Source organism: Streptomyces sp. CA-294286, from assembly GCF_050947155.1.
GTDB lineage: Bacteria > Actinomycetota > Actinomycetes > Streptomycetales > Streptomycetaceae > Streptomyces.
Genome location: NZ_CP192004.1, coordinates 170,206 through 227,014, shown reverse-complemented (window position 1 = coordinate 227,014; position 56,809 = coordinate 170,206). Strand labels below are relative to the sequence as shown.

48 protein-coding genes and 1 pseudogene (1 of these 49 cut by a window edge) are annotated in these 56,809 nt (G+C 71.6%); 30 read left to right on the top strand and 19 right to left on the bottom strand.

Translation table 11 applies throughout. From position 1 onward, the window contains the following. Window positions 1-255: 255 nt before the first annotated feature. Window positions 256-1,518 carry an FAD-dependent monooxygenase gene (locus ACQPZG_RS01015; RefSeq protein WP_433543834.1) on the bottom strand — a complete coding sequence of 421 codons (1,263 nt, stop codon included), beginning with the start codon at window positions 1,516-1,518 and terminating at the stop codon, window positions 256-258. 665 nt (window positions 1,519-2,183) lie between these two features. On the opposite strand from ACQPZG_RS01015, the gene ACQPZG_RS01010 reads away from it, so the two are divergent. Genes ACQPZG_RS01010 through ACQPZG_RS00975 form a run of 8 tightly spaced genes read left to right on the top strand, consistent with a single transcriptional unit; the run spans window position 2,184 to window position 11,757 of the window. Next, window positions 2,184-3,359, top strand: coding sequence for a glycosyltransferase family 4 protein (locus ACQPZG_RS01010; protein ID WP_433543833.1), 1,176 nt, complete (start codon window positions 2,184-2,186; stop codon window positions 3,357-3,359). Then, window positions 3,359-4,828, top strand: coding sequence for a sugar transferase (locus ACQPZG_RS01005; protein WP_433543832.1), 1,470 nt, complete (start codon window positions 3,359-3,361; stop codon window positions 4,826-4,828). The genes ACQPZG_RS01010 and ACQPZG_RS01005 overlap by 1 nt, the downstream gene beginning before the upstream one ends. A 2-nt stretch (window positions 4,829-4,830) precedes the next feature. Then, window positions 4,831-6,258, top strand: a complete 1,428-nt coding sequence (locus ACQPZG_RS01000) for an O-antigen ligase family protein (RefSeq protein WP_433543831.1) — start codon at window positions 4,831-4,833, stop codon at window positions 6,256-6,258. Beyond that, window positions 6,255-7,991 (top strand): lipid II flippase MurJ, encoded by a 1,737-nt coding sequence (locus ACQPZG_RS00995; protein WP_433543830.1) that lies wholly within the window; start codon window positions 6,255-6,257, stop codon window positions 7,989-7,991. The genes ACQPZG_RS01000 and ACQPZG_RS00995 overlap by 4 nt, the downstream gene beginning before the upstream one ends. Then, entirely contained in the window at window positions 7,981-8,793 is an 813-nt protein-coding gene (locus ACQPZG_RS00990; RefSeq protein ID WP_433543829.1) for a polysaccharide deacetylase family protein, read from the top strand. Before ACQPZG_RS00995 ends, ACQPZG_RS00990 begins: the two co-directional genes overlap by 11 nt. Continuing rightward, window positions 8,790-9,920, top strand: coding sequence for a glycosyltransferase (locus tag ACQPZG_RS00985; protein ID WP_433543828.1), 1,131 nt, complete (start codon window positions 8,790-8,792; stop codon window positions 9,918-9,920). Before ACQPZG_RS00990 ends, ACQPZG_RS00985 begins: the two co-directional genes overlap by 4 nt. Next, entirely contained in the window at window positions 9,917-10,606 is a 690-nt protein-coding gene (locus tag ACQPZG_RS00980; protein WP_433543827.1) for a lipopolysaccharide biosynthesis protein, read from the top strand. The genes ACQPZG_RS00985 and ACQPZG_RS00980 overlap by 4 nt, the downstream gene beginning before the upstream one ends. A 5-nt stretch (window positions 10,607-10,611) precedes the next feature. Then, window positions 10,612-11,757, top strand: coding sequence for a GNAT family N-acetyltransferase (locus tag ACQPZG_RS00975; protein WP_433544578.1), 1,146 nt, complete (start codon window positions 10,612-10,614; stop codon window positions 11,755-11,757). 105 nt (window positions 11,758-11,862) lie between these two features. Here the strand turns inward: ACQPZG_RS00975 and ACQPZG_RS00970 are convergent, their stop codons facing one another. Continuing rightward, entirely contained in the window at window positions 11,863-13,086 is a 1,224-nt protein-coding gene (locus ACQPZG_RS00970) for a glycoside hydrolase family 26 protein (protein ID WP_433543826.1), read from the bottom strand. A 300-nt stretch (window positions 13,087-13,386) separates the two neighbouring features. Here ACQPZG_RS00970 and ACQPZG_RS00965 point away from each other — a divergent pair, with 300 nt between their 5' ends. Next, a complete protein-coding gene (locus ACQPZG_RS00965; protein ID WP_433543825.1) occupies window positions 13,387-13,866 on the top strand; it encodes a tyrosinase family oxidase copper chaperone in 480 nt (159 codons plus the stop codon). A 19-nt stretch (window positions 13,867-13,885) separates the two neighbouring features. Beyond that, on the top strand, window positions 13,886-14,746 hold the full coding sequence (locus ACQPZG_RS00960) for a tyrosinase family protein (protein WP_433543824.1): 861 nt from the start codon (window positions 13,886-13,888) through the stop codon (window positions 14,744-14,746). Between the two features lie 80 nt (window positions 14,747-14,826). On the opposite strand, the gene ACQPZG_RS00955 is transcribed toward ACQPZG_RS00960, so the two are convergent. Then, window positions 14,827-15,093: a chaplin gene (locus ACQPZG_RS00955; protein WP_433543823.1), complete on the bottom strand. Its 267-nt coding sequence runs from the start codon at window positions 15,091-15,093 to the stop codon at window positions 14,827-14,829. A gap of 256 nt (window positions 15,094-15,349) precedes the next feature. Between ACQPZG_RS00955 and ACQPZG_RS00950 the strand changes: the two genes are divergently transcribed. Next, window positions 15,350-16,021 carry a formylglycine-generating enzyme family protein gene (locus ACQPZG_RS00950; RefSeq protein WP_433543822.1) on the top strand — a complete coding sequence of 224 codons (672 nt, stop codon included), beginning with the start codon at window positions 15,350-15,352 and terminating at the stop codon, window positions 16,019-16,021. A gap of 70 nt (window positions 16,022-16,091) precedes the next feature. On the opposite strand, the gene ACQPZG_RS00945 is transcribed toward ACQPZG_RS00950, so the two are convergent. Beyond that, complete coding sequence (locus tag ACQPZG_RS00945) at window positions 16,092-17,192, bottom strand: hypothetical protein (RefSeq protein ID WP_433543821.1); 1,101 nt, start codon at window positions 17,190-17,192, stop codon at window positions 16,092-16,094. 152 nt (window positions 17,193-17,344) lie between these two features. On the opposite strand from ACQPZG_RS00945, the gene ACQPZG_RS00940 reads away from it, so the two are divergent. Next, a complete protein-coding gene (locus tag ACQPZG_RS00940) occupies window positions 17,345-18,286 on the top strand; it encodes a glycoside hydrolase family 19 protein (protein WP_433543820.1) in 942 nt (313 codons plus the stop codon). A 538-nt stretch (window positions 18,287-18,824) separates the two neighbouring features. On the opposite strand, the gene ACQPZG_RS00935 is transcribed toward ACQPZG_RS00940, so the two are convergent. Further along, the gene (locus tag ACQPZG_RS00935) at window positions 18,825-19,136 is read right to left on the bottom strand and encodes an NIPSNAP family protein (RefSeq protein WP_433543819.1); all 312 of its coding nucleotides are present in this window, start codon (window positions 19,134-19,136) and stop codon (window positions 18,825-18,827) included. A gap of 200 nt (window positions 19,137-19,336) precedes the next feature. Here ACQPZG_RS00935 and ACQPZG_RS00930 point away from each other — a divergent pair, with 200 nt between their 5' ends. Next, the gene (locus tag ACQPZG_RS00930; RefSeq protein WP_433543818.1) at window positions 19,337-19,933 is read left to right on the top strand and encodes a hypothetical protein; all 597 of its coding nucleotides are present in this window, start codon (window positions 19,337-19,339) and stop codon (window positions 19,931-19,933) included. A gap of 121 nt (window positions 19,934-20,054) precedes the next feature. Here ACQPZG_RS00930 and ACQPZG_RS00925 read toward each other — a convergent pair whose 3' ends face one another. Next, the gene (locus ACQPZG_RS00925; RefSeq protein WP_433543817.1) at window positions 20,055-20,264 is read right to left on the bottom strand and encodes a hypothetical protein; all 210 of its coding nucleotides are present in this window, start codon (window positions 20,262-20,264) and stop codon (window positions 20,055-20,057) included. Window positions 20,265-20,688: 424 nt separating this feature from the next. Here ACQPZG_RS00925 and ACQPZG_RS00920 point away from each other — a divergent pair, with 424 nt between their 5' ends. From ACQPZG_RS00920 to ACQPZG_RS00895, 6 genes are all read left to right on the top strand, one after another. Then, the gene (locus tag ACQPZG_RS00920) at window positions 20,689-21,003 is read left to right on the top strand and encodes a hypothetical protein (RefSeq protein ID WP_433543816.1); all 315 of its coding nucleotides are present in this window, start codon (window positions 20,689-20,691) and stop codon (window positions 21,001-21,003) included. Window positions 21,004-21,076: 73 nt separating this feature from the next. Beyond that, window positions 21,077-21,244 (top strand): hypothetical protein, encoded by a 168-nt coding sequence (locus ACQPZG_RS00915; protein ID WP_433543815.1) that lies wholly within the window; start codon window positions 21,077-21,079, stop codon window positions 21,242-21,244. A gap of 51 nt (window positions 21,245-21,295) precedes the next feature. Then, window positions 21,296-21,592, top strand: a complete 297-nt coding sequence (locus tag ACQPZG_RS00910; protein WP_433543814.1) for a hypothetical protein — start codon at window positions 21,296-21,298, stop codon at window positions 21,590-21,592. 236 nt (window positions 21,593-21,828) lie between these two features. Beyond that, window positions 21,829-23,721, top strand: coding sequence for a hypothetical protein (locus ACQPZG_RS00905; RefSeq protein WP_433543813.1), 1,893 nt, complete (start codon window positions 21,829-21,831; stop codon window positions 23,719-23,721). Between the two features lie 472 nt (window positions 23,722-24,193). Next, window positions 24,194-24,907: an AAA family ATPase gene (locus ACQPZG_RS00900; RefSeq protein ID WP_433543812.1), complete on the top strand. Its 714-nt coding sequence runs from the start codon at window positions 24,194-24,196 to the stop codon at window positions 24,905-24,907. Window positions 24,908-25,225: 318 nt separating this feature from the next. Further along, the gene (locus tag ACQPZG_RS00895) at window positions 25,226-26,680 is read left to right on the top strand and encodes a WGR domain-containing protein (RefSeq protein ID WP_433543811.1); all 1,455 of its coding nucleotides are present in this window, start codon (window positions 25,226-25,228) and stop codon (window positions 26,678-26,680) included. A 464-nt stretch (window positions 26,681-27,144) separates the two neighbouring features. On the opposite strand, the gene ACQPZG_RS00890 is transcribed toward ACQPZG_RS00895, so the two are convergent. The 5 genes and pseudogenes from ACQPZG_RS00890 to ACQPZG_RS00870 all read right to left on the bottom strand — a co-directional run bounded on the left by ACQPZG_RS00890 (window position 27,145) and on the right by ACQPZG_RS00870 (window position 33,445). Next, window positions 27,145-27,399 carry a hypothetical protein gene (locus tag ACQPZG_RS00890; protein ID WP_433543810.1) on the bottom strand — a complete coding sequence of 85 codons (255 nt, stop codon included), beginning with the start codon at window positions 27,397-27,399 and terminating at the stop codon, window positions 27,145-27,147. Window positions 27,400-27,637: 238 nt separating this feature from the next. Next, window positions 27,638-29,248: a protein kinase domain-containing protein gene (locus ACQPZG_RS00885; RefSeq protein WP_433543809.1), complete on the bottom strand. Its 1,611-nt coding sequence runs from the start codon at window positions 29,246-29,248 to the stop codon at window positions 27,638-27,640. After that, complete coding sequence (locus ACQPZG_RS00880) at window positions 29,245-30,864, bottom strand: serine/threonine-protein kinase (protein WP_433543808.1); 1,620 nt, start codon at window positions 30,862-30,864, stop codon at window positions 29,245-29,247. Before ACQPZG_RS00880 ends, ACQPZG_RS00885 begins: the two co-directional genes overlap by 4 nt. A gap of 996 nt (window positions 30,865-31,860) precedes the next feature. Next, window positions 31,861-32,415, bottom strand: a pseudogene (locus ACQPZG_RS00875) (hypothetical protein); the annotation flags it as partial. Then, complete coding sequence (locus ACQPZG_RS00870; RefSeq protein WP_433543807.1) at window positions 32,399-33,445, bottom strand: hypothetical protein; 1,047 nt, start codon at window positions 33,443-33,445, stop codon at window positions 32,399-32,401. The gene ACQPZG_RS00870 and the pseudogene ACQPZG_RS00875, both read right to left, overlap by 17 nt. A 299-nt stretch (window positions 33,446-33,744) precedes the next feature. On the opposite strand from ACQPZG_RS00870, the gene tap reads away from it, so the two are divergent. After that, window positions 33,745-36,120: a telomere-associated protein Tap gene (gene tap, locus ACQPZG_RS00865; protein ID WP_433543806.1), complete on the top strand. Its 2,376-nt coding sequence runs from the start codon at window positions 33,745-33,747 to the stop codon at window positions 36,118-36,120. Window positions 36,121-36,439: 319 nt separating this feature from the next. Here the strand turns inward: tap and ACQPZG_RS00860 are convergent, their stop codons facing one another. The 4 genes from ACQPZG_RS00860 to ACQPZG_RS00845 form a co-directional block, all read right to left on the bottom strand. Beyond that, complete coding sequence (locus ACQPZG_RS00860) at window positions 36,440-37,891, bottom strand: MFS transporter (RefSeq protein WP_433543805.1); 1,452 nt, start codon at window positions 37,889-37,891, stop codon at window positions 36,440-36,442. 352 nt (window positions 37,892-38,243) lie between these two features. Then, entirely contained in the window at window positions 38,244-38,612 is a 369-nt protein-coding gene (locus tag ACQPZG_RS00855) for a VOC family protein (RefSeq protein ID WP_433543804.1), read from the bottom strand. 42 nt (window positions 38,613-38,654) lie between these two features. Then, a complete protein-coding gene (locus tag ACQPZG_RS00850; protein WP_433543803.1) occupies window positions 38,655-39,029 on the bottom strand; it encodes a VOC family protein in 375 nt (124 codons plus the stop codon). Between the two features lie 81 nt (window positions 39,030-39,110). Beyond that, entirely contained in the window at window positions 39,111-39,488 is a 378-nt protein-coding gene (locus ACQPZG_RS00845; RefSeq protein WP_433543802.1) for a VOC family protein, read from the bottom strand. Window positions 39,489-39,829: 341 nt separating this feature from the next. Here ACQPZG_RS00845 and ACQPZG_RS00840 point away from each other — a divergent pair, with 341 nt between their 5' ends. The 8 genes from ACQPZG_RS00840 (at window position 39,830) to tpg (ending at window position 49,573) form a co-directional block, all read left to right on the top strand. Further along, window positions 39,830-40,447: a TetR/AcrR family transcriptional regulator gene (locus ACQPZG_RS00840; protein WP_433543801.1), complete on the top strand. Its 618-nt coding sequence runs from the start codon at window positions 39,830-39,832 to the stop codon at window positions 40,445-40,447. Continuing rightward, window positions 40,444-41,628: a winged helix DNA-binding domain-containing protein gene (locus ACQPZG_RS00835; protein WP_433543800.1), complete on the top strand. Its 1,185-nt coding sequence runs from the start codon at window positions 40,444-40,446 to the stop codon at window positions 41,626-41,628. The genes ACQPZG_RS00840 and ACQPZG_RS00835 overlap by 4 nt, the downstream gene beginning before the upstream one ends. A gap of 249 nt (window positions 41,629-41,877) precedes the next feature. Continuing rightward, window positions 41,878-42,660 (top strand): TnsA-like heteromeric transposase endonuclease subunit, encoded by a 783-nt coding sequence (locus tag ACQPZG_RS00830; RefSeq protein WP_433543799.1) that lies wholly within the window; start codon window positions 41,878-41,880, stop codon window positions 42,658-42,660. Beyond that, on the top strand, window positions 42,657-44,786 hold the full coding sequence (locus ACQPZG_RS00825) for a Mu transposase C-terminal domain-containing protein (RefSeq protein WP_433543798.1): 2,130 nt from the start codon (window positions 42,657-42,659) through the stop codon (window positions 44,784-44,786). Before ACQPZG_RS00830 ends, ACQPZG_RS00825 begins: the two co-directional genes overlap by 4 nt. After that, on the top strand, window positions 44,783-45,913 hold the full coding sequence (locus tag ACQPZG_RS00820) for an AAA family ATPase (protein WP_433543797.1): 1,131 nt from the start codon (window positions 44,783-44,785) through the stop codon (window positions 45,911-45,913). The genes ACQPZG_RS00825 and ACQPZG_RS00820 overlap by 4 nt, the downstream gene beginning before the upstream one ends. After that, window positions 45,910-48,261, top strand: a complete 2,352-nt coding sequence (locus ACQPZG_RS00815; protein ID WP_433543796.1) for a TniQ family protein — start codon at window positions 45,910-45,912, stop codon at window positions 48,259-48,261. Before ACQPZG_RS00820 ends, ACQPZG_RS00815 begins: the two co-directional genes overlap by 4 nt. Before the next feature lie 74 nt (window positions 48,262-48,335). Further along, window positions 48,336-48,872 (top strand): hypothetical protein, encoded by a 537-nt coding sequence (locus tag ACQPZG_RS00810; RefSeq protein WP_433543795.1) that lies wholly within the window; start codon window positions 48,336-48,338, stop codon window positions 48,870-48,872. 143 nt (window positions 48,873-49,015) lie between these two features. After that, window positions 49,016-49,573 (top strand): telomere-protecting terminal protein Tpg, encoded by a 558-nt coding sequence (gene tpg / locus ACQPZG_RS00805; RefSeq protein ID WP_433543794.1) that lies wholly within the window; start codon window positions 49,016-49,018, stop codon window positions 49,571-49,573. A 291-nt stretch (window positions 49,574-49,864) separates the two neighbouring features. Here tpg and ACQPZG_RS00800 read toward each other — a convergent pair whose 3' ends face one another. Continuing rightward, on the bottom strand, window positions 49,865-50,662 hold the full coding sequence (locus tag ACQPZG_RS00800) for an SDR family NAD(P)-dependent oxidoreductase (protein ID WP_433543793.1): 798 nt from the start codon (window positions 50,660-50,662) through the stop codon (window positions 49,865-49,867). A gap of 59 nt (window positions 50,663-50,721) precedes the next feature. Here ACQPZG_RS00800 and ACQPZG_RS00795 point away from each other — a divergent pair, with 59 nt between their 5' ends. Next, window positions 50,722-51,117 (top strand): MerR family transcriptional regulator, encoded by a 396-nt coding sequence (locus ACQPZG_RS00795; RefSeq protein ID WP_433543792.1) that lies wholly within the window; start codon window positions 50,722-50,724, stop codon window positions 51,115-51,117. A 245-nt stretch (window positions 51,118-51,362) separates the two neighbouring features. Here the strand turns inward: ACQPZG_RS00795 and ACQPZG_RS00790 are convergent, their stop codons facing one another. From ACQPZG_RS00790 to ACQPZG_RS00780, 3 genes are all read right to left on the bottom strand, one after another. Continuing rightward, window positions 51,363-51,917, bottom strand: a complete 555-nt coding sequence (locus ACQPZG_RS00790; protein WP_433543791.1) for a GNAT family N-acetyltransferase — start codon at window positions 51,915-51,917, stop codon at window positions 51,363-51,365. A gap of 434 nt (window positions 51,918-52,351) precedes the next feature. Further along, a complete protein-coding gene (locus tag ACQPZG_RS00785; protein ID WP_433543790.1) occupies window positions 52,352-53,695 on the bottom strand; it encodes an MFS transporter in 1,344 nt (447 codons plus the stop codon). A gap of 496 nt (window positions 53,696-54,191) precedes the next feature. Continuing rightward, the gene (locus tag ACQPZG_RS00780) at window positions 54,192-55,061 is read right to left on the bottom strand and encodes an alpha/beta fold hydrolase (RefSeq protein ID WP_433543789.1); all 870 of its coding nucleotides are present in this window, start codon (window positions 55,059-55,061) and stop codon (window positions 54,192-54,194) included. Window positions 55,062-55,877: 816 nt separating this feature from the next. Between ACQPZG_RS00780 and lpdA the strand changes: the two genes are divergently transcribed. Continuing rightward, window positions 55,878-56,809, top strand: partial view of a dihydrolipoyl dehydrogenase gene (gene lpdA / locus ACQPZG_RS00775; RefSeq protein ID WP_433543788.1) — the 5' portion only. Its footprint extends 472 nt past the window's final position; only the first 932 of its 1,404 coding nucleotides appear in the window; it begins with the start codon at window positions 55,878-55,880; the stop codon falls past the right edge of the window.

The window sequence follows — 56,809 nt, the reverse complement described above, 5'->3', positions numbered from 1 at the left end:
CTGTGGACGGGCCGCTCGTTGTCAGGTGTGCCATTGCTACCTCATAGTGCGAGGGCATCAGTTGGTCACTAGTGAATATGCACTAGAGGCGGGAAGTCAACCCGTCCCCACGGAGCGTGGCGACGCAGGACGCCAGGGGGACTCGACGGCACGGACGAGGCGCGTTGCCGCGCTTCGCGGCAGTGGTGCGGACGCGCCCGTCCCGGGCGCCCCGCCCCCGTCCCGCGGGCGTCCGGCGAGGACGGCGACGCCGGATCACCGCCGGGGCGGGGCGGCGCCGACCCTGGGCGGATCCGGCAGCGCCCGCGGCTCGTCCGGCCGTCGGTCGGGGCCGTGCGTGAGGCGGGCGAGGTGCGGTGCGAGCCGGCGTTTCAGGGTGCGGAGGGTCGGGAGATCCGTGGCGCGGTCGAGCCGGTAGTAGAGCCGGGGCGGCAGGTGGGGCAGCAGGGGGGAGTGGCGCTGGCCGAGCAGGGCGAACATGTGCGCGGGCGGCAGCCGGAGGTAGCGGGGCAGGTTCTCGTACCACTGGGCGCTGTAGTGCGCTGCGCTCTGTGCGGGGAGCAGCGCTGCCTTGCGTTGGCGTTCGTAGCGCCGCAGCGCGGTGGCGGTGGCGGACTCGTCGCGCAGTGCGGCGGCGAGCGTGCGGGCGTCCTCGATGGCGAGTGTGGTTCCCGCACCGATCGAGTAGTGGGTGGTGTGGGCGGCGTCGCCGAGGAGGACGACGTGGTCCTGGTGCCACCGCTCGTTGGTCAGGGTGCGGAAGGTCTGCCAGCGGGCATGTCCGTCGGAGCCCGCCGGGCCGATGAGGGGATGGCCCCGCAACGGCCGGGCGAAGAGCCGGGTCAGGACCGCCAGCGTCCCGGCCTCGTCGATCGCGTCGAGTCCCAGACCCCGGTGGGTCTCCGGCGAGCACTCCACGAGGAAGGTGCTGCGGTTCTCCTCGTACCCGTAGGCGTAGCACCAGATCCAGCCGTGCGGCGTCTCCACGAAGCCGAAGGTGAACGCGTCGAACCGTCTGGTCGTGCCGAGCCAGAGGTAGGTGTTGCGGCCGGCGACGGTCGTCGGGCGGAAGTGCCGGGCGAAACGTGCGCGCACTGCGCTGTGGACGCCGTCGCCCGCCACGACGAGATCGGCGTCCGGAAGCGGCCCGTGGGCCGGCCAGGGGTGTGCGTGGACGACACGTACGCCGAGTGCGGCGGCGCGCGCGGCGAGGACGGCCAGCATGCGGTGGCGGCCGATGCCGTACCCGGAGTCGCCGTCGTGGGCGGTGGTGCGGTCCCCGACGTGCGCGATGCCGCCGTGCCAGCGCACCGAGGCGGCCCGGAGGCTCTCGGCGCTCTCCGGATCGCAGGCACGGAGCTGGTCGAGCAGTCCGTCCCAGTAGGTCACGCCCCACCCGTACGTGGCGCCGGCCGGGTCGCGTTCGTACACGGTCACGTCGTGGGCCGGGTCCTGACGCTTCATCAGGATCGCGAAGTACAGGCTGGCGGGCCCTCCGCCGACGCACGCGATCCGCACACGCACTCCTCTGGTGACGCTGGGTGAGGGAAAGAAATCGAAGGGTAGCAAGGCCGGTGCGGTGGCCGTCCCAGGTGCGCTCTTTCGGGTGAGGTGTCACGGGCGGCGTACGCGAAGGGGCCATTCGAGCGTTAAGAGTCCTGACTCCTCGGCCGTCCGGGGCTGTTCGCCCGGCTGTGCGGGCGCCCCGCCGAATGGGTGCAAGGAGAATTTCGTCTGTGTGCGCACGCGCGCCTGCTGTGGCTTGTATCGGCCGTCTGAGACGGTGCACTTCTCTTTTTGTCCTACGGAATGCGGAGTGCGACGCGTGCAGAAGTCGATGAGCGCTGCTTCGTCCGGCACGAGGGAAACGCCGATCCGGTCCGTTCGATTCTGCATATGAAGGCGGTTCGCCCGGTCCGGGGCAGTGCCCGGGACCGCCGGGCAGTTCTCGCCGCACACCGACCGCCGGCCTAGCGCTCACGCGCACGGCCCTCAGGTGCACGCAACACCCCTCCCGCCGCTCCCCGGGCCCGCCGGAACGCCCGCGCCCCACGCGCGGCGCTCCCGAGCGGTACGAGCCCGCAGCCGCTGTGCACGCACGCGGTCCACAGGCCCCTTTGCGGCCGGGCCGCCCGTTCCGATGTCCGCGCCTGATCAACTTCCACGCACGAAGGGAGCCACCCGTGAGGCAGAGCCGTCCCGGGAAGCGACTGCTGACGGTCCTTCACCTGGTGCAGCCGGTGGACGGCGGAGTCGCCCGGATGGTCGTCGACCTCGTCAGATCCCAGACCGGCAGAGGGGTGCGCGCGCTCGTGGCCTGCCCGCCCGGCGGCCCCCTCGCCGGACAGGCGGCCGAGGCCGGAGCGGAAGTGCTCCCCTGGGCCGCCGGACGCGCCCCCGGCCCCGCGCTCCCCTCCGAGGTGGCGAGCGCCGCCCGGCTGATCCGACAGAGCGACCCCGACGTCCTGCACGCGCACAGCGCCAAGGCCGGGCTGGCAGGCCGGCTCGCGGTACGCGGCCGGATCCCGACCGTCTTCCAGCCGCACGCCTGGTCGTTCGACGCGATGGAGGGACGTCCCGCCGGCCTGGCCCGTACCTGGGAGCGCCACGCGGCCCGCTGGAGCACCAGGATCCTGTGCGTCAGCGAAGCCGAACGGCGCGCCGGGGAGGAAGCGGGGATCGCCGCCCGCTGGTCGGTGATCCGCAACGGCATCGACCTCGACCGGTTCGCCGCCGACAGCGCACCGGACCGCACCGGGGTCCGCGCGCAGGTGCCGCCGCTCGACGGGCTGCCGGGCGACGCCCCCCTGGTCGTCTGCGTGGGCCGGCTGTGCCGGCAGAAGGGACAGGACGTCCTGCTGCGGGCCTGGCCCGGGGTCCTCCGGGCCATTCCGGGCGCACGGCTCGTTCTGGTGGGCGACGGCCCCGAGGGGGAGCGACTGCGTCACCTGGCCCCGCCCGGGGTGCTGTTCACCGGCGCGGTCGAGGACACCCGGGCCTGGCTGCGCGCGGCCGACGTCGCCGTCCTCCCCTCGCGCTGGGAGGGCATGGCGCTGGCCCCCCTCGAAGCCATGGCCTGCGGCACACCCGTCGTGGTGAGCGACGTCAGCGGCGCGCGGGAGAGCCTGCCGCCCGGCGACGGCGCCCACTGCCTCGTACCGCCGCAGGAGCCCGCGGCGCTGGAGAGCGCACTCACCGCGCTCCTGTCCGACCCGGCCCTGCGGGAGTCCCTGGGACGGCGGGCCCGGAGCCACGCCCGCGCCGCACACGACGTACGCACCACCGCTGCGGCAGTCCTCGACCTCTACAGGGAAGTCCTCGGCTCGCCCCGGCCCGCAACGAGGGAGTGCACCCCGTAATGACGACAGAGAGCGCGCCCGCGCCGCAGGCGTCCCCGCGCGAGGCCGTCCCCAGCTCGATGCTGCTGCACGCGCCCCGCAGAACCCCGCGGCGCGGTCCTGCCGCCCCCGCCGGAAACGCCGCCCGCGGGAACAGGCACCTCGCGGTCCTGCTCACCAGCGACGCGGTCGCCCTCGCGGCGGCCCTGCTGCTGGCCCCCGGCACCGTCCGGCCCTGGTGGTCGATCGTCCCGCTGGTGTGCGCACAGCTGCTGCTGCTCGCCCACTGCGGCCTCTACCGTCCGCGGCTCTCCCCGGCCGCGCTCGCCGAACTGCCCGCGCTCCTCGGTCTCGCGCTGCTCCAGTGGCTCGTCACCACCGAGGCGCTCGCCGCGTACGGCTCCGGGGGCGAACCCGGCGGATGGTCGGCGGTCTGCGCGGCGGCGGCCCTCCAGGCCCTGCTGCTCTGCGGAGGGCGGGCCGGCGCCTACCGGCTGAACCGCCGGCGCGCCGCCCGCAACCCCCAGTCGACGCTCGTCGTCGGCGGCGGACCCGCCGCCGAGCGCCTCACCGCGGCCCTGTACGAGCGCGCCGAGTACGGCATGCGGCCGGTGGGCCGGGTCGGGCCGCCCGAGAACCCGTCGGCGGACCTCCGCACCCTGCCCGTGCTCACCACCGCGGAGGACGTCAGCCGGGCGGTCGTGCAGGCCGACGTGCGGCACGCCATCTTCCTGAGGCCGCACGAGGGCGAGGTGGACCCGCAGGCACTGGCCGCGCTCCTCACCGGACTCGGCTGCCGCCTCTGGGCCGTCGAGGGCCCGGCCGCGGACTCCGCGGGGCCGGGCGCGTCGGCGGGGGCCGACCACCTGTGGGGGTTCGCCGTACGTCCCATGGCGGCGCCGCCGAAGACGGCCGCGCTGATGGGCAAGCGGGCCCTGGACGTCGTACTGGCCGCCGTCTTCCTGGTCCTCGCCGCACCCGTGCTCGCGGTCTGCGCGCTCGCCGTCCGGCTCTCCGACGGGCCGGGCGTCCTGTTCCGTCAGGAACGCGTCGGACTGCACGGGCGGCCGTTCGTCCTGCTCAAGTTCCGCACCCTGCGACCGGCCGACGCGCACGAGTCGGCCACCCGCTGGAGCGTCGCTCTCGACCGCCGGATGAGTCCGGTGGGCAGCCTGCTGCGACGCTCCTCCCTCGACGAGCTGCCACAGCTGTGGAACGTGCTGCGCGGCGACATGAGCATGGTCGGCCCCCGGCCCGAACGGCCCTACTTCGTCACCCAGTTCGGCCAGACCTACCCCGGCTACCGGGCCCGCCACCGCGTGCCCGTCGGCATCACCGGCCTCGCCCAGGTCAACGGGCTGCGCGGCGACACCTCGATCGAGGACCGCGCCCGCTTCGACAACCACTACATCGAGACCTGGTCGCTGTGGCAGGACATGTGCATCCTCGTGCGCACCGCCGCCTCCTTGTTCCGGTTCGGAGGCAGCTGAGCATGCACGCCCATGGGACCGCCGTTCCCGCCCCGCCGCCCCCCGCACCCGCCCGCGTGCGGGGAGCGGCGGCACGCTGGTGGCCGCTGCTGCCGGTCCTCGCGACCGTGCTGCTGCTGGCCGCCCCCGTCCACGGCGCCGGGGCCGGCGGCCCGGCGCGCGTCACCGCGGCCGACGCCGCCTCGGGCGCCGTGGTGCTCTGCGCCCTGGTCGGCGTACTGCGGCGCAGGACACGGCCCTTGGCACCGGTCGCCGTGTTCGTCTTCGGCGCCCCCGCGGTGGCCTGTGCGATCGCCACCGTCACCTCGGCCGACCCGGCGCTGAGCCTGACCGGCTTCGTCCGCTACCTCCAGGTGTTCGTGCTGGTGCCACTGGCCGTGGTCCTGCTGATCCGCGACGCCTGGGGCTTCCGGGTCGTCACCGGCTGCCTCGCCGTGCTCGCGCTGGTGCAGGGCGTCGTCGGCGTGCACCAGTACGTCACCGGCACGGGCGCGTCCTACATGGGCGAGGACGTCCGCGCGGTGGGCACCTTCGGGCCCACCGACGTGATGGGCATGGCCACCGTCGTCGCCTACGGGCTGCTCGCCGCGGCCGCGCTCGCGCTGCGCACACCCCGCCACGCCCCGCGCTGGCTGCGGCCCGCGGCGCTCGTCGCCGCGGTGGGCCTCGTCGTACCCCTGGCGCTGTCCTTCAGCCGGGGAGCCTGGATCGCCACGGTGATCGCGGGCGCCACCATGCTCCTGCTGGCCGGCCGGCGCCCGGCGCTGCGCACCCTCGCGGTCCTGGTGCCCGCCTCGGTGGTCCTGGTCGTGGGGTTCGGCGTCGGATCCGAGATGATCTCGCAACGGCTCACCAGCATCACCCAGGTGACCGGCACCCCCGACCGGTCCGTCAACGACCGGTACACCATGTGGGCCGCCGCGACGAGCATGTGGCGCGAACAGCCCGCCGCCGGGGTCGGACTCAAGGGGTTTCCCGCACACCGCGACGCGCACGCCTCGATCGGCCTGTCCTCGGGCAGCGACACCGCGGGCGCCGGGCGGTCCTTCGAGAAGCAGCCCCTGCTGTCCCCGCACAACATGTATCTGCTCGTCCTCAGCGAGCAGGGGCTGATCGGCGTCACCGCCTTCGTCGGCAGCTGGGCGGCGGTGCTGGTGGGCGGTGTGCGCCGACTGCTGCCAGGGGGCAGACGGACCGTGGCCGCGGCGGACTGCGGACTGGTCGCCGTCGGACTGGCCCTCTGGCAGACCGTCGACTTCCTGTACGCCGACATCGGCGGCCCCTCGACCGTCCTCACCGGCATCGTCTTCGGCCTGGCCGCCTGGTGGGCGCTGGCAGGACCGCGGCACGCGGCGCCCCCCGCGCCCGCCTGCCCGTCGGCCCGGCTTCCCGGCGCGCCGGTCGAGGCGAAGGCGCGGGCAGCGACATGAGCGAACTCACGACCGGAACGGGCCCCGCGGAGGACGTGGACTCCCCTGCCGCCCCGCCCGTGACCACCGACGCTGCCGCCCTGCCCGTGACCACCGACGCTGCCGCCCTGCCCGTGACCACCGACGCTCCCGCGACCCCCGGCAAGAACGAACCGCCCCGGCTCGGCCGCCTGCTCGTCCGCGCCGCCTGGGTCACCGCCGCGCTCACCGCGGCCGGTTCGCTGCTCGGCCTGGTGCGCGACCAGACGATCGCGCACCTGTTCGGTGCCGGGCTGGAGAGCGACGCCTTCCTCATCGCCTGGACCGTGCCCGAGATGGCCGCGACCCTGCTGATCGAGGACGCGATGGCGCTGCTGCTGATCCCCGCCTTCAGCCACGCCCTCCTGCGACGTGCCGCCGCGGCCCCGGACGGCTCCGAGCCGGACCCCGTCCGGGCGCTGGTCACCGCCACCTGCCCGCGCCTCTTCGGCCTGCTGGCCTGCCTGGCCGGACTGCTGATGCTCGGAGCGCCCTGGGTCGTGCGGGTGCTCGCCCCCGGGTTCGAGGACCCCCGGCTGGCCGTCGACTGCACGCGCCTGACCTCGATCACCGTGCTCACCTTCGCCCTGACCGGCTACTGCAGCGCGGGGCTGCGCGCACACGGCAGATTCCTCGCCCCGGCCGGGGTGTACGTCGCGTACAACGTCGGCGTCATCGCCACCATGCTCGCCCTGCACACCGTGTGGGGAGTGCGCGCCGCCGCCGCCGGAGTTGCCCTGGGCAGCCTGCTCATGATCCTCGTCCAACTGCCGGGATTCGTACGGCTGGTGGGACCGCGCCGACCGGGCCGACGCACACGCCGGTCACCCGGAACGCCACGCGCCGCGACCATCCGGCACCTGGGCATCGCCCTCCTGCTGCCCGTCATAGCCTTCACGCTCAGCCGGCAGTCCCAGGTCCTGGTCGAGCGCTTCTTCGCCTCCGGGCTGCCCGCGGGCGCGATCTCCCACCTCAACTACGCGCAGAAGGTCGCCCAGATGCCGATGGTGCTGTCGCTGATGATCTGCACCGTGACCTTCCCCGCCCTCGCCCAGGCCATGGCCGAGGGCGACCTGGAGCGCGCACGCCGCCGCGTCGAACGCGACCTGGGCCTGGCCGGGGCCATCGTCCTGCTCGGCACCGCCCTGGTCCTCGGCTACGCCCCGCAGATCATCGAAGTCCTCTTCCAGCGCGGCGCGTTCGACGCCCAGGACACCGCCGCCACCGCTATGGTGATGCGGCTGTACGCGCTCGGCCTCCTCGGGCACTGCCTGGTGGGGGCGCTGGGACGCCCGTTCTTCTCCTCGGCCAGGCCCACCTGGTACCCGGCCGCCTCGATGGGCGCCGGGCTCGCCGTGACCATCGCGGCGGGCGCGGTCACCGTGGGCCCCTGGGGGGTCTACGGAATCGCCGCGGCCAACGCCGTGGGCATCACCACCACCGCTCTGCTGCTGCTGGCCGGTCTCGGCTCCCGCGTACTGCCCGTCGACGTACGCGGGATCAGCCTCTCGCTGGGCAGACTGATCGTCGCCGCCGCGGCGGCCGCCACCGCGGGCTGGGCGGCAGCCCCGCTGCCGGCCGGCCCCCTGCTCAGTCTCTGCGCCGGCTGCGTCCTCGTCCCCGTCACCTTCGTGCTCACGGGGCTGGCGGTCAGAGCCCCCGAAGTCCTCCACCTGCTGGCACTCACCCGACAGAGGTTCTGCCATGACCGCTGACCCGACTGCCCGGGGCCCCCGCCCCACCAGGACCTGTCCCTCCGCCCCGGCCGCCGCGCCCCCGTGGATCCTGATGTACCACTCCGTCGCGGACCCGAGGGACGACCCGTACGGCATCACCGTCGCCGCCGACCGCCTCGACCACCACCTGCGCTGGCTGCGCCGCCGGGGACTGACCGGCGTCGGCGTCGGCGCCCTGCTGCGGGCCCGCGCCGCCGGCCGCGACCGCGGACTGGTCGGACTGACCTTCGACGACGGCTACGCCGACTTCCTGGACGCCGCCCTGCCCGCCCTGCGCCGGCACGGCTGCACGGCGACCGTCTTCGTCCTGCCCGGCCGCCCCGGCGGCACCAACGAATGGGACCCCCTCGGCCCCCGCAGACCCCTGCTGACCGAAAGCGGCGTCAGGGCGGCGGCCGAGGCGGGCATGGAGATCGGCTCGCACGGGCTGGTCCACCGCGACCTGACCCTCGCCACCGACGAGGAACTGCGCCTGGAAACGCGCAGCAGCCGCGCCCTGATCCGCCGCGTCACCGGCGAGCCCCCCCAGGGCTTCTGCTACCCGTACGGCACCTTCGACCAGCGCGTGGCCGACGCGGTGCGCGACGCGGGCTACACGTACGGCTGCGCCATCGACCCCGGCCCGCTGACCGGCCCCTACGCCCTGCCCCGCACGCACATCAGCCAGGCCGACCGTGCCGCGCACCTCTGGGCCAAACGCCTGCGACCCCGCCGCGGCAGCCTCCTGCCCGCCGAGCGCACCGCCGCCCCGCGACCCCTCCCGGTCGGCGGCGGACGATGAAGGCACTGCACGTCATCACCGGCCTCGGCGTCGGCGGCGCCGAACAGCAACTGCGGCTGATGCTGCGCCACCTCCCGGCCCGCTGCGACGTCGTGACGCTGACCAACCCGGGGGCGGTCGCCGACGGGCTGCGGGCGGACGGCGTGCGCGTCACCCACCTGGGCATGCACGGAAACCGCGACCTCGCGGCGCTGCCCCGGCTGGTCCGGCTGATCCGCCACGGCTCCTACGACCTCGTCCACACCCACCTCTACCGTGCCTGCGTGTACGGGCGGATCGCCGCGCGGCTGGCGGGCGTGCGGGCCTGCGTCGCCACCGAACACTCCCTGGGCCGCGCCGAGATCGAGGGACGACCGCTGAGCCGCGGCACCCGCGCGCTGTACCTGTCCACCGAGCGTCTCGGCTCCGCGACCGTCGCCGTCTCCGGGACGGTCTCCGCACGCCTGCGCGACTGGGGCGTCCCCTCCGCACGCATCCACGTCGTGCCCAACGGGATCGACGCCGCCCTCTTCCGCCACGACAGCGCGGGCCGCCGGACCACCCGCGCCGCCCTCGGCCTCCCCGAGGACGCCTTCGTGGTCGGCGGCGTCGGACGCCTCGTCCCGGGCAAACGCTTCGACATCCTGGTGCGCGCGGTGGCCGCACTGCCCGGGGCACGCCTGCTGCTGGCGGGGGAGGGCCCCGAGCGGGAACCGCTGCGCGCGCTGGCGATCCAGCTCGAAGCCGCGGACCGGATCCACCTGCTCGGCGAGCGCGACTGCACGCCGGGCACCGCGGCCCCCGGCATCCCGGCCCTGCTCGGCGCCATGGACCTCTTCGTCTCCACCTCCCGCGAAGAGGCTTTCGGACTCGCCGTCGTGGAGGCGCTGGCCGCCGGACTGCCGGTCCTGTACCGGGCCTGCCCGGCGATCGAGGACCTCCCCGCGGACCACGCACCGCACGCCTGGCAGGTCACCGGCGGAGCGGTCGAGCTGACGGCCGCACTGCGCGCCCGGCGGGAAGCCGGGACCCGACGGCTGCCCCCGCCCCCCGCGGTGGCTCATTACGACATCGCGCGCAGCGCCGCCCGTCTCATGGACGTCTACGCCCGCGCCCTTGCCCCTTCGACGAAGAGAGCACGCCCATGACCGAGAAGCCCGAGCAGCCCAAGCCCGCCCCGGGACGGCTCCGCCGCCTCGCGGCGCGGTCCGTGCCGCCGCTGCCGTCCCTGCCCGCCTGGTGGCCCGTCCCCGCCTGCGCCGTCCTCGGCGCACTGTGCGCGGGAACCTACGGGATGCTCCAGGAACCGGAGTACCGGTCCACCGGGTACGTCATCGCGGCTCCCGCCAAGGGCACCCCGCCCGACGCCGCCCTCGGCTACGCGCAGGCGTACGGGCGGATCACCTCCGGCGACTCCACCCTCACGTACGCGAGCGTGACCGCCGGCGTTCCCGCGACGACCCTGCGCTCCCAGGTGCAGACGGAGACCTCGCCGGACTCGCCGATGATCGCGATCACCGGCACCTCGCACACCCCCGCGCAGGCCGCCGACATCGCCAACGCCGTGGCGGACGCCCTGCTCACCAAGAGCAACGGGATGACCCGGAACACCGGCGTCAAGCTGGTGAACTTCTCCCGCGCGGTGCCCCCGATCGCCTCCTCCTCCCAGCCCGTGCCGCTCACCTCGGCCGTGGGCGCCTGCGCCGGCGGCCTCCTCGGCGGGCTCGTCCTGCTGGTGAGGCCCCGGCGCTCCGGGGAACCGGCCGCCCCCACCCCCTTGCCCGCCCCCGCGCACTCGACCGACCGCGTCGGCGCCGAGCGGGAGAGGGTGTGAGCGACATGACGCGGGACACCCTGCACGCCACCCTCTGCCGCGAACCCCAGGACTTCGCACAACTGCGGGACGCGTGGGACGCGCTGCACCGCCGCTGCGCCGCGGCGACCCCCTTCCAGAGCCACGCCTGGCTGAGCTCGTGGTGGCTGTCCTACGGCGCCGAGGGCCGGCTGCGCACCGTCCTCGTCCGGCGCGGGGACCGACTGGTCGGGGCCGCACCGCTGATGCTCGTGCACGCGCCGATGCCGCTGCTCGTCCCCGTCGGCCTCGGCATCTCCGACTACTTCGACGTACTCGTCGACGACGACGGCGCAAAGGAGACGCTGCGCGCCCTGCGGCACGGCCTGCGCCGGGCCGCCCGGCACGCCGTGATCGACATGCGGGAGGTGCGTCCCGGAGCGGTCGCCGAGGAGCTGTACGACACCTGGCCCGGCGCCCGCCGACGCCTCCAGGACTCCACCTGCATGGAACTGCCCGCCTCGCCGATCGACGAACTGACCCGGCGGATGGCGAGCAGCCGGGCGCAGCGGATCCGCGCCAAGCTCCGCAAGATCGACGCGATGGGCATCGAGAGCCGGGTGGTCGCGGAGCACGAGGTGTCCGACACGGTCGCCCATCTGCTGCGGCTGCACGAACTCCAGTGGCGGGGCCGGGGGATCAACGTCGAGCACCTCCGGCCCCGGTTCGCCGCCCACCTGGAGCGGGCGGCCCGGCGCATGGTGCGGGACGGCGACGCGGCGCTCACCGAGTTCCGGCAGGACGGCGAGGTCGTCGCCGCGAAGCTGACCGTCCACTCCGGCCGGCTCACCGGCGGGTACCTCTACGGTGCGGACCCGGTGCTCAGGGAACGCAAGGTCGACGTGACGACGATGCTGCTGCGCCACGACGCACACCTGGCCGCCGGCTCCGGGGGCGAGGTGCTCAGCCTGCTGCGGGGCTCCGAGGCGTACAAGGACCACTGGCGCCCCCAGCCGGTGACCAACAGCAGACTGCTGCTGGCCAACCCGGCGCTCCAGCCGCTGCTGCGGCTGCGCGCGACGCAGGTGACGTCACGGGACTGGGCCGCCCGGACGGTCGTCGAGCAGTTGCCCGCGGCCCGTGACTGGCGGGCGCGCTGGAACAGCCGACGGGCGAGCACTCCCGCGCACTGAAACCTCCGGCTCCGGCGCGCACCGCCCCCGCACGCCGCAGCCGCCCGGCCGCCCCCTCCGGGAGGGAGCGGCCGGGCGGCCCCGACGGGCACCGCCTCGCGGCGGCTACTTGCGGTACGCGGACCAGAAAGCCGAGGTGCAGGTCCGCAGTCCGGGCACCCAGCGGGCCGTCCACTCGTCCAGCTTCCAGGGCACGCACCAGTCGTCCGGGTTCGGCTCGGGCCAGTTCGGGAAGGTCGGCTTCGGCGGCACCGGTGTGGGGTCCGGGGGCACGGGAGTGGGCTTCGCCGAGAGCGCCTTGCGGAACACCTCGGACGACCGCGGGTTCTCGTCGCACTGCCAGACGCCGTGCGGACAGTAGTCCGTGATGGTCTGGTACAGCGGCTTGTGCTGCGCCATCCAGTCGAGCATGCGACGCATGTACTCGGGGTTGTCCCCGTTGCGGAACAGCCCCCACTCCGGGTACGAGATCGGCTTGCCGCGGGCCGCGGCGAAGTCCACCTGGTGCTGGAGTCCGTACGGGCCCCGGACCTGGTCGTCGAAGGACGAGCCGGGCGGCTGGTCGTAGGAGTCCATGCCGATGATGTCGACGACGTCGTCCCCGGGGTAGCAGTCGGTCCAGGGGACCGCGTCACGGCCACGGTTCGGGGCGAAGTCGAAGCGGAACTTCTGTCCCGGAACGGACCGCATGGTGGTGACGATCCCCCTCCAGTACTCCTTCCACGCGGCCGGGTCGGGCCCGCAGCGGTGGGTGTAGGTGATGCCGTTCATCTCCCAGCCGAGGACGATCACCGTGTCGGGGACGCCCAGGCCCACCAGGTTCTCGGCGAGCTTCCGGTAGTGGCTGTCGAAGGCGCCCTGGGCACCGGACCGCAGCAGGGAGCGGACCCTGCGGTCGGAGACGCGGTTCTCGTTGCCCTCCAGCATCGGCACGTTGAGGACGAACATCCGCTCGGGGGCGCCGCGCCGCCACTTCGCCCAGGGACGCAGGAACTCGGGCCGGCCCTCGATGTTGGACCAGAGGTCGCCCGGCAGGTAGGTGTGGCCGACGGTGAGTTCGGTCCCGCCGAGCCAGCGCGACAGCTTCTTCGCCCGCTGCACCCCGGCCGGCCCGTAGTGGAGGTAGGCGCCGACCGCGGTGTCCGGCCGGGTCCCCTCCTGCTCGGCGGTGGCCGTCGGAGCGGGGGGAGCGGGGGCGGGCTTCGCGTCCGAGCGGACCGAAGCACGGTCGGCTTCGGGCGCCTTTCCCGGCACACTGCCCGAGGCAGCGAACAGGGCGACGGAAATCGTCCCGATCGAAAGGGCGGTCAGACTCCGCCGAGTTGGCATGTGTCTCTCCTTTTCCGCAGGGCGGTGCATACTCCGGACACTAGGCCGACATTCCTACGAATGGCTTACTGAGGGCCCGTTAGTACGCCATCAGGGGAACAGGAACCCTTCTACCGGGACCAGTCGGGTGGAATTCGACAAGGGTGCGGCCCGTCGTACGGAAAGCGAGCGCGCATTCGACTACGCACGACCGGAACGCGCGAAGTGCCGCACCCGGCTCCCGGATCCCGGCACCGCCGAGAACGGTTTTCCGCTCATCTCGTTGTTCGTTACATGAACAGATGTGAAAGGCAGCCAGCCATGAGGACCCCGACCCCCCAGGACGGCCGCCTCGCCGGGAAAGCGGGCGCGGCGCGGTCGACCCGGCGGGCGGTGGTGCGCACCGTCTTCGGCGCCGCCGTCGTGGCCGGGACCGCGGGGACGCTCGCACCGATCCTCGCGAAGAAGGCCTCCGCCGGACCCGCGGGCGCGGCCGCCCCGCCGGCCGTACGCGTCACCGAGACCTACCGCGGGCGCCACATCGAATGTCTGACGCCGGGCGCCGCCGCGCTCCGGCAGCACGGTGCCGGGCGGGCCCCCGGCGGCCGGGCGCACACACCCGGCCGCCCCGAGGTGCTCATCGACGGCCGACCCCTGCACGTCATGCGGTGCGCTAACGGCGGCTACATGACCGTGGTGAACCACTACGAGTCGTTCCCGACCCTGCTGGCCGCGGCCCGCGCCGCCGTCGACGACCTGGGGTCCGCTCAGCTGTCCTGGACCTCCGCGCACACCACCTGAACCAGGAGGAACCGCACCGGTGCACACTCGCAAGAACCAGCGGAACCTGACCCGGACGGAGAAACGGCGGCTGGTCGCCGCGTTCCTCGAACTCAAGCGGTCCGGACGCTACGACGAGTTCGTGTCCCTGCACGGCCAGTTCTACACGGCCGACGGCGAGAACGGACCGCGGGCCGCTCACATGACCCCGTCCTTCTTCCCGTGGCACCGACAGTTCCTCCTGGCCTTCGAGCAGGCGTTGCAGGCCATCGATCCGACGGTGTCGGTGCCGTACTGGGACTGGACCACGGACAACACCCCCGCGGCCTCGCTGTGGGCGGAGGACTTCCTGGGCGGCAACGGCAGGAAGGGCGACCAGCAGGTCATGACCGGACCGTTCGCCCACCGGAACGGCAACTGGCAGATCTCCGCCTCCGTCACCGAAACCCGCTTCCTCACCCGGAACTTCGGCGGCCCCCGAGGCACGGTGACCCTGCCCACCAAGGAGGACGTGGCCTGGGCGATGCAGGACCCCGTGTACGACTCGGCCCCTTGGGACAGCAGGTCCGCCAGGGGCTTCCGCAACAAGTTCGAGGGCTGGGCGTCGAGCGCGACGGACAGGGGGACCAACCACAACCGGGTGCACCGCTGGGTCGGCGGCGTCATGGTGGGCGCGGTGTCGCCCAACGACCCCGTCTTCTGGCTCCACCACGCCTACGTCGACCTGCTGTGGGCGCGCTGGCAGCAGGCGCACCCCCGCTCCGGATACCTGCCGGCCGCCCCGCTCGGAGAGGGCGATCCGCAGCGGGGCAGGGTCTACAGCCTGCACGAGAAGCTGCCGCCGTGGAACCTGACGTCCGCCCAACTGCTCGACCACAGTTCGCTGTACCGCTACGCCTGACCTCGTGCGGCCCGGCCGCACGGGACGCACCGCGGCCCCCCGACACAAGTGGTCGAGGGGCCGCGGGAACCGAACCGGGATCAGCTGCCGTAGCCGCCGTGGTGCTCGTCACCGTTGACGCAGTTGTTGCCGAACGCCGGGTTGAGCAGCCCGATGACGTTCACGGTGTTGCCGCAGACGTTGACCGGAATGTGGACGGGAACCTGAAGCTGGTTGCCCGACACGACACCGGGGGAGTTGGCGGTGATGCCCTGCGCCTCGGCGTCGGCGGTGGCCACACCGGCACCGCCGGCCATGAGGGCACCGGCACCGGCCACGACAGCGGCAGTCTGGGCGAAACGAGACATCAGTTCTCCTTCGAGGAAACACGGCGACCGCAGTATTGCGACCGCCACGGCATGTCAACGCGTGGCGAGGCGGCTGGTAACGGCCCGGACGCGAAACTCGGGTGCGGGACCTACCCGAGTGGAGCAACGGCCGCCGCGCCCCGTGCGGTACCGCCCTGGCGGAGCCCGGTGCCGGAGCCGTCCGTCGAGGGCGGCCGGGGGAGGAGGGGACACCGCCGAGTCGTCCCGGCAGCCCGTCTCGTAGGATCCCCTGATCATGGACGCGCTGACGGGGACCGAGATGATCGCCATTCCGCCGGGGCGGGTGACCCTGTCGGACCGGCGGACACAGCGCAGTTGGCAGGTCGAGCTCGCGCCCTGCCGACTCGCGGCGAGTCCGGTCACCCAGGCGTTGTACGCACGGATCACCGGCCGGCGGCCGAGCACCACCCCCGGGGACCGGCTGCCCGTGGAGAGCGTGTCCTGGTGGGACGCGGTGCGGTTCTGCAACGCCCTGTCCCGGCACGAAGGGCTCACGTCCGCGTACCGCTTCGGTGCCGGGGCCGAGGAGATCGAGTGGGACACGTCCGCCGACGGTTACCGGCTGCCGACCGAGGCCGAATGGGAGCACGCGTGCCGTGCCGGTGGGGCGGGGCCCCGCTACGGGGACCTCGACGAGATCGGCTGGTACCGCGGCAACTCCCACGAGCGCCTGCACGCGGTGGGCGGCAAACGCCCCAACGCGTGGGGACTGCACGACATGCTCGGCAACGTCTGGGACTGGTGCTGGGACGTCTACGACGCCGAGGTCTACGGCACGTACCGGGTGCTCCGGGGCGGCGGTTGGTTCGACGAACACTGGAGCTGCCGCGCCTCCGCACGCCGCCGCAGCCACCCCTCCTACCAGGTCGACGACGTGGGCTTCCGCCTGGCGCGCTCCCACGGGTGAGGCCCCCGCTGCCGCGGGCGACCGCGTCTCATCGCACCCTGCACACAGGGGCGTTGGGCCATGGGGCGGATCAGCGGCAGGACATTCTCGCGGCGACCTCGTTCAGGACCGCCCGCTTCATCGCCGCGTAGTGCGGGTCCGGCCCGGAGGCGAAGACGTGGACGTACCTGGTGTCGTTCCCCCGGGCGCAGGCCAGGGCGGTGGCGCCGTCGCGGTCGTAGCGCAGGTCGTGGGGCGAAAGCTTCGGGGGGCGGCCGGGCGTCACCTGCACGGTGGTGCGCACGCCCGTCGGCGAGAAGGCGTCCAGGATGCCCTTGTCCCGCAGGACGAGCGCGCTCAGGGCACCCAGGTCGTTCTCCTTGTCCGAGCGGTGGGTGAGTCGGCACCTGCTGATCGTGCCACCGGCCAGGGAGCCCCACTGCTGAAGGTCCCCGACACCCCGTTCCGCGAGGCTCTCGCCGACCGGCAGGCCGCAGGGGGCCTCTCCGGCGCCGAGCGCCACCGGTTCCAGCGCCTGCCGGCCGAAGGCCCGCGGCTCGGGGAAGGGCTCGCCGCCGCAGCCGTCGACACGGGAGTTGCCCACGGCGACCAGCATGCGCGCCGCCAGGTCCGCGGCGGCCGTCCGGTCGCGTCGCGCGCCGGGGACGTCGACGTTGACGACCCTGTCCCGGCACTGGGGGAGGTGGAGCCAGCCGTCGACCCGGTCGCCGCGCACCGTGACCATTCCGGGCAGGTTTCCCGGCAACGGGTGCCCGCCGAGGTTCCACCACAGGCGCGTACCGAGCGGCGCCTTCATCACGGTGGCGCCGGCCCGCCAGTCGCCCCGTTCCACGGTGCAGGAGGGATCCTCCCAGGTGTCTTTCTCCTCCGTGACCTCCCAGTCCGCGTCACCGGGATCGGCGGCTGCCGCGCTCGCCAGGAGGGAGCTGTCGACGGAGTCCCAGCACACCCGGTCCGGGAGGCCGCTCCACGGCAACTGGTGGTTCATCGCGGCCCAGCCGAAGCTGCCGACCACGGCGAGCCCCAGGGTGAGGGCCGCCCAACGCAGCTTCCCCCGTGGCGGCTTCGCGTCGTCGGGCGGTGGACCTGTGTCGTCGGGCGCTGGACCTGCGCCGTCGGGCGGTGGACCTGCGTCGTCGCTCCGAGCAGTGCGGTCTTCGCTTTCCCCCATGAGGGGCGACCCTAAAACCTGACTGTTCGCCGGAGCAACTCACGCGGGGGCCGAGGGCTGCACTCCCCCAGTGAGAATTGGTCTGGACCTTGACAGGTCCAGACCAATGCGGTTTGCTCGGGCCACTCTCCCCCCACCGAGGATGTGGTGACGTGTCACGTACCCGTATCTCCGCAACAAAGCCCTCCCGTACCCTCGCCTCTCTCGCCGCCGCGGCTCTCCTCGCGGTGCTGCTTCCCCTCTTCGCCACCGGCACCGCCGTGGCCGCCGGCGCGGCAGCGGCCGCCTCCTGCGCCGCCGTCTGGAACTCCGGCGCGGTCTACACCCAGGGAACGGCCGTCTCGCACGGCGGTCGCAACTACCAGGCCAAGTGGTGGACACAGGGCGAAACGCCCGGCACCACCGGCCCCTGGGGCGTCTGGGCCGACCAGGGCGCCTGTGGCGGAGGAGGCCAGGACCCGGATCCGGACCCGTCCGGATTCGTCGTCTCCGAGAGCCAGTTCCACCAGATGTTCCCGAACCGCAACAGCTTCTACACCTACGCGGGCCTGGTCGACGCGCTGAAGGCGTTCCCCGCCTTCGCCAACTCGGGCAGCGACACCGTCAAGCGTCAGGAGGCCGCGGCCTTCCTCGCCAACGTCAACCACGAGACCGGCGGGCTGCGGTACGTCGTCGAGCAGAACACGGCGAACTACCCGCACTACTGCGACGCCGCCCAGCCGTACGGCTGCCCGGCCGGACAGGCCGCCTACTACGGGCGCGGCCCCATCCAGTTGAGCTGGAACTTCAACTACAAGGCCGCCGGTGAAGCCCTCGGCCTCGACCTGCTGCGCAACCCGTACCTGGTCGAGCAGAACCCGTCCGTGGCCTGGCGCACCGGCCTCTGGTACTGGACAACCCAGACCGGCCCCGGCACCATGACCCCGCACCACGCGATCGTCAACGGGCGTGGCTTCGGCGAGACCATCCGCTCCATCAACGGCTACCTGGAGTGCGACGGCCGCAACCCGGCGCAGGTGCAGAGCCGCATCAACAGCTACCAGAACTTCACCCGGATCCTGGGTGTCGACCCCGGATCCAACCTGAGCTGCTGAGCAGTCCGACCAGCCGCGGCGACCGTCCCGTGCACCGGGCCGGTCGCCTCCGCCGGGAGCACGAACCTCGTACGGTTCGTGCCCCCGGCACAGCTGTGTCTCCCAGGGAACCGACGGCGGGCAGACGCGGCGCACGTCCGGCGGGCGGTCAGCGCGGAGGCGGCGGCGGGAGCGGACCTCCCGTCCGCCGTCGTACCGGCTCGGGCTTCAGCGAGTCAGCGAAACGGCGGAGAAGCGGGGCCCGCTCCACCGTGCGGCAGCCGGAGATCCGGTCACTGTGCTTCGCCGTCCGTTCCAGGACCTGCCCGACGTGGTGCAGGGTGCCCCAGGGTGTGGACCCGGTGGGGGATGATCACCACAGCGATGCGCGAGCCGCCGGGGCCGCCGAGCGCCTCTTGCGGCCCCGTCGGGTCGAGGTTGCCCTTGGACGGCTCGTCGCTGTCGAGGTCCCTCCGGGCCTCGGGGCAGGGCAGGCCCCGGGCCTGGGAGCCGCGCGGTTCCACGCCGGCACGGCTGGTGCGCCAGAAGACCGCAACTCCTAGGACACGGCGTCGAGCGGTCGCAGGAAACGGCGCTCGTACCGTTTGATGCAGCCGGTCCGGCGCGCCAGCGCGAATGCTTCCTGGCATTCCGGGTCGGACATGCTGTCCGTGCGGTACTGCTCGTACGCGGCGAGGCCGGGGAAGGAGAACAGCGCGTAGGCGATGTCGCTGTCGCCCTCGCTGGGGAGGAAGTAGCCGTGGTGCGTCCCGCCGAAGCGGTTGACGAGCCGCACCCAGCGGCGGCCGTACTCCTCGAAGTCCGCCAACTTGTCGGCGTCGATCTCGTACTTCAGATGCACTGTGATCATGCCCTCATCATGCCCGGTGCCGGTGCCGGTGCCGGTGTTGGTGTTGGTGCTGGTTCGTGGCCGTGAGCCGGTGGCCGAAGTCGCCAGGTGCCGGGTCCGTGACGGACGGGTCCCCGGTGCCGGGGTCGGCCGTCGTTCCAGGACTGTGCCTGCGGAGAAAATACGCGACGGCTTCTCGCCGGTCGTGCCAGTGTGCGGGCATGAGGAAGACCGGGACGCCAGAGGGGTGTACGGCCTCCGCCGCCGGACGCGGTGATGCGCGGGGGAGTCTCTACGCCTACCGGGTGCGCGGGCTCGGTCGCAGCGGGCTCGTGCTGTGGATCGCCGGCGAGGACGACGGACCCGATCAGGTGCTGACGTCGCCAGGAGCTGATCGCCGCCAGGTCCCGGTGTTCCTCACTCTTCGGCAGGCACGCGTGTACGTGGGCCGACGGGGGCGCCGACTCGCCGGTCCCGAGGCGAACACCCTGGAACTCGCCCGCGTCCAGCACTGGCTTGAGGACCCGGTGCGCCGACGCGTCCCCTGGGGCGCGGTGTTGGAGGCGTGGAACTTCTTCGAGGACCTGGCCCGAGGACTCGCCCAGCCGCACCGACTGCCCCAGCAGAACTCCGTGCACGACAGCGCCTACGAGAAGCTGTTCGGAGGCGAGCACGCGGAATGGACTCCCGCGGAACAGCGCGCAGTACGGGAACTGATCGCGGCGGGGGTGGAGCTGTGGAACTCCTGCCCCGTGCTCGTCAAGCCGCCGTCGCGCCCGGTCTGCGACGGCGGACGGGGCGTCCGCCGCGATCTGTGACGCGGCGCCGGTCGGCGGGAGCGGTTCCGCTCGCCGCGGCCGCGACCGAGGTGGCGGGCGCGTTGGCGTAGGCGGTGGGTTCCTCGCGGATGCCCATCGAGGCAAGCGCCCCGCACTCCGGTCAGGATCCGTCCCACACACCCAGTCGCTTGAGCCTGCGCTGCCGGAGCCGCTCCAAGGCGGCCGACAGCCCGAAGACGACGCCGAGGACCATCCCCGCCGACACGGCGAACAGCAGGTCTTCGGTATTGCCTTCGCGCGACATCGCCAGGCCGAGGAGCGTCAGGGGCACGGCCACGCAGAGGCCGGCAGCGACGGGACGCCGAGCCACCCACTTCTGGGTCCGGGTCGGACGGCGCTGCCCGCCCAAGGCCCGGTCCACGGTCCAGAACGCATCAGCCAGGGACCGCTTCCAGTTCGCCGCGGCGGCAGGACAGGACACTCGCCGTGCCGGGATTCGTCCGGGGGCTGCTCAAGTGGCCGCGGCCGGTGGCCGGGTGACGGTCGTCCTGCGGTGGGAGCACGCGATCGCCGTACCTGCCGTGGTGTGCCGTCGCCCGGGGCGCCACCCACCCGCGACCGCAACCCAGTGATCACCTCGATCGGGGTCACGCCGCTGCGGCCCGGAGCACCGTCGCCCCGTTGTCGCCGGGCATGACCGGCGAGAACGCGGCCGTGGACGTGCCGACCACGGGATGTCATGATCACGTGAATGTCCGGCGCGGGCCGGGTCGCGAAGTCTCGCAAGGAGGGACATGAGGCTCTACCTCGGCACAGCGGTCATCGCGCTGGCGTTGCTCGTCGCCGCTTCGGGCACCGCGGCGGTCACGCGCGGGTGGGTGCTTCCCTGGAACCGCAGACACGTCCGCCGCCCGCAGCCCTACGGATGGGGACAGTTGCTCATCGCCCTCGCGCTCTGCTGCCAGGCGGTGTTCGGGCTGATGACCCCCCACCTGGGCACTCGGCAGTGGGGAACGTCGACCGGCAGCGTGCTGATGGTGACGGGCATCCTCGTGATCGCGGCGAGCCGACGCACGGTCGGTCACCGGCAGCGCGACGGCGCGCCCTGAGCGACGTCCCGGAGCAGGACGCCGGATCCCGCCGGCACCGATCGCGTCCACCCGCAACAGCATCTGGAGCAACATGTCCGCACGACGCCACGGAGCGTTCCTGGCCGCCGCCGGGGCCGCAGTGGCCCTGGCCGGGGCAGCGATGTACGTGCTGCCCGGCCCCGGTCTTCCCGTCCTCGTTCTCGGCCTCGCCGTGTTCGTCGCCGGCCTCGTCATTGTCGCCGTCGCCCGCCGTGGCTGACGTGCCACCGAACCCGCAGCAGACCTCGGCCCGCGCGGCCCGGCACCGGTCTTGCCCGGCGTTCTCCTCCAGAACCGGCTGCGCGGTCGCGATCACCGTCTCGCACCGCTCCGCGAGTGCCGCGTCATGACGGCGTCATGGTCCTGGCGGCGCGAGATCGGATCGGTCGGCCTCTGGTGGAGCACACTCACACTCGTCCTCTGGCTGCTGAGTCGCAGCACCGGTCAGCCCACGGACGTCCTGCGGTGCGCCGCCTCCGCAGCGCTGCTGGTCACAGTGGGGGAGGTCGGGGACCGGCTTCGCCGCAAGTACTCGACGCTCAAGTCACGGCGCGGCAACCGGTGTTGACGGATCCGGGAGGGGGCCGCAAGGGCTCGGGCGTCGGCACCTGCCGCGACAGGCGTGCCCACACGTGAACCACCGCGCGTAGGTGGCGACAGCCTCCGACTCCTACGCGGTCGGAGCCGGGGTCGCGGCCGGGAGAGCGGCCGTAGCGGCAGCAGGCCGGACACGGCGCGGCCGGTGACGGGCCTGCTGAGGTCCCCGGAGCAGGCCGTCGCCTCGACCCTGGTCATAATGCGCCAGTGAACAGACCTCCCCTGCCGTTGCCCGCCGAACACATACCGTCCGGCACTGTCCAGTGGCGGACTCCGGACGCCGGGCGCTGGCTCGCCGCCGCTCCCGCCCGGTGGGCGCATCCCCGGTGGGCGCTGGCGGCGTTGGCCGCCTCGCTGATCTGGTACATCGCGGCGGCTCCCGTCGAGCCCTGCACGTCCGCCGCCCCGTGCGGTACCGACTGGCCGGGCCTCGGCACAGCCGTCGTGCTGCTGTTGACCCTGTACTGGGTGTGGCGGCAGCCGCGGCTCGCGCTCGCGGGGCTCGCGGTGGCGCTGACGGGGTCCGCCGTGGAGCGCGGCTTCACCTCGGCGCTCGGCGAACCGTCCGCGCTCGCGTTCCTGGTGGCCGCCGCGTTCGCCACGGCGGGGCTCGTCCACCGGCTGGCCGCCGCGGGACGGCAACGGGCGCGGATCCTGGAGGCGGCCGGGCCGGTCGGGGAACTGCTGCCTCCCGCCGCGCGGACGTTCCGCCGGGGCCGGCTCTCCTTCGTCCTGGCCGCCCTCCTGCTGGGCGTTGCCGGGTTCGGCTGCGTGCAGGTGCAGCAGGTCGTCGACGCGTACGAGGAGCGGGCCGCGGGCGCGACCCAGCTGTCCGGACGGGTCACCGCTCTGGACTCGGACGACGACAGCGACACCGTCACCGTGGAGACCGAGGGGCGTGTCCATCGCTTCGAGACGGCCTACCCCGAGGACTTTCCCGTGGACAGCCGGGTCGACGTGCTCGTGGACGGTGACTGGTCGGCGCTGGTCGCGGAGCCGTACGACGCCATCGGCTGGGAGCTGCTGGTACTGGTCGGCTCCGTCGCGGGGCTGGCGTTCCTCGCCAACGGCGTGGACGGGCGGACGCGCGCGCTGCGGCTGCGGAGGGGGCCGCTGCCGGCGCTGCACGTACTGGTGCGCGAGGATCACGAGGACGGCCGCACCTGGGTGTTCGCCGCCGACGACCCGCACGGCCTCCGGCCGATCCTGCACTTCCATTCGCTGCACGCCTTCGAGGACGACGAGGACGACGAGGACGACGAGGATGAGGAGGACGTGGACGGTGACGATGACGACGAAGCCGTCATCGAACTCGACAGGATCAAGGAGATCCTCAAGGGCGAGGACCCTCCCCCGCCGTTGCGGGAGGCCGTGCTGTACGGCGTTCCCTGCACCGGCGCCGAGGTCGTCTTCGTCGCGTTCGACGACGAGGACGACATCGAGGTGTCGGTGCAGTGCAGCGTCACCGCGGTGAAGCCGGCCGTCCCGGAATCTGCGGAGCGCCGGCCGCGGCGCCGCGCGAGGAAGAACCCTCAGCCGTCCAGGGACGAGATCACCGCCGGTATGACTCCCACGACGGGCCCGCGCGAGTGGACGGCGCACGGAGTCTCCCGCGGCGTGGGCCTCGGCCTGCTGCTGGTGCAGGGCGGTGGCATCTGGGCCGCCTTCGACGACGCGCCGTCGTGGCACTTGCTGTGGCTGGCCGTGAGCGTGCCGTGGTTGGTCACGGTCGTGGCGACGGCGCTCGCCTGGCGTATCACCGCCGACCGTGACGGGCTGTGGGTGACGGGCGCGTGGCGCGTGCGGCGGGTCCGGTGGACCGAGATCCTCTCCGTGCGGCACGCCGACGACGGCATCCGCGTCGATCGGGTCAAGGACTCCGCCGTCGAGATCTCTCCCACCGGCTGGGCCTGGCTGGAGCGCCGCCTGGGCCGCGAGCCGCATGCGGTGCGCACCGCACAGGAGCTGCGGGCACTGCTGCTCGAACCGGAGCTGCGCCCGCTGGAAGAGGCGCCGACGGGGCAACAGGGCATGCCGATCGGGCCGTTGCTGGTGGCCCTGTCGGTGCTGTGGGGTGTGGCGGTGCTGCTGCTGTGGTGACCGGGCCAAGGGCCTCGCGCAGGTCCGTGGCCTGTGGGGGTCACCTCTCAGGGGCGGTTTCAGCCGGGTCCGGGGGCCCGTGGTGCGACCCTGTACCGGCCGTACTGGAGAAGGGTTTGAACGAGCAGGACGGGCAGAGCGACGCGAACCGATCCGCTCGCGTGCGGTCGGGGTTCGGCGGTGAGGGTGCCGTGGAGCAGGTCGGCGTGTTCGTGCAGCCGATCAGGCCCAGGCGGGGGCTGGGCAGGGCAGCGGCCGGGTGGGTGACGGTGACGGCGCCGAAGTGGTGGGGCGTCGTGCCACACACGCGCCTCGGTACGGGCACCGGGAGCGTGCGTGCGGACGTCGGTCAGGGCTTCTCGGGCGGTGCGGTGGACGGTGCGTCGGGCCGTGGTGTCGAGGCCGGCCGGGAAGTTCGCCGGTCCGGGAGGTCGCGATGCCGTGGTGTGCCCCGCCGGGTGACACTGGTGGGGTGATTGTCGAACGCGCATATGCCCACCTGTCGACGTACGACGAGGATGCCTGGCCGTGGTCGGTGCCCTGCGTACGACAACTGCTCGACGAGGGGCTGCGTTTCACCGCGCCGGTGACCTTCCTGGTGGGTGAGAACGGGTCGGGCAAGTCGACCCTCGTCGAGGCACTGGCGGAGGCATTCGGTCTGGACTCCTACGGCGGCTCCCACGACTGGCGCTACGCGTCCTCGCGCGAGAAGTCGGTTCTCGGCGCGCGCGTGAGGTTCGACGCCGCCACGGGGCGCGGGCGCCGCATGGTCGCCAGCTGGTCCGCGCGCAAGGGCTTCTTCCTGCGTGCCGAGACCGCGCTGGACGCCCTGGGCAGGGAGGGGTTCTCGCCGGACCATGTCAGCCATGGTGAGGGCTTTCTCGCTGCGTTCCGGGGAAAGTTCCTGCACGCCGGGCTCTACGTTCTCGACGAGCCGGAGGCAGCGCTCTCCTTCACTTCGTGCCTCGAACTGATCGGGCACATCGACCGGTTGGCCAAGGATGGCGGTCAGGTCGTCTGTGCCACGCACTCCCCCCTGCTGACCGCACTGCCGGGCGCGGACATCATCGAGGTCGGCGAGCACGGTATGCGGAGGGTCGCCTGGCGGGAGCTGGGCGTCGTGGACCACTGGCGCCGTTACCTCGCCGACCCGCACGCCTATCTGCGGCACATCGTCGAACCGTAGGCGGACCCCCTCGTCCCCCGACTCCCGTCGGGCGCCCGAGGCCACCGGGCGGACCGGAGGGCTCCGATCCCAGCAACAGGGCCGGCGCCGAGGCCGACGACAGGCCCGGCTCCGAGGTCGACGACAGGCCGGCGGCGAGGTCGACGACAGGCCGGCGCCGCCAAGGCCGGTACGAAGCCCGGTGCCAAGGCAGGCGCCGCCAAGCCCAGTGCCAAGGCCGGCGAGAGCCACGCCGGGAGCGTTGTCAGTGCCCTCCCTTACCGTTCGATCAATGGAATTCGCCGGACGGACGGCGGATGCACAGGGGAGGGGTCTGCCATGTCCCATGGTTCCGCCGTGGTGTCGACGACGTATCTGGAGCTGTCCCAGGAGGACGGCGCGGCGCACAAGTTCTACGAGGTGGCCGTCGCAGACCGGATCGTGACCGTGCGGTACGGGCGGATCGGCGCCGAGGGGCAGACCCAGACCACGACGTTCGCGACGGCGGACAAGGCGGAGGCCGCCGCCGCGAAGAAGATCGGCGAGAAGGTCCGCAAGGGGTACGCCCCGGCGGTCCTGGGACAGCGCCAGCCGCGCGCGGTCACCAGGCGGCAGGTCTCCTCCACACCGTCCACCGCGCGCGCCGCCGCACCCGTGCTGTGGCGTTTCCGCACCGGTTCGGCCGCGTTCGGCATCCACGTCGACGACGAGCGCTGCTGGGTCGGCAACCAGCGTGGCGACGTGTACAACCTGGATCACGAGGGCGGTGTGCTGGCCCGTTTCCGCCTGCCGGACGGGGTGAAGTGCCTGGTCGCCGACGACTTCTGGATCTACGCGGGCTGTGACGACGGCAAGGTGTACGACCTGTCCTCGAAGCTGCCGTTCGCCGCCTACGACATCGCGGCGGACGTGGACATCTTCTGGCTGGACATCCACGAGGGCGAACTGAACGTCTCCGACCGCGACGGCCGCCTCACCGTCATCGACCACGAGGACGAGCACCAGTGGGCCCGCCGCAGCCAGGGCGAGCACGCCTGGATGGTCCGTGCCGACGACCGGGCCGTCTACCACGGTCACAGCAAGGGCGTCACCGCCTACGCGCCCGACGGCAGCGGGGAACTGTGGCACGCGCGCACCAAGGGCGGCGTGCTGTTCGGCTGGCAGGACGGCGACGTGGTGTACGCGGGCACCGCGCACAAGGCGGTCCAGCGGCTGTCGAAGAACACCGGCGCGATCGAGGCCACGTACACCTGCGACAGCGCCGTGTACTCGTGCGCCACCTCGCCCGGCGGCCGGTTCGTGTTCGCCGGTGACGCCTCCTCGTCCGTCTACTGCTTCGACCAGGACGGCACCCGGCTGTGGAAGCTGGGCACGGGCGACGGCTCCGCACTGTCCATGCAGTACCACGACGAGCGGCTCTACCTGGTGACCACCGACGGCTCGCTGGTCTGCGTGGACGCGAGCGAGGCGGCGGTCGCGGCCGCCCAGGCGGGCACGGTGCCGGTGGCGCGGGACGTCAAACTGGCAGCCGCCATGCCCGCCAACGCGCCGGCCACGACCGCGGGCGCCCTGGCCGCGGTCTCGCAGGCGCCCAGTGGGGCGATCGTCGTGGAGTGCGTCCAGGAGGCGAGCCAGGTGCGGGTGCGCGTGGTGTCCGAGGGCTACGACCGTTCGCTGAACGTCCAGTTCCCCCGGGCCATCCGTGAACCCGGCGCCCGCTATGTGGTGGACGCCCTGCACACGGCGGCCGGCGGTTTCTACCGGGTGCGCGGAGACATCCAGCGACTGCTCTGACGCCCTTCACCGGACCGAGCCGGACCACCGGTCCCTGGAAGCACACGGCAGCGGCTCGCACGGGGCCGCCGGGGAGCGCCCGGGTCGGCGCGCGCACGCCTCGCGCCCCGCGGCATCGCTCCGTCCCGGCTGCCCGGATCCGCGCCCCCTCCGGTCCGGCCCATCGGCCGTCGACGGGGGCAGTCCGACCGCCGCTTCCGCGACACGCCGTCGGCCACCAGGTCGAAGCCACCCCCGACCAGTGAGGCTGCCGCACTCGTGCGCAGGCAGCAGGCAAGGGGGGCGAGGCCCCTCGTGCGCAGGCAACGGGGGCGATGTGCTCAGCGAGGACGCTTGGCGCGTTTCGCCGCCTCGCGCGCGGTCGCCCTGCGACCGGCGTCGGGTCCGGGGGACACGGCCGCTCAACACGAAGGCTCATGCACCGCAGTGATGCGGTGCATGAGCCTTCGCGCTACGAGAGGTGACTAGTCACCGGTGACCGAGGAGCGCGAGAGGTCGAAGCCCTCGATGCTCGACCTGGACGCGCCGCCGGCCTCGGCGGTGAGACCGAACGGGCCACCGATGTTGTAGCGCTCGTAGCCGTCCCTGCGCTCCTCGTCGTAGCGGTGGCCGGAGACGTTGGCCGTGTGCGCACCGAGGTCGTCGTCGGCGACTGCGGGCGTGACGGACAGGAATCCGGCAGCGGTGACACCGGCAAGGATGAACGCAATGCGACGCATGTTTTCTCCTGTTGAGAGGGGAGTCGAACAGCTCCATCTCATCGCACGAAACACAGCACACCGTGGCATTGCTCTGTCTGTCGGCGTGGTCGGCGTGGTCCGGGCATGTCGAGCTGTTCGCCCGGGAGAGCCTGCACCGGGGCCGCCGGTTCAGCTTCAGCGGGGTGCCACGACCGGACCACGGCCGTTCCGAGCCGCCTCCTGGCGTCCGGCCGCTGCCCCGGTACGGCTGGTCGGCTCAGTCGGGCATGGCCGCGATGGCGGCGCGGGCGATCTTCTTGGCCTCCGCCTTGCAGGTCGACGCGGGGTGTTCCTTGCCGCCCAGGGCCACGCGCACCACGAGGTTGCCGTCGCGGACGTAGAGGCTGCAGTGCTCTTCAGGATCGGGATAGGTCTGGTGAGGGGCGCTCCAGTACGCCTCGTCGCCGAACCCGAGGTCCGTCTCCGGGGTCTCCTTGGCGGCGTCCTCCCGGAACTTCTCGCGCTGCTGGTCGGTCTCGTGGTCGTCGTCCTTGTCGTCGCGCTTCAGTTCCCAGCCGACGAACGCGTGCACCTTGTCGGTCAGGCCCGTGATCCTGACCTTCTCGGGGTCGCCGGACATCTTTCCCCACGCGCAGCTCGTCGAGGCGCCCTTGTAGCCTTCGCGGTAGTGGTCGAGTTCCTTCGTCCGTGCGGGCAGGGGCAGTTGGCCGGCCGCCTCGGAGCAGACCGGCGCCTTCGTGTAGGTGTCGGGTTCGACGGGCAGGTCCCGCAACGCGTACGCTCCGGCGCCGACACCGGCGACCGCGAGCACACAGGCCGCCGTCACGGCGATGTTCCTGCGCGTCCTTCGCCGGGGCAGGGCCGGTGCGGGACCGGCCGGCCGGGTCAGGACGGCGGTGCGCGGCGCGTCGGGGGCAGCGGGTCCGGGGTCCGGCACGAGGGTGCGGTCCGTGTCGCCGAGCAGGCGGTCGATGTCGGCCCGCTGGGCGGCGATCGTCCGGTGCACGGCGGGCGGCCAGGGGCGGTCTGCGGGCGTGATCCGGCCGAGGAGCGTGCGGAGTTGCTCCGGGGTGGGGCGGGCCGCCGGATCCTTGGCCAGGCAGGGCCCGACGACCTCGCGCAGTGCCGGGGTCAGGGCGGACAGGCGGGGCTCCGCGTGCACGACGTTGTAGAGGGTCCCCGCCACCGACGTGCCCTGGAAGGGACTGTCGCCCGTCGCGGCCATCGCCAGGACCGAGCCGAGCGAGAACACGTCGCTTGCCGGGGTCAGTTCGCAGCCCTCGGCCTGTTCCGGTGACATGAACGCGGGCGAGCCGACCACCCAGCCGGTCTGCGTCAGCTCGGTCCAGCCGGCCTGGGCCGGCTCGGTCGACCCCGTGCTCTCGGCGACGCGCGCGATGCCGAAGTCGACGACGCGTAGGCCGTCCTCGCCGAGCAGGACGTTCTCGGGCTTGAGGTCCCGGTGGATCAGTCCCGTGCGGTGGATCTCGGCGAGCGCGGCGGCCAGTCCGGCGGCGAGGCGACGCACGGACTCCTCCGGCAGCGGGCCCGACTCCGCCACGACCGCGCCCAACGAGGGCCCGTTCACGAACACCGAGGCCAGCCACGGCGTCCGCGCCTCCGCGTCGGCGTCCATCACGGCCGCCGTGTACGCACCGGACACCCTCCGCGAGGCGGCGACCTCGCGCCGGAAGCGGGCGCGGAACCCGGCGTCGTCGGCGAACCGCGCGTGCACCTGTTTGACGGCGACGAGCCGCCCGTCCGGCGCGGAGCCGAGCAGCACCCGGCCCATTCCGCCCCGGCCCAGCTCGGCAAGGAGGCGATAGGCCCCCACGGTGTCCGGGTCGGCCGGCCCCAGCGGCCTCATCGTCGGGACTCCGCCAGCTTGAGGGCCGACTTCCCTGCGGCCTCGGCGATGTCCCGGGCTTCGGTTTCGGCGTACCGCGAGCTCTCCACGGTGACGTTGAGCCTCATGTTGATGTGCCGGGCGTACAGGTTGGCCGTGTTCCGTTGCCAGTACGCCTCCTCACCGACGCCGACGTCAGCGCGCTCGTACGACTGGCGGGCGGAGGCGTAGCCGCTCTCGTACCTTTCCTTCGCGAGCTCGGCCCCGGTCCTGCCGCTTTCCGAGAGGTGGCGGTTCCAGCTGACGAACAGCCTGTCCCCGTACCGGTTGTTCCAGAAGCACTCGTTCGTCTCCTGCGGTGTCCTGCCGACAGCCTCCAGGTTGCCGCTCGGATCGCCGTAGCCCGCAGGTACGACCATCTTTCCCTTGGCCTCCTTGCAGGACGGCACCCGCTGGGTGTACTTGTCGCGGACCTTCGACAGGGGCGTCGTCCCCGAAGTCGGGACGGTGTCGCCGTCACCCGCCTCCTGTGACGCGCTCGTCCGGCTGTCTTCCCCACCGCCGCCCGGCGGCACGGAGTTCAGGGCCGCCACCGTGACCGCCACCACCACCGCGGCGGCCCCCACCAGCCACCAGGTGCGCCGGTGACGGGGCGCGGTGGCCGGCGGCTCGGGCGGGGAGGGTGTCGGGGGCTCGGGCTCGGCCGGGATCCTGGCGGGTGCCGTGACGGCGAAGGCACCGGGCGGGGCATGCGAGGCGATCAACTGCTCAATTTTCGCGCGCTGTTCGGCCGCGAGCCGGTGCACTGTCCCGGGCCACGGCCGGGATGCGGGCGTCACCGGGCCGATGGCCGTGAGGAGTTCCCGCGGCGAGGGGCGTTCCGACGGGTTCTTGGCCAGGCAGGACTCGATCATCGGCCGCAACCCCGGCGGCACCGCATCCAGGTCCGGCGGGGAATGCGCGACGTGGTAGAGCACGCCGGGCACGGACGTACCCGCGAACGGCGGCCGGCCCGTGCTTGCCCGCACCAGGGTCGAGCCGAGCGAGAACACGTCGGTCGCGCCGGTCAGCGGCAGCCCCTGAACCTGTTCCGGCGCCATGAAGGGCGGCGAACCCACCATCGCGCCGGTGTGGGTGAGCTTCGTGTGCCCCTCGGCGGCCCGCGCGATGCCGAAGTCGATGACGCGCACCCCGTCCGCGGCGAGCAGTACGTTGGACGGCTTGAGGTCACGGTGGACCAGGCCCGCCCCGTGCACGTCGGCCAGCGCCTGGGCGAGGCCCGCCGCGAGCAGCCGCACCGCCTCTTCCGGCAACGGACCTGCGGCGTCGAGAGCCTGGCTCAGCGTGGGACCTGGTACGAACTCCGAGGCCAGCCAAGGCTCTTCGGCCTCCGCGTCGGCGTCGAGCACGGCCGCGGTGTACGCACCCGACACCTGGCGCGATGCCGCCACCTCGCGCCGGAACCGGGCTCGGAACCCGCTGTCCTCGGCCAGGTCGGCGTGCACCTGCTTGACCGCGACGAGCCGGCCGTCGGGTGCGACGGCGAGCCGGACGCGCCCCATCCCGCCCTGGCCGAGTTCGGCCACCGCCCGGAACGGACCTATGAACGACGGCCCGGCCGGCCCGATTGCGCGCATGACGCCCTGCCCCTCCCCGTGAAGGACCCTCCGGCCCCGAAGCGAGAGGATCATACAAACAAACGCCTCACCGAAGGACGGGAACGCTGCCAACTGCGAAGCCGCTGGCCCTCCTTGGCCCCCTGGGCGTGACACGGAACGCCGCGGCCTGCGCGAGGGCCGGTGCGGCGTCGGCGTGTGCCCTGGGCCCGACGGGCGGAGAGGGCGCCGATTGCCCGGCTGGAACCGCACCCCCACTCGGCGGCCGGTCGCTTGCCGGTCCGTGTGCCGAGCGACCGCTCCGGGTCGACGACGCAGCGCGGGTCTCACGCCGTACGGGACCCTTCGGCACGTCGCCGCTGGACCTGCGACACCAGGTCCTGAAGCCGTTTCGCCCGTACCCCTTCCCCCGCGACCCACTCGTTCAGTCGCGTGCGCAGTTACCGCGCCATGTGCAGTCCGTGGCGGCGCAGGGCTGACCGGCTCACGGAAATCTCTTCCCGGACCTCTCGCCGGAGATCATCGCTCCGGCCCTGCTTCCGGTCGCCCTCGCTCGGAGGAGCGGTGAGAGCGGTCACCGTCTCGTCGAGGACGGCGAGCAAGTGTCCATGACTCCTCCAGAATGGAGGCCCGAGTGCCCCGGCAGGTACTGCGACGACGGACTCGCCCACTCTCACGCGCATGCGCCGACCATCGCTTCACGTCCTGCGTGCCGGTCGGGAGTTCCTCGTCAACGGCGGGCCCGATGATCAAGGAGACGCCAGAGATGACCGACACCGTCGTTGAGCCCGAGCCCGGTGAGGAGCTGGTGCGTCAGCCGTTGGATTGACACACCCAAAACACCCTGACGAACTGACGTCAGTAGCGCTGTAATGTGGCCCCTGTGGCAACCCGAACGCTCAGCGGCGGGGCCGAGGGTTCGGCGTTCGGGAGTCAGTTGCCGACCAGGCGTCATGCATCGAGCCCGCCGTAGATATGGGCCCTCAGGCAGTGGGGGGCGCTGAAGCCTGAGGCTTAGCCGCGGTAGATGGCGATGAGCGAGTCCTTGCCTCGCCACCAGGTGTCAGCGAGTCCCTGGACTTCGGGTACCAGCTCGAATCCGTCGAGGTTCAGGTCCTCGACGGCGGTGCCTTTGATCTTCGTGATGGTCTTGGCCCAGTAGCCCGCGTGGCTGGCCAGTGCCAGAGCTTCCACCCATCCCTCTGTGCTGGCGTGCAGCGGCGTCCAGTGGTCAGCATCGATCCCGAACTCACCTCCTGGCCCGATCATGAACCCGTGGGCCATGGAGACGCGACAGCCGCCGGCCGGGAACCGCCATCCGTTCGCGGCCGAGCCCTCGGGGGCATCGGCTTCCAGAACGCGCGGGCCGCCCTCGTATTCGGGGGCCGGGGGCAGTGCGAGACCACCCCAGCGCTCTTGGAAGGCGACAGCCCGGTCGATCTCGGCATCCGGAATCCCTTGCTTGAGCCATATCTCCCGAAAAAGCTTGAGGTCGCGGTGTGGAACACGCAGCCCGTGTCCCTCGACGAAGTACCGAGCTCGCCGACTCAAGCCTTCAGGCGCCTGAGGCATTAGCGGCACTCGGGGGTCCGCCGTCACGGTTACTGCCTCTCGTTGGAGAGATTGGTACGGCCGGGTGCGGCGGTGCCGACGGCTGCGGAGCGCTGGACCAACGGACGGGGTCGCCGCCGGGGCTGCCGGTGAGCCAGGAACCGTCGCCCAGGGGCACCAGCTCGTACGGGTTGTTCGCCTCGACAGTGAACTCGCCGCTGAGGGTGCCCGTGCGTACGTCGACCAGGTGGTAACGGAACCACTCCTCCTCGTCCTGACTCTCACCGCCCAGGGTGACGATGGCCGTGTCCTCGCTCAGGTAGCCGCCGCTCCATTCCACGAAGCAATCCTCCGGGTCGAACCCGAAGGCTTCGACGGGGAGGGTGAAGAGCACGTCCCCGTTGGGGTGGCCGTGGAAGGCGACGTCCGCCTGCCCGTGGTCCACGGTCATGAACTGGTGCCCGGACGGAGCCAGGTCGATCAGGCAGCGGTCCTGCCACGGGTAAGTCACGAACTCCGGTTCACTGTCCGCTCTGACCGTGCCCCGGAGAATGACGGAGCCGTCCTGGCCCTCACCGATGTCGAGGTAGATGCTGCCGTCCACGGGATGCACGTGGTGGAAGGCGCCGTGCCCGACCGTCTCAAGCTTGCGGCGGGCGAGAACCACACCGCTGTCGGCGTCGTGCACGACCCACTGGTCTCCGCCCGCGCGGCCCGCCATCGCGTCCGGCCGGTAGACCCACACCGTCCGACCGTCCCGCGACAGCACACAGTTAGGTCGGTGGCCATGGCGTACGTCAGAGCGCGGTTCGAAGTCCGAGGCCCACATGAGGTCGCCGGCGCGCGTAAGGCAGACGACCTCGTTCAGCGTCGTGTACACGACCCGCTCCAAATCCTGCCGGACCACCGACGCTACGACCTCCTCACCATCCCGCGGCTGGAAAACCGCTGCGGGCTCCAGCGTCCCGTAGACGCCGACGCCCACGACGTAGGCGTGGATCCGCCCGTCGCGGAGACTCGTGATGACCTTCGGGGGCGGCTCGGGAATCATCCGCTGAGGCTAACGCCCAGCTCAGGAACCTCATGAGCTGGGGCGGTGTGGGCCCGAGTTGGGTAGGCACGGGCTAGCTGCAACGCTCAAGGGCCAGCGAAAGCACTAAGTCGCAACAACACAGCGTTACGCAAGCGAGATCCGCCAACTACTGTGCTCGTCCGCCAAGTAGAAACCTCGGTCGCACGCGGGCTAGTGCAACGCACGGATACACGACACCCGTGCTCAATCGAAGCGCAAACGGCGAGCAAGGATTGTGCGTTTGGGGTAGGGTCCGGTCGGGATGGAGGCCAAACTGTATGACCAACGACGAAGGGGCACTGTTCAGTGCGGTCGACGCGCTGCTGGAACAGGTTGCCCAGGACCCCTTGCCGCCGCCCGCGGAACGCAAGCGTCTGCGGGAGGCTGCCGGGCTGAGCCAGGAACAGATCGCCAGAGCGCTCACCGCCCGGCGCGAGTCCGTCGGGAACTGGGAGGCGGGCCGGAGCGAGCCACGACCGCCGAAGCGTGCCGCGTACGCCCGGCTGCTGGAAGGTCTCGCTGCCCGCTTCCCCGCCCCGGCCGCCGACGCACCTGTCGCCCTCCCGGCCGCTGAGTCGCCCGCCGTCGCACCGGCCACCGACGCACCCGCCGCCCTCCCGACCGCCGAGAGGCCCGGCGTCGCCGCCGCCGAAGCGCCCCCGGCCGCCCCGGCCCCGACGGCACCGGACGCGTTCACTCGCGCGGCCCCGGAACCGGTCACGGAACCGGCCCGGGAACCCATCGCGGAACCGTTCGGGGAACTTGTCACGGGACCGGTTGGTGAACCCGTTGCGGAACCGGCCCGGGAACCCGCCCCGGCGCCCGCCGCCGGACCGCTGTCCCGCCCAGGGGTGCGCCGTCCCGCCCAGCCGACGGCCGCGGCGTCGCGGCGTCCGGCGGCGAAGCAGGCGGGGGCCAGGAAGGGCACGGCGACGGCCGCACCGGCCGACCCGCGCTTCGAGAACGGCCCGCTCGCCGTCATCGACTGCGAGGACGGGCAGGTGTCGGCGTACTGCGTCGGCGGACTCGTCCTGGACGTACCCGCCAAGTCGCTCCCGGCGCTCGTCGACTGGACGCTGACCGAGGCCCGGCTCGGGCAGACCCGGCTGCACCGGCACGGCCGCGACGCCGACCCGATCCTCGTCCTCACCGCGTCCGCGCTGGAGCGCTACGGCCTGCCCGCCACCCTCTCGGAGGAGGAGCGGAACGCGAGCCGGCTGCCGGACAGCCACAAGGTGGTCAAGCAGATCGCCAGGGCCGGCCTTCAGCTCACCCAGCGCGGTCTCGGGCCGTGGGCCCGGGTCTTCCGCGAGCCCGAGGGCTCCAGGCGCCGCTGCGTGCAACTGTGCGTCCTGCCATGGAACGCCCTGGACGCCCGGGAGTGGGACAAGAAGGACGCCCCGCAGCTGCCGACGATGCACCCGGCCGACCTCGCCCGCTACCTCGGTTTGTACGCGGAGCGGGTGACGACGCCGCGCGGCAGCACCGCGACCACCGGCCTGGAGCTGATGACCGCGCTGCGCCCGCCCACCCGCGCGGAGAAGGACCCGGCCACCGGCGAGTTCGTGCGCGCCTACAACGAGGACGCGCTGATCGCCCGGTACGACGTGGTGGAGTGCGAGGTCCCCGACGAACACCCGGTCCTCAGAGGGAAGTTCGCCCGGCACCACCTGCGCACGCCGGCCGAGATGCTGATGGAGGAGCCCTACGACTGGTGCCGGCCGCTGACCGACGAGGAGTGCGCGAACCAGTTCCTGGTCGCGGTCGACATCAACATGTCGTTCGCCGCCGCCGCGAACGGGCTCACCGTCGGGCTGAACGGACCGACCCACCTCACCGGCCACCCGGCGTTCGACGCGTCGCTGCCCGGCTCGTGGCTGGTCGACCTCAGCCATGTCGACCTCTCCCGCGTCCGTGTCAACGGCCGCACCGTCGACGGCGACCGGCTCCCGAGCCCGTTCACGCCGAAGGGCGAGCGGCCCGAGGGCCCGGCCTGGTACGCCACGCCCACCGTCGCCTACGCGGTGGAACTCGGCTTCGACGTCGCGCCGATCGAGGCGTACGTGCGTACCCACAACGGCCGCTACCTGGACTCCTGGTACAAGCGGCTGCGCGACGCGTATGTGGAGACGATGGCCGACATGGGCGTCACCACCGGCCTCGGGGGAAGCGAGTTCCTGGACGCGATGGCGCGGCGCAAGCAGGTCGACCCGACGATGGCGCTGCTGGAGACCGCGATCAAGGCCACGGCGAAGGGCGGCATCGGGAAGTTGCGCCAGCGCAGCCGGGGGCAGGTGCCGTACTACGAGGAGTACCCGGCGCTGAAGCGGGAGACGTGGCGTCCCGACATCCGGGCCGCCGTCCTGGCGAACCAGCGTGTGGGCCTGCACCGGAAGCTGATGAAGACGGCGGCCGCCGCCGACCTGTACCCGGTCTCCATCGGCACCGACGCCGTCGTCTACCCCTCGCCCGGCCCGTCCCCGCTGGACATCCTGCCGCGCACGGAGGAAGGCAAGCCGGTACCGGGCACGTTCCGGCTCGGGGTCTCGCCCGGGATGGTCAAGCACCAGGGCACCCGGACCGTCCTGTGGGCGGAAGCGCAGTTCGAGGAGCGCGGCGGCGTCTTCAACGTCGCCAACCTGATCAAGATGTAGGTACTCAGAATCCGCGTCATGTTCTCGGAAACAATGACCTCTGAGCAGCACTTATGACACGGATCTGAGATCCGAGTGTGAGGAGTCGTCGTACCAGAAGTCCCGGCGAGAGCGCGATCTTTCCTGGCTACTTGGTCTCGACGGGTTGGGGACCACAGCGCAGTCCCCAACCGGGTTCTTCCCCAAACTCCAGTGCGGATGGGGCATGAGAACTGATCGGTGTTCCGCCGGCTTCGAGGGTCCGGCAGCGGTCCTTCTCTGAGAAGTACCGCTTGTGCGAGGGGGCAGCGGTGTCGTTGTGCCGCCGCCCCCTCCTGGGTCAGTTGGTGCGGGTGGGTTTGGGGAGCAGGAGCATGAGTGCCCACATCACCAGGAGGGTGGCGATGACGTACCAGAGGCTGTTGGTGAAGGCGGTGTTCATGGCCGGGCCTTGGGTGCCTGCGGGGGTGTGGGTGAAGAGGAGGAGGGTGGTCAGGGCGGTGCCGAGGGCGATGCCGAGTTGGGTGGAGGTGTTGAAGAGGCCGGAGGCGGATCCGGCGTGCTGGTCGGGGACTTTGCCGAGGGTGAGGTCGGCGAGGGGGGCTCCGATCATGCCGAGTCCGAGGCCGACGGCGAGCATGGGGAGGGCGGCCAGCAGGGTTCCCATGCCGGTGCCGTGGGTGGTGATGAGGTGGTGGTAGCCGGTCAGGGAGGCGGCGGCGAGGAGTGCTCCGGCCTGCGGGACGGCCCGCCCGTAGCGGCGTACGAGGCTCATGGCAAGCCAGGCGCCGCTCATCTCGCCGAGGGAGGCGGCGACGAAACCGAGGGCGGCTTCGCCCGGGGTGAGGCCGAGGCCGTCCTGCAGGAACAGGGCCCAGGACAGGAAGAAGACACCGGAGAGCAGTCCGAAGGCCAGCTGAACGGCGAGTCCGGCACTGAACGTGCGGCCGGTGAACAGGGACAGCACCACCAGGGGTGAGCCGTTCTTGCGGGTCCTGGACCGCTGCTGGGCGAGGAAGGCCGCCAGGACGAGCAGTCCGGCGGCCATCGTGGTGAAGGACCAGGCGGGCCAGCCGTGTTCTCCCCCCAGGGTCAGCGGCAGCGTGATCAGCAGCATTCCGAGTGCGGAGAGGAACATGCCGAGGGGGTCCAGGCGGCGGGTGGTGCGGTCCAGGGACTCGGGGATGTGGCGCAGGCCGAGGACGACGGCGGCGATTCCGATGGGCAGGTTGATCAGGAAGACGGGCCGCCAGCCGAGGCCGAACAGGTTCGCCTGGGTCAGGACGCCGCCCAGGACCGGGCCCAGGACGGTGCCCAGGGACATGACGGTGCCGTACAGGCCGAACGCCTTGGTGCGCGAGCCTTCGTCGAAGGTGACGTGGAGGGTGGCCAGGACCTGCGGGACCATCGCCGCGGCGGCTGCACCCTGGAGGACGCGGGCGGCGATCAGCAGCTCGGGTCCGGTGGCAATCCCGCAGAACAAGGAGGCCAGCGTGAAGACGGCGGTGCCGGTGAGGAAGATGCGTTTGCGGCCGTAGAGGTCGCCGAGGCGTCCGCCGGTGATCAGGCCGAGGGCGAAGGTCAGGGCGTAGGCAGCGTGGATCCACTGCAGGGCCGCGGTGCTGGCGCCGGTGTCGGCGGCGATGGTGGGCAGCGCGGTGTAGACGACGGACCCGTCGAGCGCGTTCATGAGCTCGGCGCTCAGCACGACGGCCAGGGTCACGATGCGGGCCTTGGCGGTGCGGCGGGCAGAGGATGCTGCCGGGGATGCGGCAGCGGTGTCGTGGGACACGGGGTGGGGGTCCTGTTCCTGTGGTGTGCGGGTACGGGCAGGCCGGGGCCCGCGTACGCCGCAGTGCGCACAGGAAAGGGAGGGTGACGGGCCCAGGCCGAAGGGGTCGCCGTCGCCGCCCGGCGGTCGCTGAACCATCCCCGCAAGAAGAGGGGTGCAGTCAGGGCCGGAGCGGACGGCTACTGGGCCTGGGAGATACGTCGTCACCTACAAAGAGATCGTGAGGCCCGAGACCGGGCAGCTGGAGCCTGCGTGAGGCTAGGCGCCGGATGCCGGGGCGGTCAAAGGGGTTTGCCGCCGCCCGTGCCGCCGCCCTGGGAGGGGGGCCGCGGCGACGTGCGGGGTCAGCTGGTCAGTGGTCCTGGGGGGAGCTGAGGCACAGGGGCTGGCCGGAGGGGTCGAGCAGGACGGTCCACTGGTCTTCGCCGGGCTGGAAGTCGGGCTTGGTGGCACCTGCCTGGAGAAGCTGCTCGACGGCCTTATCGGTGTTCTCGACGCGGAAGTCGAGGTGGAAGTCGAGGGTGTCGGCGGGCCAGTTGGGTGCCGTGAAGCCGTCCTGGTGGGCGAAGACGAGCATCTGGTCGCCGGTGCCGACGATGGCGTGGGTGTCTTCCTCGGCCATGATCGGCCACCCGGTGAGCTGGTGGTAGAAGGCGGCCATCGCCTTGGGGTCGTCGCAGTTCCATGCGGTGCTGATGATCGAGGCGTTGAGCGGGGTCATGTGTATTCCTTACGTGCTGGGGTGGGACGGGCGGTCCGGGGGTTACGGCTTCTGGGTGAGGCCGATGCAGTTGCCGTCGGGGTCGGCGAAGTAGGCGTAGTGGCCGATCTCGGGGGTGATCTCGGTCTTGGTGAGGACGGTCTTGCCGCCGAGGGAGTTGACCTTGGCGAGGGTGGCGTCGATGTCGTCGACGGTGAAGACGGTGGTGGGGCTGCCGATGGTGTTGACGCCGTCTGCGGGGCCGCCCTTGTCCGCGCCGTCCCTGATGAGGCCGATGTCGGGGCCGTCGGCGGAGCTGAAGAGGGGGTAGTCGGGCATCTCCATCTTCAGTTCCAGGTCGAAGACGCCGGTGTAGAAAGTGCGGGCGCTCTGCGGGTCTTTCACGGTGAAGTCGATGAGTGAGATGTGGTTTGGCATGAGGGCCTCCTGGTGTGGTTGCTGTGGTCCGGGCGGACCACTAGGCGGTGGCTGTGCGCCCGGGGCGGGTGTGCGGGCGGGTCAGGCGGCGGGGGCGCTGAGTGCCATCGCGTAGCCGTTGGGGTCGCGGAAGTAGAGCATCCGGAAACCGCCGTCGCTGGCTTCCTTGAGGACCTCGACCTTGTCGCGGATCCGGGCGACCGCGGCGTCGAAGTCGGGGGCGTTGAGGTAGAAGAACCCGGAGGCGCCCAGCTCGGCGGCGGTCTGCGGGATGAACTCCCGGACGCTGTCGGCGGGCTGGATCATGAAGGCCATCGCGTCGCCGTTGAAGATCAGGTGGATCGGGTGGTCCTGCGCGACGCTTTCGCGGCCGACGGTGAAGCCCAGGGACTCGTAGAAGTCCAGGGTCTCGGGGACGTCGCGGACGGCGAGACAGGCGGTGAAGTTGGCGGTCTGCACGGGTTCTCCTGGTGCTGGTCGGCCCCCCGACTCAAACGATACATTTGTACTGTACTGATTCGAACGGGTGGGAGCAACCGGACAAAGCCATCGTCGGTCACGGCGCCCCGCCCTGCATCTCCACCGCAGGGATTCGGCTCACAACGCCGTTGATCACCAGAAATAGCCTGTTCATAGAGCTCTTCTGTCGGCAGCCGCATTGGGTACCGGTGCTTCAGTGCCAACCCGGCCGTTCCCGTACGCCCGTACTAAACTGCGGGTGGCATGCTCTTCCCGGACTTGGAGAACCTCATGGACACCACCCCGCCGCAGCCCGCGCCCGCATCGGGAGGTCCCCGCTGATGGCCGACAACGACGTCCCGCGCCGTCGCCGGGACCCCCAGCGGCGGATCGAGGAGATCGTCACCGCCACCGAGCGGGTCATCGCCACCAAGGGCATCGAGGGGCTCACCCACCGGGCGGTCGCCGAGGAAGCGGGCGTGCCCCTGGGGGCGACGACGTACCACTTCGCGACCCGCGAGGACCTCATCAAGGCTGCCCTGCAGCGCGCCGTCGACCGCTTCGGCGCCTACCTCGACACCTGGACCGCTCAGCGCCCCAACCTGGTCCCCGAGCAGTACGCCGTCCTCCTCGCCGACGCCCTGATGGGCAGCTTCACCGCCGAGGGCCGTGGGCAGAGCGTGATGGAGTTCGAGCTCTACCTCGCCGCCCTGCGCCGCCCCGAACTGCGCGCCGTCGCCGACCAGTACACCGAGCTCAACATCCGCGCCTGCTCGAAGTACACCGACCCGGTCACCGCCGCCGCCGTCGCCGCCGCGACCAACGGCATTACCCTGCGCGGCCTGGCCAACAGCCGGCCGCCCACCCGCGACGACGTCGAAGCGATCCTGCGCCGCATCCTCACCCCCAACCCCGCCCTCGGCCCGGCCGCACCGGCGGAATCGGGCGCGGACGTGTGAGCGGGCCCCGCCGTCACGTCAGCGTGGAGGAGCGTCGTGCCCGTCTGGGCATCCGCCACCTCCTGGCGCCCTCCCACCAGGCCGCAGTGATGCCGGATGTCGCGCAGGCGCTGATCGGCCTGCACGCCACCGACCCTTCCACCGTGTTCCTGGCTGCCGCCGCCCGTACCAGCGCACCGGACATCGCGGCCATGGAGCAGGCGCTTTACGAGGAGCGGAGCTTGGAGCGGATGCTGTGCATGCGCCGCACCATGTTCGTCGTCCCCACCGATCTCGCTCCCGTCATCGAGGCGTCCACAGGGCGGGCGATCGCCGCTAAGGAACGGGCGGCCTGCGCGGCCTACTTGCGCGACGGGGCCGGCTGGAGCGCCCAGCGGTATGCCGCGGTCGAAGCCGACGTCCTGGCGGCGCTCGCCGCCCGAGGGGAGGCGAGTGCCGCCGAGCTCGCGGCGGATGTTCCGGCGTTGCGTGAGCAGGTGACCGTCGCACCGGGCAAGCCGTACGAGGCCCGCCAGGCGGTCTCCTCGCGCATCCTGCGGGTCCTGGCCGCCGAGGGCCGCATCCGCCGCGGCCGCCCCACCGGCCGCTTCAACTCCAACCAGTTCCGCTGGAGCATCTCCCCGCTTGCGGATGCCGCCCGGGCGTGGGAAACCGGAGCGGCGAAAGCGGAGCTGGCCCGCCGCTACCTGGCCGCCTTCGGTCCGGTCACCACCGAAGACCTCAAGTGGTGGACCGGCTGGACCCTCACCGACACCCGCAAGGCCCTCACCGCAACCGGCGCCCTCACCGTCGGCCTCGACGAGGGCACCGGATTCCTGCTGCCCGAGGACCTGGAGCCGGTTACCGCTCCGGAGCCGTGGGTGGCGCTGCTGCCCGGTCTGGACCCCACTGCCATGGGCTGGCGACAGCGCGACTTCCACCTCGACTCCGCCCACATTGGCGAGCTCTACGACCGCAACGGCAACATCGGCCCCACCGTCTGGGCCGACGGACACATCATCGGCGCCTGGACCCAACACCGCAGCGGCTCCATCAGAACCCATCTTCTCGCCGACCCGGGAGCCGCCGCCCGCCACGCTGTAGACGTCCGGGCACAGGTACTGGGCACATGGCTCGGTGACCTGCGCATCACCCCGCACTACCGCACCCCGCTGGAACGACGCCTCGCACAGGAGAACTGACCGGCGGCCGCGGCCCGGCCAGCAGCCCTTCCTCGCCTTGGAGGTGCGCCTGGTGGGCCTGCTCCCGGCAGTCGTGGCCGTCGGCGCGGTCTCACCCGGGAATTCCTTTACGCCAACTACGTATCCCCCGAGATTTCCAGGCCGGAATGACCATCCTTTCGAGTGATCGAAAGCGGGTGCGTCTGTTCGTACTCCAGTGCTGTGTAACTGTCCTGCGATCAAGGTCAGTTACACGGGCGCAGGGAGCGGATGGTGGACGTAGAGGTGTGCATTCGGCTCACCGAGGACGAGGTGCGCGAGGGCCTCGCCTGGGAGTCGGTGCCGTTGAAGATGCTGTACGCGGCCGAGCCGTGGCGGACGTTCCGCTGGTATACGGGGCAGAAGCACTACTCGGGTACGTACTGGTCGAGTACGCAGTCGGATCACGTGATCTACGAGTCGCGGCTGGAGCTGGCGCGGCTGCTCTATGCCGACTTCGACCCGGACGTGACGGCGATCGTGGCGCAGCCCTTCTTGCTGAGAGCCGAGGTGGGCGGCAGGTTGCGTCGGCACATCCCGGACTATCTGCTGGCGACCGCCGGGGGCCCGCTGGTGGTGGATGTCAAGCCGCGGCACCGGGCGGCTCGGCCGGAGCATGCGTTCACCTTTGCCTGGACCCGTGAGGCGGTGGAGGCGAAGGGCTGGCGCTACGAGGTGTGGAGCGAGCCGCCGGACGCGGAGCTGGCCAACGTCCGGTTCCTTGCGGGCTATCGCCGCGACTGGCTGTTCGAGCCGGACCTGCCCGAGGGGATACCCGATCCGGTGCTGGACGACGAGCCACCGCCGGATCGTCCGGCCGATCCGGCCATCCGCGACGAAGTACGCGACCGGGTCGTGGACGGGGACACGCTGGGCGAGGCGTTCGCGTGCCTGCCTGGTCGTCCGGCTCCGCTGGTGCGGGCCGCGGTCTTGCATCTGCTCTGGAAGCAGCAGTGGCTGACCGATCTGAGCGTTCCGCTCAGTGCCAGCAGCGTGCTTCGGGCGGCGTCGTGAGCCGGGCCGGGGTGCGCGTCGGAGTGGGGAGTCGCTTCTCCTACGACGGCGAGGTCGTTCAGGTGGTGGAGCTCGCTGCCACGCAGGCGGGTGGCGAGGTGGTGGTCAGGGACAGCCGGGGACGGCTGCTGCGGCTGGCTGTGAAGGAACTGCTGCTGTCGGAGCGCGCCCGCGTCATTGCGGACGGGCCGGGACCGTCTTCCGACGACCCGCAGGACACGGCAGCCGTGGTGCTGGCCCAGTTGGACGATGCCGAGCGGGAGAAGGTGCTGGAGCGGGCCGCGCATGTGAGGGAGGTACTCACCGGTTTCCGCAGCGGCAGCGGGGAACTGCCGGCGGCGGGGGAGCCCCGTGCTGCCTATGCGGTGGGCGAGGCGTTGGAGAGCCGGTACGCGGCGAAGGCGGCGGAGCTGGGGGTAGCGGCCCGTTCGGTCAAGCGGTGGGTGGCGGCCTTCCGGCGGGACGGTGAGGCGGGGCTGGCGCCTGTTCGTAGCGGGCCGCGTTCCGGGCACCGGAGTGCTGAGGTGTGGGCGGAGGTGGCGCTGGAGGTGATGGTTGAGCACACGGGCAAGTCCAAGCCGTCGCGCAAGATGGTCATCGAGCGGACCCGGGCCCGGCTGCTGGCCCGTGGATTCGAGGAGGAGGGCCTGCCCAGCCGGGCGACGGCCTACCGCCTCCTGGAGGATCTTGAGCGGCGTCATCCGACGTTTCGGCTGAGCACGAAGCGCAACCGGGACATCGCCGCCCGGCCCGGCGGGGTCTACGGGAAGCTGCGGCCGACCCGGCCGGGGGAGTACCTGTTGATGGACACCAACCGGCTGGACGTGTTCGCGCTGGACCCGGTCACGCTGCAGTGGCTGCAGGCGGAGCTGACGGTGGCGATGGACTGGTACACGCGCTGCGTCGTGGGGATACGGATCACTCCGGTGTCGACGAAGGCTGTCGATGCGAGCGTCGCCCTCTACCAGGCGTTTCGGCCCCGGCCCGCGGGGCCCTACTGGCCGGCGCATGCCGTCTGGCCCGAGCACGGCATCCCGCGGTCGGTCCTGGTGGACGTCACGGCGCTGGAGGGGCCGATGCGCTCGGCGGCGTCGCCCGCGCTGGTGCCGGAGACGGTGCTGGTCGATCACGGCAAGGTGTTCGTCTCGGAGCACCTGCCCAGCGTCTGCCGCCGGTTGGGGGTCTCGGTGCAGCCGGCCCGGCTGCGAACGGGCCGGGACAAGGGCCCGCTGGAAAGATCTTTTCGAACCCTGCGCGAGGACCTGCTGCAGGCCCTGCCCTGCTACAAGGGGCCCGATCTGCACTCGCGCGGCGAGCGCCCCGAGGGGGAGGCGTTCTTCTTCCTCCACGAGCTGGAGGCGATCATCCGGGAGTGGGTGGCCTGTGTGTATCACCACCGGCCGCACACCAGTCTGGTCGATCCGGGGGTGCCGGGGCTGCGGATGTCGCCGGCGGCGATGTTCGAGCACGGGCTGCACCGGGCCGGCTACATCGAGGTCCCGCGCGATCGGGATCTGGCGTTTGAGTTCCTGCGGGTGGAACGGCGGACGATCCAGCACTACGGCATCGATCTGGATGCCCGCCGCTACAACGGTGCCGCCCTGGACCCCTACCGTGGTCTGCTCAGCGGCGAGCGGGACGGCAAGTGGCCGATCGCGGTGAACCCGGATGACATTAACGCGGTCTACTTCCGCGATCCCGCGAGCCGCCGGTGGCATGCGCTGGCCTGGGAGCACGCACCGGGGCGGAACATGCCGGTGAGCGAGGAGGCACTGCAGTACGCCCGCCGCCTGGCCGCGGCCCAAGACCGGTTCCCGGACGACCAGGCCGCGGTCCGGGACCTGTTCGAGCGGTGGAACCTCGGCCTGGGCACCACGCTGGTCGAGCGCCGTATGGCGCTGCGGCTTGCCCGGGAACAGGCGGCCCTGGACCTGCCGGAGCCCGAGGAGAACGTCTCCACGCTGCCGAGCGTGAGGCGCCTGATGGACGTGCCGGACGCGGCAGAGCCGCAGGTCGCGCCCGAGGCCGCGCAGGAGGTGGGCGACGACGACCTGGCCGACGACGCCGAGGTGGTGGAGCTGGAAGACGACAGTGACTTCTACGCCGATGCGCTGGAGGATGCGTGAACACCGAAAGCACGTGGGCGCCGGGTGACGCGCACCGCCTGGACGCGCTGACGCTGTCGCGCAAGGAGGGCTGGGCCGCGTTCGCGGAAGCCGAACTGCGCTCGCAGCCCGAACTGCTGGAGCGCCGTGGGTACGTGGCGCTGGGCGAGCGCGCGCGGGCCGAGTACGACCGGGCACGGCGGATCTGGCACGCGAACCTCGGCCCGTTGCGGACGCCTCAACTGGACGAGCTGCACGAGGACTTGTGGGACATCGTCGACAGCAACCAGCAGGACGGCGACAAGGCCAAGGGTGCCGTGGCGGTGGACGCCTTCCCCGGGCTGGGCAAGACGACCGCGGTGCTGGCCTTCGCCCGGGACTTCCACCGCCGGGAGATCGCCGAGGGCGGCGCGTTCACCGCCGGCGGGCACGAACGGCTCCCGGTCTGCCGGGTGGGCCTGACGGGCAACACCGGGATGAAGGACTTCAACCGGGCGATGCTGGAATTCTTCGCTCACCCCGGTCGCACGACGGGCACCACGGCCCAGTTCGCCCAGCGTGCCCTGGACTGCGTGCTCTCCTGCGATGTGAAACTTCTGGTAGTCGATGACCTGCACTTTCTCCGGTGGAGGGCGACCGGCGGCGTCGAGGTGAGCAACCACTTCAAGTACATCGCGAACGAGTTCCCGGTCACCTTGCTGTTCGTCGGCGTCGGCCTGGCCAGCCGCGGGCTGTTCGCGGAGGGCGAGTCCTACGACAACGCGGTCCTGGCCCAGACGGGCCGGCGCACGACCCGCCTGGACATGCGTTCCTTCGAGCTCAAGAGTGACCAGGGCCGCAGCGAGTGGCGGCAGTTGCTGCTGGCCCTGGAAAAGCGCCTCGTGCTCAGGGATAAGTACCAGGGGATGCTGGCCGTCGATCTGTTCGACTACCTGTTCATCCGCTCCAGCGGTCACATCGGCTCGCTGATGACCCTGATCAACCGCGGCTGTCAGCGGGCCGTGCGCACCGGCGCGGAGCGACTGGACGAGGACCTTCTGAGCCGCGTCAAGATCGACCAGGCGGCACACCTGGCACAGGACGACGTACGCAATCTCCTCAAGGGACAGAGCCTTCGCCGGGCCCGCCAGAAGGCGGCTCGCCGGTGACGCACGCGAGGACCTTGCCGATCCGTCTCGCCCCGGAGCCGGGCGAGGCACTCGACTCCTGGTGGGAGGCGATCGCCCACCGGCTGGGAACCACCACCGGCGACGTCCTGACCTCGATGGGCCTGCTGCCCCGTGGCCCCTCCCGGCCCGTCGACTCGGGAGCCCTGGGCCGCCTGGTCACCCTCCTGGACGCGGACCAGGCGGCAGGCGTCGCCTGGTCCGCCGGCCCCGCCCAGGAACAGGTCCACGCCATGACCATGGCCCATTACGACGGGCGGGCCCACGTGGTCGACACGCTGCGGCGCCGGGTGGAGACCAGGCGCATCTGGGGACGTGCCCGCGGGTCGCGCTACTGCCCGGCCTGCCTGACGGCGAGTGGCGGCCGATGGCGGCTGAGCTGGAGGCTCGGCTGGTCCTTCGCCTGTCTCGATCACCATCTGCTGCTCGTCGACGGCTGCCCGCGCTGCAGCCGCATACCGCGGCTCCTCCCGGCAACCACCCAGCACCCACTCGCTCCGGGCCGCTGCCACAGCCCTTCGCAGAGCAGTGCCCCGCCGGCTCGCTGCGGGCAGCCGTTCGAGGAAGCGGCCACACTCATGCTCGCCCCTCAGGGGCCGGTGATCGCGGCCCAGCGGCTCATTGAGAACGCGATCTCCAGCGGGCAGGCCGGCTTCGGCGTCTACCAGGACCATCCCCAGCCCAGTCTTGCGCTGTTGGCAGACGTTCGGGCGCTGGCCGGCATCCTCCTGAGCCGCGTCCCCGACACCGGCCGGCTGGCGGGCTTCGTCCCACCAGAGGTCCTGGCGCTGCACCAGCAGCCCCTGCCCGAGAAGCGCCGGTCCTTCGACCCCGTCGAGCAGATCCGTCCGGGACGCCTCGCCCCGCGGCGGGCCGCGACCACTGCCCTTGCCACCAGCGCGGCCCTGCACATCCTCCAGCAGAGGGATGTGCACGCGGCCGGAGCCGCCCTTCGCCATCTGATCCACGACACCGACGGCTCCATTCCTCTCAAGGTCGGGCTCCAGTGGGCCCGCACCAGCCCGGTCTTCGAAGCGATCCATCTCGCCACGCTCGCCCCGCGGTTGGGAGGTCCTGACCAGCTCCGTTACCGCACTGCGGGCCCACTGCCCCGCAGGCCCGGCCGCTCGGCGGCAACGCGGGTCGCCGAGCGGGCCCGCAACACGCCGACACAGCTCTGGCCCGCCTGGTCCGCCCGGCTCAGCCCCTTGGACGGAGCCCTCTCCCGCACGATCCGCCCGGCCCTGTCGTGCTACCTGCTGCTGATCGGAGGCCCGAGGGACTTCCAGACGACGGCCCGCCTCCTTCAGGCACCGGTGGAGGACCGGCTGGGAACTCACATGGCGTTCCGGCTTACGCAAAGAGGCCACTTCCACAGCATCAGCCTCGGCCTGCTCGCGCTGGCGGACTACCTTGACAGGGAAGGATCACCGATCGACTACGCACGCCGCCGCGCCCTCGACTACAGCAACCTGCTGCCGCCGGACACCTGGACGCAGCTCTGCCGGGACATTGACTTCGAGGCCGGCAAAGGACGGCGCCACCAGTTCGCCCGAGCGCTGCTGTTCGAACGCCTCAGCGGACTCCCCGCAACCCTCGCCCCGGACGCCTACGCGGCCGGCACCACGGAACTGCGGACCATGCTGCGGACCTTCGAAACAGATGTCACTCCGGCGCTGTTGAGCCAACTCGAAGACCACGCAGCCGAGTTCCTCACCCGGCAAGGAATCTTCGGCGAACCTCTCTCCTGGCAGCCCCCGACAGACATCATCGGCGACCTCACGTTGCCCGGCTGCGACCTGCGCGACGTCAACCTCGCCACGCTGCACCGGCTCATCAGGGAAGAAGGCCTGACCACAGCACAGGCCGCCCGCCGCCTCAGCGTCAGCCACGACGCGGTCCGCTTCGTCCTGCAGGAGCAGCCAGCCCCTCCCGCCCAGGTCAAGAGCGCGAAGTGGGAGAGAGGAGCCACCGTTCGACGGGCTCGCGCAGCGCTCCCCAGGGACAAGTTCGCGCGCTTCTATCTCGACGAATACCGGTCGTTGAAGTGGATCGCGGAGCATGCCGACGTGAGCGTGGATGCCATCAAGGTCCTCGTCCGCGACTACGGCATGACCCGCGAGGGCAGAGCGAACCGCTGGCGCCAGATCGATCTCGACTGGCTCCGCGACCAACGCGCCGCCGGCCGCACCTGCCGCGAACTCGGAGCGGAGACCGGCTTCTCCCTCGGAATGATCAGCTACCTCTGCCGGAGGCAGGACCTGCCCGGCCGTCGCCCCGGGTCAAACGAACCATCTCGCGATAAGCTCACCCATGAGACTCCTTCATAACGAGGGCCTATGGTCTACTCTGAACAGGCCACCTCAACGCTTCGCCCCTTGAGGCGGCCTCATAGGGAGGCACGATGATCCAGATCACCCTCGGCAAGAACAAGAACGTCGACCCGAACAGCGATCCCCTCCAGCGCTCACAGATCGGCTGGAGCGACGGACTTTCCGGCCAGCAGCTCCACGACATCGCCCGCGGCGTCTGGGTCATGCCCGGATCACGCGTCGAACGAGAGCGGTTCGCGGTCATCAACGGCGGCGGGACCATCCGCCAGGCCATGGAGATCGAGCGGATCGTCGACGTCCCTGGTGGGCGACGGGCCTTCGAAGGCCGCATCCTCGGCCCCGGACACCCCGTCCACGACCACTACGTCGGCAAGCCGGCCCCGAACGGCACCCAGCAGAACCCCATCACCTACTTCGACTCCCCCCTGGGCAACCGCGAGTGCAACTGCGGATGCGGCAAACCCATCGGCCGAGGCGACTTCCTCCCCGGCCACGACCAGCGCGCCATCCACGAGAGAATCGCTCGCATCGGAACCGTGAAGGACTTCATCGCCTGGTTCGACCAGACCTGGACGCCCGACGAGGCCCAACAGGACGAAGCCGCTTGAGGAAATGCCACCGAACTGAGACAGAAACCGCGGGACATCCGATGAGACAGCAGCACAAGCAGCAGGTCATTGCGGTCCCGAATGACACCGGCGGCGCGAATCTACACAAGAACGACCCGCTGGCCGGAGAAGGGGAGTAACCCGTGGTCGACTCGCTCGGGGACAGTCTGGACCGCGCGCTGGAGGGGGCGTTCACCCGCCGCATCCCGCAGAGCGCCCAGGCGCAGGTGAAGTACCTGGTCAAGCAGCTCAAGGGCACCAGGGCCGCCGCCCAGGTCCTCGGGGTCTCCCAGCGCACCGTGGAGCGGTACGTCAAGGGACAGCTCAAGCGGCCCCGACAGGATCTCAGGGCCCGCCTGGAGAGTGAGGTCAGAAAGCGGTGGCAGCCGCAGGTGCGGGCGAGGGCGCGGAAGAAGGCCGCGTCCACGGACGGCCTGGTCGTCTCCACGCGCGCCCGCTTCGGATTCGAGGCCGCCGCAGGGACGACGGACGACGCCCGCGTCCGGGACATCACCCAGGCCCTGCCGCCCCAGTGGGCCGACCGCCTGTTCACCGCCCGGGAACAGGGCGCCGACGAACAGCAGCTCCACCAGATCGCGGCCGACGGCCTCGCCCAGATGTACTTCCGCGCCAACGACAGCCGCGCGCACGGGCTGGGTGTGGAGTTCACCGACGTGGAACGACTCGACATCGAGCTGTAGCGGCCCGGACCCCGCGGCGTAACTGCCGTCGTTGTGACTGAGCACTTCAGTTGGCGAGTTGAGCGGTGGGGGCGGCGAGCGAGCTGGTCGTGCGCCGATAGGCAAGTTTTCGCTGCCCGGATTGACCGGGACGCCGCAAGCGGTATCGCCCGGGGACAACCTCCCGGGCGGTCGCGCATGAACCCATGAGGTGTACGTGTCGAGCGGACGATTGCGACGTGGTCGCCACTTTGGTCTCCTGCGGCCGGCGCAACCTGCCGCAGGAGACCTCCGTCTACCGGGCGGAAGCGGTCATTCGCCGAGGCCCTGGCCGAACCCGCCGTCCACGGGCAGTTCAACGCCGGTGCTGAAGGTGGCCTCGGCGGCGAGGTACAGCGCGGCGGCGGCGACCTCTTCCACGGTGCCTCCTCGGCCCATCGGCGTGGAGGCGTTGCCCTGTTCGATGAACTCGGCGCGTTGCTCGTCGGTCAGCCCGGCCACGCCCATGGTGGGGGTCAGGATGAAGCCGGGTGCGATCGCATTGACGCGGATCTTGCGGGGGAGCAGTTCGGCGGCGAGCACCTTGGTGAAGGCGGCGACGGCCTCCTTCGCCCCGGAGTAGGCGCTGAGACCCGGGAAGATGCGGTCGTTGGAGACGGTGGTGAACACGATCGAACCACCCTCGGACATCAGCGGCGCCAGTCGCTGGACGGTGAAGAAGGCGCTCTTGGCGTTCACGTCGAAGACGCGGTCCCACGATTCTTCTGTGACTTCTTCGAGTGTCTGGAACTCGGCGATACCCTGGTTGATGAACAAGTAGTCGATGCCGCCGAGGCGGTCGGCGACCTGATCGCGCAGGGCGGCGAGGGCGTTGATGTCAGTGGCGTCGGAGCGCACCGGGTGGGCCAGCGGGGTGTCGAGCGCCGCTTGGGCCTCGCCGAGTCGCTGGTCGCTGCGTCCGGTGTACATCACTTCTGCACCGCGGTCGGTCAGGGCTTGGACGATGGCCCGGCCCATGCCGATGGTGCCGCCGGTGACGACAGCCCTCTTGCCTCGCAGAGGCTTCGGATCGATGGCTGAACGTGCCTGGGTGCTGTGTTTCGTTGGCATGGCAGCTAAGCTAAACCTTGACGCCAATGTCAGAGTCAAATCCCTGTGCCAGGAGTCACATGTTCATCGGCGAGCTGTCGAAGCGAAGCGGCGTCAGCACCAGGAGCCTGCGGTACTACGAGCAGCAAGGGCTCCTGCGACCGCAGCGGCGGGCCAGCGGCTACCGCGAGTACGACGAGTCAGATGTGGCTGCCGTGCGCCGGGTCCGCATCCTGCTCACGGCCGGACTCCATACCAACCTGATCCGGGAGGTGCTGCCCTGCATGACCGAAGAGGGAGCCATCCTGGCACCGACCTGCGAGGAAATGGCCCAGGACCTCAAGAGCGAACGCGAGCGCCTGAGCAGCTCCATCGAGCAGCTCCAGGACGCCCACGCCATGCTCAGCTCGATCATCCACGCAGGCGAAGCGATCACCGCCGGGAGCGACCGTAACGGCCCTCCCACCAGCAGCTGAAGCCGCAGTTCGACGCCTACTCCACCCAGCTCACCCCAACCGTCGACGCCGCTCGCTCAAGTCGTTGCCTCAGGCGCTCACCCGCCAACTGAAGTTCTCAGTCGCAGTCGTGCCGACTGCGAGAGCCCCTCGGCCCGTGAGCGTGCGGGGCGTCCGCGTGCGGCCGAGCCCTCCGCGGGGCGCGGGGCCTCGGGTGTCCGGTACGCAGGCCGGTGCTACGGCAGTCGGCCGAGAACCGGCTCCGGCTACGCGCCGGCCCTCGCCGTGCCCGGCCGGTCGATTCGGTAGAGATAGTGGGCACGGTCGTCGACGGGGTTGTCCGGCTCCAGCTCGCCCTCGGCGACCCGGCGCAGGCCGGCCTTCTCCAGCGCCCGCCAGGAGGCCCGGTTGGCCGCCGACACCGGGACCAGCACGCAGGGCGCGTCGAGGTGGTCGTTCCAGGTCGCCCGCACGACCGCTCGGATCATCTGTGTGCCGAGCCCCCGGCCGACCTGTTGCGGCTCACCGATCAGGTAGTCGATGCTCATTGCTCCGGGGGGCACGTCGATCAGGGGGGCCAGCTCGGCCAGATATTCGGGGTAGTCGGACAGCCGACAGCGCTGAACCAAGCCGATGGGGACGTCGTCGAGGTGGACGAGAAGGTCTTCCGACGGTTCCTCGCCCCTGGTGGCGGGGCCGAAGTCCCGTGACACCGCCGCGAGCGAGGTCTCGTGGTTCCACCAACGGGCCACGTGCGGCTGCTGCAACCACGTCCTCAGCAACGGGAAGTCGTGCTCGGCGAGCCGACGCCAGGTCATCATCGGAATGCCTCCACAGCGGGACACGGAGCAGGAGCCGAAAGCTTCACAGCCGGCAGCCCGGACGGCAAGGCGCGAGCTCTGCCGTGCCGCAGGGGATGCGCCGTTGCGCCTTCGCGCGGTCAGGTGCTTGGGAGCGTGGGTGTGGGGTCTGCGGTGTGCTCGGGGGTGGTGGCTTCCGTGCGGTTAGGTGCCCGGGGCGTAGGTGCCGGGGCCGCCATGTGCCCGAGGCGTAGGTGCCGAGGCTGCCATGTGCTCGGGAGCGGGTACGGAGGCTGGGCGAACTCCGGTGGTGTCCGGGAGCCGTCGGCGGACGGCGGCTGCGCGGAGCGAACGTCCTGCGGTCGCGGCCTGCTCTCCCGGGCTGCGCGCGGGGACTGCGGGCGAGGCCGCGCGCGCCCGGCCGTAAGACCGGACACGCGCAGCTCTGTCCGAGGTCAGCTGATCAATCCCTCCGGCCCGGCGGCGGGCACCGAGATCCGACAGGTGACGAGCCCGGCCACGACGAGTCCGGCGACGGCCAGGAAACTGCTGGCGAGGAAGGGATCGGCGCCGCTCAAGGGCGGGGCGAACCCGACGCCGACGTACAGCGTGATTCCCGTGGCGCCGCCCAGTTGGTCGGCGGCCCGCTGGACGCCGGAAGCGACGCCGGCGTCCTCGTCGGTCACACCGCTGACCGCGACGTACTGCAACCCGACGATCCCGAGCCCCATCCCGGCGGCGATGAACACCATGGCCGGAATCATCGCCGGACCGGCCGCCCCGACGTGTGAGACCAGTGCGATGGCGGCCATCGCCAGAGCAGTGCAGCAGATCCCGGCCAGGACACAGACCCGTGCACCCCACCGTCCCAGCACCCGCGGGACCAGCACCGAGGCCGCGATCAGGGACACCGCCAGGGGCAGCATCGTCAGGCCCGCCTGGAGCGGGCCGGCACCCAGCCGGTCCTGGAGGTAGTACGTGAACAGTACGAACGAGGCGGACAGTGCCGCGCTGACCAGGGCGGTGGCGAGGTTGGCCAGGATCCGGGGCCGGTTGCGGAAGAAGCTGAGCGGCACGAGCGGATCGCGTGAGCGCCGCTCGACCCTGAGGAACAGGACCCCCGCCGCAGCAGCGCCCGCCAGAGCCACCGGCGGTAGCCAGGCAGGCGTGTCGTTTCCTCCGCCGGCCTCGATGACGCCGAGGGTGAAGAGCAGCGGCGCCGCGATCAGCAGCAACGAACCACGAAGGTCCAACGACCCCGATCCCGTCGGGCGCTCGCCCGGCACGAGAAGGATCGCTGCCCCGAGGACGACCAGGATGAACGGTACGGACACGAGGAAGATCCACCGCCAGCCGAGCAGTTCGGTGAGGAACCCGGAGACCACGAACCCGAGGACGAGGCCACAGCTCGCGACGGCCGCCCACACGCTCAACGCCCGTGATCTGCGCGGCCCTTCAGGGAACACGAGCACGATCACCGCCATCGCAGCAGGCAGCGCGATCGCCTCACCGACCCCCTGCAACAGCCGGGCGGTCACCAGCAGGGCGAAGGAGGGCGCGAGCCCGGCCAGCAGCGAAGCGGCACCGAAGACCGTGGTGCCGAGAAGAAGGACGCGGCGCCTGCCGAGCACATCGCTCAGCCGGCCACCGAGCATCAAGAGCCCGCCACCGGCAATGGTGTACCCCACCACCACCCAGGTCAGCGCGTGCCCGCCGACGCCGAAGTGGGCACCGATCGAGGGCAGCGCGACATTGACCACCGTCACGTCGACCGCGACGAAGAACTGCAGCATGGCCATGCAGCACAGCAGAAGCCGTGCACGCATTGGGGAAGTTCCGCCCCGGCACGCAGAGAGAATGCCTGAAATCACCAAGTGCTCCGTTGCTCAGAAGAAGTTCCGAGCAGCACCGACGTGCCGCTTCGGTTCGACCACGAAGCGACGACACGTTCTACGGAAGTGAGAGAGACGCCCCGCCGCTAGCGGAGCGTCCTCGTCACCGCGGCACAGGCCGCGCACGAAGAAGCAGACATGCAGCCGATGCTACCGGAGCGGCCACCAGGGTGATGATCCACCTGCTACCTGCTACCTGCTACCTGCTACCTGCCACCTGCCACCTGCTCCCTGACCCTCGGCCGCCTGCCACCTGACCTTCGGGCATCTGCCTCCTGCCACCTGACCTTCGGCACCCGCCCAGGTACCGCTGCTGCTCAGGCGCGCCTCACGGCCCGGAAGCGTGGTGATAGTGCGGCCCGCCGTCGCGTATCCGCACGACCCGTGCGGATACGAAGCCCGGTCAGCCCTTTCCGTCCAGCACCGCGCGCAGCGTCTTCGCGAACTCCGCAGGCTGCCCCTCCTGGCCGAACTCCCCGCCCAGGAAGCCGCCGTGGTGGCTCGGGAACCACGTCGGTGCGAGGCCCAGGCGCTCCGCCACCCCCACCGCCGCCCGCGCCGTCATCTCCTGCTCGGACTCCCGGCCCGCCGCGATCACCAGGCGCGTCGAGGCCGCTCGAAGCGCCGCGAAGTCCGGCTCGTAGCCCGTGCAATGGCGCAGGTTCTGGCCCAGCAGGGCGTCGTCGCGCGAACCGTCGTCCTCCGTCGGCAGGCCGAAGGCCGCCGGATCGGGTGCGGGTCCGTCCGCCCAGTCCTGCGGGAATTCGCCCTGGTGCGTCGCCGCCGCGATGAACTTCGCCATTCCGGCCCCGAGCCCGTCGCGGAGGTACGTCTCGCGCATGTCTGCGAAGACGCGCAGGGCGGCCTCGCGGTCCGGCAGGGCCGCCGCGATCGGCGGCTCGTGCGCGACGAGGGTGCGGACCAGGGCGGGGCGCCGGGCGACCAGGGCCAGCGCGTTGACCGCACCGCCGCTGCTCGCGAAGACGTCGAGGGACTCGGCGCCGACCGCCTCGATGACCCTGGCCAGGTCCTCGGCGTGCTCCTCGGGAGAGGACTCCGCCGCCCCGTCGGTGCGCGGGCTCCGGTCGACTCCCCGGGGGTCGTACGTGAGCACCGTACGGTCGGCGAAGTGGGAGGCCAGCGTGACGAACCCGGCCGCGCTCATCGGCGAGCCGACCAGGAACAGGGGGGCTTCCCCGCCGCTACCGGGGCGCACGTCGTAGGTGAGGGTGGCCCCGGCGACGGACAGGGTGCGGGTTTCGGGTGAGGTCATGGTCGACTCCTGATCGGGGGCTGGCGAGAGGGGCTCTGCGGTTGTGGAAGGTAGACCCCGGCCAGGGGCGAAAGTAATCGCCGGGAGACATGTCTTCTTCCGCGGGGCCGGCCTTGGCTGCCCCGGCAGTACGCAGAGCGCCTCGGCCGAGCCGAAGGCGCGCGCCATGCATTGGGCCGGTCTTGGCTGCCCCGGTGGTTCGCAGAGCGCCTCGGCCGAGCCGCAGGCCCCCGCCGCGCCGCGCCTTCGACGGGACCCGTCTCGCCTGTCCCGATGGGCAGCAGGGCCCCCGGCCGAGCCGAAGGCCCGCGCCCGGTCCCTCACCAGCCGATGGTGGGATGCATGCCGTTGCAGTCGGGTTTGTGCAGGGGACAGGAGGGGTGCGGTTCGAGGGGCTCCGCCTGCGGCGGTTCCGGCGGGAGCGGCAGCGGCGGCGCATTCTCGAACGCGGCGCATGCGCAGTCCTTGCAGGACCCCGCGTACCGGGGGTCGCCGTGCCGGAAACGTGCGTCGCCACACTGGCATCTGGTCGTCGCCCAGGACATCGTCCCCGCCCCCCGTCGCCGCCGTGGAATCCCCAGGCTAGTACGCCGGAGTCCTTGCGGCGCCTGCCCCGTCGGTCACTGCTGCGGGCGCCGTTCCGGTTGTCGGTACGGTACGAGTCGGCCGTGGCGTCGCGGAATGGCCTTCGGGGTGCGGCGGTTGGACTGCACGCGGCAGGTGGCGCGGTGCGCGACGTGGCCCGTGATGCGGCATGCGTCGCGGCCCGTCGGCCCGGCCTGGTGCGACACACTGGTTGATCAGAGGGGAACTTCCATGCAAGAGCGCTTCGACGTCGTCGTCCTCGGGGCGGGACCCGGTGGTTACGTCGCCGCCGTCCGTGCCGCCCAACTGGGCAAGAAGGTCGCGGTGGTGGAGGAGAAGTACTGGGGCGGCGTGTGTCTGAACGTCGGCTGCATCCCGACCAAGGCGCTCCTGCGCAACGCCGAACTGGCGCACCTCTTCGCCCACGAGGCCAAGACCTTCGGCATCAAGGTCGACGGCACGGTGTCCTTCGACTACGGCGAGGCGTTCCGGCGCAGCCGCCGGGTCGCGGACGGCCGGGTCAAGGGCGTCCACTACCTGATGAAGAAGAACGGCATCACCGAGTTCGACGGCCGGGGCACCTTCCTCGACGCGCACACCCTCCAGGTCGCAGGGCCCGACGGCACCACGCAGCAGATCACCTTCGAGAACTGCGTCATCGCGACGGGCGCCACCCCGAAGCTGCTGCCGGGCACGAAGCGCAGCGACCGCGTCGTGACGTACGAGGAGCAGATCCTCGCCGAGGACGTTCCGCGGTCCGTCGTCATCGCGGGCGCGGGTGCGATCGGCATCGAGTTCGCGTACGTCCTGCACAACTACGGCGTGAAGGTCACCGTCGTCGAGTTCCTGGACCGTGTCGCCCCGCTCGAAGACGCGGACGTTTCGGCCGAACTCGCTCGCCAGTACCGCAAGTTGGGCATCGAGGTGCTCACCTCCACCCGCGTGGAGTCGATCGACGAGTCCGGTGCGCAGGTCAAGGTGACGGTCTCCGGGAAGGACGGTGCGCAGAAGGTGCTGGAGGCCGACAAGGTCCTCCAGGCGATCGGTTTCGCACCGAACGTCACGGGTTACGGGCTGGAGGCGACCGGAGTCGCCGTCACCGAACGCGGGGCCATCGACGTCGACGGGCGCTGCCGCACCTCGGTGCCGCACATCTACGCCAT

Excerpts from the sequence above, each read along its gene's own strand:
- ACQPZG_RS01005 (WP_433543832.1), top strand. The coding sequence starts at position 3,359 with ATGACGACAGAGAGCGCGCCCGCGCCGCAGGCGTCCCCGCGCGAGGCC.
- ACQPZG_RS01000 (WP_433543831.1), top strand. The coding sequence starts at position 4,831 with ATGCACGCCCATGGGACCGCCGTTCCCGCCCCGCCGCCCCCCGCACCC.
- ACQPZG_RS00995 (WP_433543830.1), top strand. The coding sequence starts at position 6,255 with ATGAGCGAACTCACGACCGGAACGGGCCCCGCGGAGGACGTGGACTCC.
- ACQPZG_RS00990 (WP_433543829.1), top strand. The coding sequence starts at position 7,981 with ATGACCGCTGACCCGACTGCCCGGGGCCCCCGCCCCACCAGGACCTGT.
- ACQPZG_RS00985 (WP_433543828.1), top strand. The coding sequence starts at position 8,790 with ATGAAGGCACTGCACGTCATCACCGGCCTCGGCGTCGGCGGCGCCGAA.
- ACQPZG_RS00980 (WP_433543827.1), top strand. The coding sequence starts at position 9,917 with ATGACCGAGAAGCCCGAGCAGCCCAAGCCCGCCCCGGGACGGCTCCGC.
- ACQPZG_RS00975 (WP_433544578.1), top strand. The coding sequence starts at position 10,612 with ATGACGCGGGACACCCTGCACGCCACCCTCTGCCGCGAACCCCAGGAC.
- ACQPZG_RS00970 (WP_433543826.1), bottom strand. The coding sequence starts at position 13,086 with ATGCCAACTCGGCGGAGTCTGACCGCCCTTTCGATCGGGACGATTTCC.
- ACQPZG_RS00965 (WP_433543825.1), top strand. The coding sequence starts at position 13,387 with ATGAGGACCCCGACCCCCCAGGACGGCCGCCTCGCCGGGAAAGCGGGC.
- ACQPZG_RS00955 (WP_433543823.1), bottom strand. The coding sequence starts at position 15,093 with ATGTCTCGTTTCGCCCAGACTGCCGCTGTCGTGGCCGGTGCCGGTGCC.
- ACQPZG_RS00950 (WP_433543822.1), top strand. The coding sequence starts at position 15,350 with ATGGACGCGCTGACGGGGACCGAGATGATCGCCATTCCGCCGGGGCGG.
- ACQPZG_RS00945 (WP_433543821.1), bottom strand. The coding sequence starts at position 17,192 with ATGGGGGAAAGCGAAGACCGCACTGCTCGGAGCGACGACGCAGGTCCA.
- ACQPZG_RS00935 (WP_433543819.1), bottom strand. The coding sequence starts at position 19,136 with ATGATCACAGTGCATCTGAAGTACGAGATCGACGCCGACAAGTTGGCG.
- ACQPZG_RS00930 (WP_433543818.1), top strand. The coding sequence starts at position 19,337 with ATGAGGAAGACCGGGACGCCAGAGGGGTGTACGGCCTCCGCCGCCGGA.
- ACQPZG_RS00920 (WP_433543816.1), top strand. The coding sequence starts at position 20,689 with ATGAGGCTCTACCTCGGCACAGCGGTCATCGCGCTGGCGTTGCTCGTC.
- ACQPZG_RS00915 (WP_433543815.1), top strand. The coding sequence starts at position 21,077 with ATGTCCGCACGACGCCACGGAGCGTTCCTGGCCGCCGCCGGGGCCGCA.
- ACQPZG_RS00895 (WP_433543811.1), top strand. The coding sequence starts at position 25,226 with ATGTCCCATGGTTCCGCCGTGGTGTCGACGACGTATCTGGAGCTGTCC.
- ACQPZG_RS00890 (WP_433543810.1), bottom strand. The coding sequence starts at position 27,399 with ATGCGTCGCATTGCGTTCATCCTTGCCGGTGTCACCGCTGCCGGATTC.
- ACQPZG_RS00885 (WP_433543809.1), bottom strand. The coding sequence starts at position 29,248 with ATGAGGCCGCTGGGGCCGGCCGACCCGGACACCGTGGGGGCCTATCGC.
- ACQPZG_RS00880 (WP_433543808.1), bottom strand. The coding sequence starts at position 30,864 with ATGCGCGCAATCGGGCCGGCCGGGCCGTCGTTCATAGGTCCGTTCCGG.
- ACQPZG_RS00870 (WP_433543807.1), bottom strand. The coding sequence starts at position 33,445 with ATGATTCCCGAGCCGCCCCCGAAGGTCATCACGAGTCTCCGCGACGGG.
- tap (WP_433543806.1), top strand. The coding sequence starts at position 33,745 with ATGACCAACGACGAAGGGGCACTGTTCAGTGCGGTCGACGCGCTGCTG.
- ACQPZG_RS00855 (WP_433543804.1), bottom strand. The coding sequence starts at position 38,612 with ATGACCCCGCTCAACGCCTCGATCATCAGCACCGCATGGAACTGCGAC.
- ACQPZG_RS00850 (WP_433543803.1), bottom strand. The coding sequence starts at position 39,029 with ATGCCAAACCACATCTCACTCATCGACTTCACCGTGAAAGACCCGCAG.
- ACQPZG_RS00840 (WP_433543801.1), top strand. The coding sequence starts at position 39,830 with ATGGCCGACAACGACGTCCCGCGCCGTCGCCGGGACCCCCAGCGGCGG.
- ACQPZG_RS00830 (WP_433543799.1), top strand. The coding sequence starts at position 41,878 with ATGGTGGACGTAGAGGTGTGCATTCGGCTCACCGAGGACGAGGTGCGC.
- ACQPZG_RS00810 (WP_433543795.1), top strand. The coding sequence starts at position 48,336 with ATGATCCAGATCACCCTCGGCAAGAACAAGAACGTCGACCCGAACAGC.
- ACQPZG_RS00800 (WP_433543793.1), bottom strand. The coding sequence starts at position 50,662 with ATGCCAACGAAACACAGCACCCAGGCACGTTCAGCCATCGATCCGAAG.
- ACQPZG_RS00795 (WP_433543792.1), top strand. The coding sequence starts at position 50,722 with ATGTTCATCGGCGAGCTGTCGAAGCGAAGCGGCGTCAGCACCAGGAGC.
- ACQPZG_RS00790 (WP_433543791.1), bottom strand. The coding sequence starts at position 51,917 with ATGATGACCTGGCGTCGGCTCGCCGAGCACGACTTCCCGTTGCTGAGG.
- ACQPZG_RS00785 (WP_433543790.1), bottom strand. The coding sequence starts at position 53,695 with ATGGCCATGCTGCAGTTCTTCGTCGCGGTCGACGTGACGGTGGTCAAT.
- ACQPZG_RS00780 (WP_433543789.1), bottom strand. The coding sequence starts at position 55,061 with ATGACCTCACCCGAAACCCGCACCCTGTCCGTCGCCGGGGCCACCCTC.